The organism is Mesorhizobium sp. M1182 (assembly GCF_040318335.1).
In the GTDB taxonomy this organism is placed as follows: Bacteria; Pseudomonadota; Alphaproteobacteria; order Rhizobiales; family Rhizobiaceae; genus Mesorhizobium.
Genome location: NZ_JAMYMD010000009.1, coordinates 56,102 through 111,698 on the forward strand (window position 1 = coordinate 56,102; position 55,597 = coordinate 111,698).

A 55,597-nucleotide genomic window follows, 5' to 3' on the forward strand; every position below is an offset into this window, starting at 1 on the left:
GCGTGCAAAGCCCGTCGGTGGCGAAATACCCGTCGTCGGGGCTGCGATAGATGGCAAAGGTGCGGCCGCCATGGTCGAAGCGCATCACGTCTTCTTCGTCGATGTCCTCGGCGTCACAGGCCTCGACCCAGTCGCTCATTTACGGGTCCCTCGATGTTTGGTGCATTGGCATGGGCTTGTCATTCAGCAGCCACCGCAACAGCAGCGTTATCGCTGTGGAAATCCTCCCGATAGGGCCGCGCCGTCGGCGGCAGTTCGCGCTTGATGAAATAATCCTCATTGCGCAGCTGGCGCAGGAAAGCCGGTATCATCTCGCGGTAGCCGGCCAGGATGGATGGTGTCGGCGCCGGCAGATCGTGCTTGATCAGTTCGTGCAGCCTGGGCAGCGCGTGATAGGGCACCATGGGAAACATGTGATGCTCGACGTGGTAGTTCATGTTCCAGTAGATGAAGCGGCTTATCGGGTTCATGTAGACGGTGCGGCTGTTGAGCCGGTGATCGGTGACGTTTTCAGCCAGGCCGCCATGCTGCAGCAGGCCGACCATGACATGGTGCCAGGCACCGTAAAGCCTGGGCAGACCGACCAGCATCAGCGGCAGGAACGAGCCGGTATAGAGCGCCAGCGCAATGGTAGCGGCATAGATTGTCGTCCAGATGCGGGCAATGCGAATTGCCTTCGGCTGCTCCTGGTCGGGAATGAAGGTTCTTTCGGCCGGACTGACGATACCGGCTGCATTGCGCAGCATGTCGCTCATCGCATGCCAGGCGTCGAGAATGCCGACGAAGTTGAGCACCACGCGCAGCAGATCGGGCGGACGCATCACCGAGATCTCCGGATCGCGGCCGACTATGATGGTATCGGTATGATGTTGCGTGTGGCTCCAGCGCCAGGTCACCGGGTTGCGCATGATCATGAAGCAGGCGACCTGATAGACCACGTCGTTCATCCACTGCGTCCTGAAAGCGGTCCCGTGGCCGCATTCGTGCCAGCGTGAATCGGTGGAGGAACCGTAGAGGACGCCGTAGACGAAGAAGAACGGCACGCACCACCAGCTGCCCCAGAACCAGGCGGCGCCGGCGCCGCTGAGGATCATGGCGCCGAGCCAGACGATGGTATCGCGGATCGCCGGGCCGTCGGAGCGCTGCATCAGCTCCTTCATCTGCTTGCGCGGCACGTCGGTGTGATACCACTCGGCCGCCGCCAGCCCGCTCTCGACGGCAAGCTTCGCGTCGCGGCCGATCAGGCTATAGTCGCGTCGGGACGCCGCTGCGGAGCTCGTATTCCCGGTTCGGAGTCCAATATCCACCATAGCGGAGGCCTCGATCATATTCGGTCAGCGTTCAAAATAACGCCGAGCCCTGATAGGCTCAATATCACAAAGATAGTTTCTATCATTTTCCATCAGAATGGTGTAAAAGGGCCAAACAGTGGAATGAGGCAGCGATGGCGAAACGGCCGACGATCACCGACCTGGCGCGCATTTCGGGGGTCAGCGTTGCCACCGTCGACCGGGTGCTGAACAACCGCTTGCCGGTGCGCGAGGAAACCGCGCGCCGCGTCTATGAGGCCGCGACCAGCATCGGCTATCACGCAGCCGGATTGATCAAGCAGCGGATGCGCCATGAATTGCCCGAATACCGGCTCGGGTTCCTGCTGTTGAGGCGGGAGGACGTCTTCTACAGCGAATTTGCCCGCGAGCTTGAACTGGCGGTATCGCAGTCGCCGCGCTTTCGCGGCGTGGCCACCATCGACTTCGCCGCTTCGCTGGCGCCGGACGAGATCGTCGAGCGGATGCGCAAGCTGGCCGCCAAATCCAGGGCCGTCGCCCTGGTCGGGCCTGATCACCCGACGCTGACGGTCGCCGTCGAGGCTCTGAAAGCCAATGGCGTACCGGTGTTCTCCCTGCTTTCCGACTTTGCATCCGGTATTCGCGAGGGCTATGTTGGCCTGGACAATCGCAAGGTCGGCCGCACCGCTGCCTGGATGATCTCGAAGGCCGCGAAGAGACCTGGCAAGGTTGCCCTCTTCGTCGGCAGCCATCGCTTCCATGGCCATGAGCTTCGCGAGATCGGTTTTCGCTCCTTCTTTCGCGAGCAGGCGCCGGAATTCACTCTCCTCGAGACGTTGGTCAATCTGGAAGCGAACCAGATCACGCATGATGCAATGATCGAGCTTCTGGCCCGCCACCCTGATCTCGCCGGTTGCTATGTCGCCGGTGGCGGCATGGAAGGCGCGATCTCGGCGCTGAGGGAGGCAAAGCCGGCTGAGATGCCGGCGGTCGTCTGCAACGAGATCACGCCCGACTCCCGCGCGGCGCTGGCAGATAATTTCCTGACCATGGTGATCTCGACGCCACTGGCGGCGCTTTGCCGCGAGCTTGTCGGGCTGATGGCGCATGCCATCGAGACCGGCGCTGCGAATGCGCCGGGCCAGACCTTTCTGCCCTTCGACATTTATCTGCCGGAAAACATCTGACGTCGCGGTCATCGGCGGCAGACATGATGTAATCTATCAGAATGCTTTCAGGCCTCGCTTGCCTGAGCGTCCGTCCAAAAGCGCTCGAAATGCCGAAAATCCATTCCTCATGGCGAAATCTCGCTTGACGCCCACGCGAAATGGAATAAATATTTCACCATCTGAGCATTTTGGTTCTTTCGTTCCGGAAGATCTGTTTCAGGCAAATGCCTCCGGAACCAAAAATGGCAATCGGGAGAGAATTCCCTGCGAGATCGGGGATTCCGGGTAGATCGGTGCAGCCGGACACCAATGTGGAGGAGAAATAAAATGAAAAAACTGCTTTTGGGCGTCGCGTTCGCGGCGCTGATGAGTTCGTCCGCCTTTGCCGCCAAGATCGGCGTGTCGATGGCGTTGTTCGACGACAATTTTCTCACCGTGCTGCGCAACGGCATGATTGAACAGGCCAAGGGCATGGACGGCGTCGAGCTGCAGGTGGAGGATGCGCAGAACGACGTCGCCAAGCAACTCGACCAGATCAAGAACTTCGCCGCCTCAGGCGTCGACGCCATCATCGTCAACCCGGTCGACACCTCGGCGACCCAGGCGATGTCGGACGCAGCCGCCGCTGCCAAGATTCCACTGGTCTATGTCAATCGCGAGCCGGTCAACGTCGACAAGCTGCCCGAAAACCAGGCCTTCGTCGCCTCGAACGAAGCCGATTCCGGCACGCTCGAGACCAAGGAGGTCTGCCGCCTGTTCAAGGAGGCCGGCAAGACTGAAGCCAATGTCTATGTGATCATGGGCGAGCTGTCGAACCAGGCAGCGGTGCAGCGCACCAAGGACATTGATGACGTGATCGCCACACCGGAGTGCAGCTTCATCAAGATCATCGACAAGCAGACGTCGAACTGGAAGCGCGAAGAAGCGCAGAACCTGATGACCAACTGGCTGTCGACCGGCAAGCCGTTCGACGGCGTCATCGCCAATAATGACGAAAGCGCCATCGGCGCCATCCAGGCGATGAAGGCCGCCAACATCGACATGAAGTCGGTTGTCGTCGGCGGGGTCGACGCTACCCAGGATGCGCTTGCCGCGATGCAGGCGGGCGACCTCGATGCGACGGTGTTCCAGGACGCGGCCGGCCAGGGTGCCGGCGCGCTTGACGCGGCGCTCAAGCTGGCGAAGGGCGAGAAGGTCGAGCACAAGGTCTACATCCCGTTCCAGCTGGTCACGCCGGCAAATATCGACAAGTTCCTGAAGAAGAACTGAGGCGGACCTGTCCGATACGGAGCGGCGCGCCAAAGTAAGACAGCGCCGCTCCGCTTTTTCCCTCTCGGCCTGAACAGCGCCGAGTGGAGACCGTGGCTGACGGAGGAAGCACGATTGGCACAGACATCTCACGGCGTCGGCGGGCTCAGCTATGATGCGAAACGGCGCGCATGGCCGGCCGAATTCAACGTCTTCCTGGCGCTCGTCATCCTGGTCGGCGCTTTCGAGCTGATCGGCCGGGTTTTCCTGGGCGACAGCTTCCTGTTCAATACCCGCGACAATATCGATGCGATCTTCAACGAAGCGCGCCTGCAGATCATCATCCTGCAGGTGTCGATCGTCGGCATTATTGCCATCGGCGTGACGCAGGTGATCATTACCGGCGGCATCGACCTGTCCTCAGGTTCGATCGTCGGCGCCACGGCGATGATAGCCATGAGCTTCGCCCAGGTGGCGACGGTCAACGGCAACCCGAACCCCAAGGCGATGTTCATCGCCCAGGGCTGGACCGACCTGCCGGTGATCGTGCCCGTGCTGGTCGCGATCGGCTGCGGCCTGCTGGCCGGCCTGGTCAACGGCGCTTTGATCGCCTACACGCGCATCCCGCCGTTCATCGCCACGCTCGGCATGATGGTCACCGCGCGCGGCATCGCCAAATGGTGGTCAAAGGGGCAGCCGATCTCGTTTCCGACCGAGAGTTTCGCCGCCATCGGCAAGGGGCTGATGCCGGTCATCATTTTCATATCGCTCGCAGTGCTGTTCCAGCTGATCCTGAGTTACACCAAATATGGCAAGCACTGCTATGCGATCGGCTCCAATGAGGACGCCGCGCGCATGTCCGGCATCAACATCGCCAACCACAAGATCCTCGTCTACGTCATTGCCGGCGTCCTCGCCGCGCTCGCCGCCGTGGTGCTGAGCTCCAAGAATCTCACCGCCCAGGCCGGCATGGGTGTAATGTACGAGCTCGATGCGATCGCCATGGCGGTTATCGGCGGTGTCTCGCTGTCGGGCGGCCGCGGCTCGATCATCGGAACGGTGATCGGCTCGCTGATCTTCGGCGTGATCATCTCCGGCTTCACCTTTCTGCGCCTCGACGCCTATTATCAGGAGATGGTCAAAGGCGTGATCATCGTCGGCGCAGTCGTTCTCGACCAGTGGCGCCAACGCCTGCGGGCAATGAGGGCTTGATCATGTCGGACATCGTCCTGAAGACCGAAAACCTGACCAAGTATTATGGCGGCGTCCATGCGCTGGAGGGTGCCGACTTCGAGCTGCGCAAGGGCGAGCATGTCGCTATCATGGGCGACAACGGCGCGGGGAAATCGACCTTCGTACGCCAGATCACCGGCGTCGAGCAGCGCACCAGTGGCAGGATGTGGTTCGACGGCAAGGAAGTGAATTTTGCCGGCCCCATCGAAGCCCGCGAGGCAGGCATCGAGACGGTGTTCCAGAACCTGGCGCTCGCCGACGACCTCGACGTGCCGTCGAACCTGTTCCTCGGCCGCGAGCGGGTGCTGTTCAATCTCGGGCCCTTCTCGATCCTCGATCGCAAGTTCATGCGCAAGGCGACCGAGGCAGCCTTGGTCCGGACAGCGGTCAAGATCCCCAATCTTTCCAATACTATCCGCCACATGTCGGGCGGCCAGCGCCAGTGCGTAGCAATTGCCAGAACCGCGACCTTTGCTTCCAAGCTCATCATCATGGATGAGCCGACGGCGGCACTCGGCGTGCAGGAGACGATGCAGGTCGAAAACATCATCCGCACGCTGAAGGAGAATGGCGAACCGCTGATCCTGATCTCTCACAACATGCGCCAGGTGTTCGACCTGGTCGACCGCATCGTCGTTTTCCGGCGCGGCCGCATCGTCGCCAATTTGCGCAAGCAGGACACCGACGGCAACGATATCGTCTCCTACATCACCGGCGCCAAGACCGGGCAGGCGGAACTTGCGGCGTAACGGCCAACGCCGAGCCACAGGCGCTGACACGCCCTCCCTTCCGAACCATCCTCAAAGGAAAACTCTTCATGCCTCTTCGCTTTGCTCTTCTCGGTGCCGGCCGTATCGGCAAGGTCCATGCTCGCGCCGTCGGTTCCAATCCTGAGGCCAGGCTGGTCGCAGTTGCCGACGCCTTCGAGAAGGCGGCGACCGATCTGGCCTCTGCCTACGGCGCCGAAGTGCGCAGCATCGATGCCATCGAGAAGGCCGGCGATATCGATGCGGTCGTCATCTGCACGCCGACCGATACCCATGCCGATCTGATCGAACGCTTCGCCAAAGCGGGCAAGGCGATTTTCTGCGAAAAGCCGATCGATCTCGACGCCGGCAGAGTGGAAGAATGCCTGGCCGTCGTCGACAAGGCCGGCGCCACCCTGATGGTCGGCTTCAACCGCCGCTTCGATCCGCATTTTGCCGCCGTGCGCAAGGCGATCGACGACGGCGCCATCGGCACTGTCGAAATGGTGACAATCACCTCGCGCGATCCCGGCCCGCCGCCGCTCGACTATATCGGCCGCTCGGGCGGCATCTTCCGCGACATGACCATTCATGATTTCGACATGGCGCGCTTCCTGCTCGGCGAGGAGCCGGTGGCGGTCAGCGCGCATGCTTCGGTGCTGGTCGACAAGAAGATCGGCGAGGCCGGCGACTTCGACAGCGTCAGCGTCATCCTCGAAACTGCCTCCGGCAAGCAATGCGTTATCTCCAACTCGCGCCGCGCCACCTACGGCTACGACCAGCGCATCGAGGTGCATGGCTCGAAAGGCATGATTGCGGCCGAGAACCAGCGGCCGGTGTCGATCGAACTGGCCAATGAGAAAGGCTATACGCGGCCGCCGCTGCACGATTTCTTCATGACCCGTTATCTCGACGCTTATGCCAACGAGATCGCTGCCTTCATCGCGGCAGCGACGTCAGGCAAGAAGGCGGCGCCGAGCGGCAAGGACGGGCTGGTGGCGCTCAGGCTGGCGGATGCGGCGCTGAAATCGGCCAAGGAAGGCAAGACCGTCCGCCTCGACAAAACAATCTGACTATCAAGCACAGGAGCAAGGCGATGAACGGTTCAGCCGGTCGCAATTCCGAAACACGCGCCATCGTCACCGGCGGCGCACAAGGCATCGGCTTTGCCGTCGCCGAAGCGCTGGCCGATGAGGGTTGCCGGGCGCTGGCGCTGATCGGCCGCTCGCAGGAGAAGGGCGACAAGGCTGTCGCCATCCTCAAGGGGGCAGGCGTCGATGCCATCTTCATCAGCGCCGACGTCTCAAAAGTGGCCGACTGCAAGCGTGCGGTCGAAACGGCGATTGGCCATTTTGGTTCCGTCAACGCGCTGGTCAACGCCGCTGCCACCTCGGCTCGCGGCTCGCTGGTCGAGACCTCCGAGGATCTGTTCGACCAGATATTCCAGACCAATGTGCGCGGCCCGTTTTTCCTGATGCAGGGCGTGGTAGCGCATTTGCTGGCGCGCCAGGTACCGGGCTCGATCGTCAATGTGCTGTCGATGTCGGCGCATTGCGGCCAGTCGTTCCTGGCGCCTTATTCGTCAAGCAAGGGAGCGCTGGCGACACTCACCAAGAATGTCGCCAATGCCTATCGCGGCAATCGCATCCGCTGCAATGCGGTGCTGCCCGGCTGGATGGACACCGAAGGCGAGGCGATCGTGCAGAAGAAATGGCACGACGCCCCGGACGACTGGCTGGAAAGGGCCGAGGCCGCGCAGCCGATGGGTCAATTGGTGAAGCCGGCACAGCTTGCCCGGTTGATCAGCTATATGATCAGCCCGCAGTCCGGCGTCATGACCGGGTCGCTGGTCGATTACGACCAGAGCGTCGCCGGGTCGTCGCCGGAATAACGCCGGCAAGTCTAGCGGAACGCTTCGTCATCCACGGGCGGAGCAAGGAGCGCAGCGACGCGGCGCAGACCCGAGGATGACGAAGTTCGGGGGGCTTCAGCCAATCGCGAATGGGCTGGAGTAAACCTCCTCCTCACCAGGCACGTGACAAGCGCATCCGCATCGACTATATCAGCCCTCATGATCAACCTGACCGCCACATATTGGTACTTTATGAGCTCGCTGGCGGCGGGAGGATTGCGCTCGATCTGAAGATTGCAGCAACAATATCCGAACAGCCGCCAGACCTGGCGGCTTTTTTGTTTCAGCCGGCAGGTCTCCCAATCAGGAGCATAAGCCGTGTTGACGACCACAGACGATCTTCGGGTCAAAGAAATAAGGGAATTGAGCACGCCGGACGAGGTGATGCGGGAGATACCGCGCACGCTGACGGCGACGCGCACCGTTGCCGCGTCACGCAATGCGATCCACGCGGTGCTGACCGGCACCGACGATCGGCTGGTGGTCGTCGTCGGCCCCTGTTCAATCCACGACCCGGCCGCCGCCGTAGACTATGCCAGCCGTTTGGCATCGCTGCGTGAAAACCTGTCGGACCGGCTGGAGATCGTGATGCGGGTTTATTTCGAGAAGCCGCGCACGACGATCGGCTGGAAGGGCCTGATCAACGATCCCGACCTCGACGGCAGCTTCAACATCGACAAGGGTCTGCGGATGGCCCGCAACGTGCTCTCGGCGGTCAACAATCTCGGCCTTCCCTCAGCGACCGAGTTCCTCGACATGACAACTCCGCAATACATTGCCGACCTCGTCGCCTGGGGCGCGATCGGCGCGCGCACGACCGAGAGCCAGATCCACCGCGAACTCGCATCAGGCCTGTCCTGCCCGGTCGGCTTCAAGAACGGCACCGACGGCAATTTGCGGATCGCGGCCGAGGCGGTGAAATCCGCCGCCCAGCCGCACCATTTCATGGCGGTGACGAAAGGTGGGCGCAGCGCCATCGCGACGACCACCGGCAACGAGGACTGCCACGTCATCCTGCGCGGCGGCATTGTGCCCAACTACGACGCGGCAAGCATAGCTGCTGCCTCCGCTGAGCTCGGCCGGATCGGCGTGGCACCTCGGCTGATGATCGATGTCAGTCATGCCAACAGCAACAAGAAGCCGGAAAACCAGCCGCTGGTGGCGGCTGACGTGGCGGGCCAGATCGCGGCAGGCGACGAGCGCATCATCGGCGTCATGATCGAGAGCAACCTTGTCGCCGGCCGGCAGGATGTCGTGCCCGGCAAGCCGCTCCTCTATGGCCAGAGCATCACCGATGGCTGCATCGACTGGGCGACCACCGAGACCGTGCTGCACGGCCTTGCCGACGCCGTCGAGCAGCGCCGGTCGGTGCGCCGCGCCATGATCGCCGGCCGGCCAGGAGCCGCCTGAGCACTTCACCTTCTCCCCTTGTGGGAGAATGTGGATCGGCGCGCAGCGCCGAGCCGGATGAGGGGTGCTGGAAGAAACTCGGCGCAAAAATATTGAGGGATTTTAAGCGGTTATTTCTTCGCTGTAGCGATCCGTCCAACACCCCTCATCCGACCGAGCTTCGCTCGGTCTCCCCTTCTCCCACAAGGGGGGAAGGGGAGACCAGCGCGGGCTTACTACCGCACCTCCATCCAGCGCTGTTCCGCGAACGAGCGCGCCATCGCGTGCACCGTGCGCTCGATCTCCAGGCCTTCGTCGAAATCGATGATCCGCGCCGGCTTGCCGGCAAGTCGCGTCAACAGTTCCCGGCATTCGATAATCTTGAGGTCATTAAAGCCAAGGCCGTGGCCGGGCGCCGGCAGGAAGGCGTCATAAGGCTTATGATGCGGCGCCACCAGGATGGTGCGATAGCCTTGCTCGGTCGGCCGGTCGGCCGTCAGATAGAGTTGGAACTCATTCATCCGCTCCTGGTCGTACAGGATCGAGCCCTTCGAGCCAAAAATCTGGATGGCGATCCGGCCTTTGCGGCCCCAGGCCGAACGGTTGACCAGCAGCGTGCCGGCGATGCCGTTTTCGAGATGCATCAGGATGCTCGCGATGTCGTAGGTCTCGACCGCGCGGCGCCCGCCCGAGGCGACGCGGCGGTCGGCATAGGGTCTGGCCATGTCGCACATGACGCGGGCAACGCGGCCGAACAGTACGGCGATGAGCGACAGCGGATGCACGGCGAAATCGTCGAGCGCGCCGTAACCGGACGCCGCCTCGTGCTTCCAGAAGAACAGCGCCTCCGGATCGGCCATGAAGTCCTCGTCCATCTCGATACGCAGATGGTTGACCTCGCCGATGATCTTCTCGTCGAGCAGCGCGCCGATATGGCGGATCGCTGGATTCTGAATATAGTTATAGCCGAGCGCGGCCACCTTGCCGGACTTTTGGGCCGCCGCAGCCATTGCTTGCGCCTCCGCAAAACTTGGCGCCATCGGTTTTTCACACCACAGATGCTTGCCGGCTTCGAGGATGGCGATGGCCATTTCCGGGTGGAACTGGTTCGGCGTGGTCAGCGAGATGACATCGACATCCGGGTCGTCGACGACGGCGCGCCAGTCACCGGACGCCTTGGCGAAGCCGAATTCGCTGGCACGGCGTTTGGCAAGATCCTCGTTGACCTCGCCCAGATGGACCAGCCTTGGCTTGGCCACATCGGGAAAGACGGTGCCGACCGCGTTCCAGGCAATGGCGTGGCACTTGCCCATGAAACCCGTGCCGATAAGACCTACCCCGACCATCCGCTTGCCTCCCTGTGCGCAAAATTTGTGTGGATGAATTAGTCCATTTTGTCTGCAGATGGAACGCTTGTCTCATTTTTTATGGTGTTCTTGCACGGGCCCGCTATGATGGGCCACAGAGGGAACCAGACGATGAGCCTGGGCGGAGCGACGATGGACGAACGGGTGCCGCGCGATTTCGAGACGCTGCGGGCGACGATACTGGAGCGGCGTCAGAGCCTGCCGAAACGTATCGCCCAAATCGCCGCCTATGCGCTCGACAACCCAGACGATATCGCCTTCGGCACCGCTGCCAGCATCGCCGCTTCCGCCGGTGTCCAGCCTTCGACCCTGATCCGCTTTGCCCAGCAGCTTGGTTTTGATGGTTTCACCAGCCTGCAGTTGGTGTTTCGCGAGCGCCTGCGCGAGCGCAACTCATCCTATGATGAAAGGCTGGCGGCATTGCGCGCCAAGGCCGAGGAAGGCGCCGGCCACCGCGCGATTTTCGACGGTTTTGTTGCCGCAGCCAGTACCTCGCTCAACGACATTTCGCGCACGCTGAATGAAGACCATTTCGAAGATGCGATCACCGTGCTGGCCAAGGCCGAAACCATTTACGTGCTGGCCAAGCGGCGCTCCTACCCGGTCGCCTCCTATATCGCCTATGCATTGGGCAAGCTCAAGATCCGCAACCAGCTGATCGAATCGGCCGCCGGCCTCAATGCAGAGATGATCGGCTTTGCCTCTCCAAGGGACGCCGTGATCGCCATCAGCTTTTCGCCCTATGCCCCGGCCACCATCGAGGAGGCGCGCGTCATTTCGGAGCAAGGCGTGCCGATCGTGGCGATTACCGACAGCTCCTTTTCGCCACTCGCCCAATTCGCCAGGGTCTGGTTCGAGGTCGCCGAGGCCGATTTCGCCGGCTTCCGCTCGCTGTCGGCGACGATGGCTTTGGCTATGGCGCTGACCGTCGCGGTCGGCGAGAAGCGGCGCGACAGCGGCCGCAAGCGCAAGCCTTAGATCACCTCTATTGCCGTTTCGCCTTCTGCCGAAAGCCGCGCTGCGTCGCGTGCAGGCGGCGACCCGAACTGGCGGGCATACTCCCGGCTGAACTGGGAAGCACTCTCATAGCCGACGGCGAAGGCGACACGTGCGACGTTGCCCGGCTGGGCAATCAGCAGATGGCGGGCTTCCAGCAAGCGGATTTGCTTTTGATACTGGATTGGGCTCATGGCCGTCGCCGCCTTGAAGTGACGATAAAACGCAGCACTGCTCATACGGGCAATCTCGGCCAGGTCGCCGACCCGGACCGGCTGATGGGGATGCGAACGGATCCAGGCGATCGCCCGGCCAATCCGGGACAGATGGCCATCGGCGCGCGCAAGTTCACGAAGCTTTCCGCCTTGCGGGCCTTGCAGGAGCCGAAACAGCATCTCTCGCTCGATCATGGTCGCGAGCACGGGAATCTCCGCTGGCCGGTCAAGCAGCCGCAGCATTCGACGCAACGCGTCGAGCAGGTCGTCATCAGCGGGAGAGGTGGAGAAACTATCGCCCCTGAGGGCCGGCGCGTGCTCGACGAGGAGCGCGGCGACGGCCTGCAGGTCAAGGGTCAAGCCAATGGCCAGGTAAGGACGCGCCGCGCTCGCTTCGATTATCTGGCTGATGGTGGGCGTCTCGACAGTATAGATGAAATAGCTGGCCGGATTGTAACGAAGAGCCCGGTCGCCGATCAGAACCGTCTTCGCGCCCTGCAGTACGAATAAGATCCCCGACCCCCACACCCCTGGTATTGGCGCCGTGGCGACTTCGCTGCGGCCGATCGAAACGCGGGGAATCGCCGTTCTTGTTCGTCGCCCGCGCGCATGACGGCTGGCGATCTCGATCAACTCCTGCAGCGCTTCGCTCATTGCGCCAGCATCGCGCATTCGCACCGGCTGCGCAACAGCGTGAGAGGATTAGGCAAGAACCGGAGAATTTCCGGCGCGCGGCGCCCGCTGTCTCGCGCCATTTGTGGGTCTTCCACAGCAAACATGGAGACACCGATATGACGACATCGAAAAGCGCGCTGGTGACCGGCGCCAACAAGGGTATAGGCCGTGAAATCGCCCGGCAACTGGCGACCAAGGGCTTCAAGGTCTGGCTCGGCGCCAGGAGCGCCGAACGCGGCATGGCGGCGGCGCAGGCATTGCGCGCCGAAGGCCTCGACGTGGAGTGGCTTGAGCTGGACGTCACGCGGGATGACAGTGTGAAGGCGGCAGCCGAGGCATTCAGGCAGGCCAGCCCCTGCCTCGACGTGCTGGTGAACAACGCCGGCGTCGCCATCAATTACGACCTGCCGCCGAGCCAGCAGCGGATCGCCGACATCCAGGCCACCTACGACGTCAATGTCTTCGGCCCGATCCGCGTGACCCAGGCATTCCTGTCGCTGCTGCTAGCAGCACCTGCTGCCCGGATCGTGATGGTGAGCAGCTCCACCGGGTCCATCGGCCGGGCGCTCGATCCCGCCACTGCGAACCACGCCGTTAACATGATGGGCTACGGCAGCTCCAAGACAGCCTTGAACGCCATCACGGTGGCATTCGCCAGGGAGCTCGCGCCGCAAGGCATCAAGGTCAACGCCGCGGCGCCCGGCTACACTGCCACCGATCTCAACGGGTATAAAGGTCACCGCACGGTGCAGCAGGCGGCCGAGATCGTCATTCACCTGGCGACCTTGGACGCCGATGGCCCGACCGCCGGGTACTTCAACGATGATGGCCCGCTTCCTTGGTAAATCAGCTGGTTTCAGTGGTAGACACTTGACGTTCGTCTGACTTCAAAGTTTCTGAACGCGCGAGCCTTGCACAGCACTTTTCAGCCTTGGGAATGCTCGTTCCATATTGACTATGGATTGGAATTATTATTTCATATTGCCGGCGCCACGCTGCCGCTCGCGCGTGTTACCCAAAACAACAAAGCCGATGGGAGGTTCGAATGGGCGAAGCCGTGGAAGCGAGACATGCGCCGCTCGACATTATCACCATCGGCCGCGCTTCCGTCGATCTCTATGGTCAGCAGATCGGCTCGCGCCTCGAGGACATTACTTCCTTTGCCAAGTCGGTCGGCGGCTGTCCGGCCAATATCGCGGTCGGTACTGCCAGGCTCGGCCTGCGCTCGGCGCTGCTCACCCGCGTCGGCAATGAGCAGATGGGCCGCTTCATCCGCGAGCAGCTGACCCGCGAGGGCGTTTCGGTCCAAGGCCTCAAGACCGATCCGGAGCGGCTGACCGCCCTGGTGCTGCTGTCGGTCGAGGATGAAGGCGTCTCGCCGATGATCTTCTATCGCAGCGATTGCGCCGACATGGCGCTTTCGAAAGACGATATCGATGAGGCGTTTATCGCTTCGGCACGCGCGGTCGTCGTCACCGGCACGCATTTTTCACGGCCCAACAGCGACGCCGCCCAGCGCAAGGCGATCCGTGTCATGAAAGCCAAGGGCGGCAAGGTGGTGTTCGACATCGACTACCGCCCCAACCTCTGGGGTCTCGCCGGCCACGCCGAAGGCTTCGAGCGCTATGTGAAATCCGACCGCGTCTCGGCGCAGTTGAAGACGGTGCTGCCCGATTGCGATCTCATCGTCGGCACCGAAGAGGAAATCATGATCGCCTCGGGCGCAGACGATTGCCTGAGCGCGCTGAAAACCATCCGCTCGCTGTCGGCGGCAACCATCGTGCTGAAACGCGGCGCCATGGGCTGCATCGTCTATGACGGGCCGATCAGCGACGACCTCGAGGACGGTATCGTCGGCAAGGGATTTCCAATCGAGGTCTACAATGTGCTCGGCGCCGGCGACGCCTTCATGTCGGGCTTCCTGCGCGGCTGGCTCGGCGAGGAAGGCCTGGCGACGGCGGCGACCTGGGCCAATGCCTGCGGCGCCTTTGCCGTGTCGCGGCTCCTCTGCGCACCGGAATACCCGACTTTCGAGGAATTGCAGTTCTTCCTGAAAAACGGCAGCAAGCATCTGGCGCTGCGCAAGGACGAGGCGATCAATCACATCCATTGGGCGACCACGCGCCGGCGCGACATCCCCTCGCTGATGGCGTTCGCCTGCGACCACCGCGTCCAGCTGGAGGATGTCGCGGCAAAAGCCGGCGCCGATCCGTCGCGAATCCCGGCTTTCAAGGTGCTGACGGTCAAGGCTGCGGCCAAGGTTGCGGCTGGCCGCGCCGGCTACGGCATGCTGCTCGACGAAAAATACGGACGCGAGGCGATGTTCGAATTCGCCCACCATTCCTTCGCCTGGCTCGGCCGGCCGGTCGAGTTGCCGGGTTCGCGGCCGCTTCGCTTCGAGTTCTCGCACGACATAGGTTCGCAACTGACCGAATGGCCGGTCGACCACTGCATCAAGTGCCTGTGCTTCTATCATCCCGACGATCCCGCGGCGCTGAAGAGCGAACAGCAGCAGAAACTGCGCGCTTTGTTCGAGGCCGCGCGGAAAATGGGCAGAGAACTTCTGGTCGAGATCATTGCCGGCAAGCACGGCAGGCTCGACGACATGACCATCCCGCGCGCGCTCGAGGAACTCTACGCACTCGGCATCAAGCCCGATTGGTGGAAGCTCGAACCGCAGGCATCGGCCGGCGCATGGGCAAAGATCGAAGCGGTGATCCTGAAGCACGATCCGTGGTGCCGTGGAATTGTGCTGCTTGGCCTGGAAGCGCCGCAGGACGAGCTGGAAGCGGCCTTCGCCGCCACCGCCAAGGCGCCTATCGTCAAAGGCTTCGCTGTCGGCCGCACCATCTTCATTAACGCGGCCGAACAATGGCTTGCCGGCAAGATGTCGGACGAGGAGGCGGTGGCCGACATGGCATCGCGTTTCGAAAAACTGACCGAGGCATGGCTTGCCGCGCGCGGTCGCAAAGCAGCATAAGAAGGCGCGACATAAGCACTGCGGAGGAACCGACATGACCAAGACAATCCGCCTGACGATGGCGCAGGCGCTGACCCGCTTTCTTGCCCGACAGATGACCGAGATGCACGGCAAGAAAGTGCCGATCTTCGGCGGAGTCTGGGCGATCTTCGGCCACGGCAATGTCGCCGGCGTCGGCGAGGCGCTCTACCAGGTTCGCGACGAACTGCCGACCTTCCGTGCCCATAACGAGCAGGCAATGGCGCATGCGGCGATCGCCTACGCCAAGGCCAATTTCCGCCGCCGCTTCATGGCCGCGACCAGTTCGATCGGCCCCGGCGCGCTCAACATGGTGACCGCTGCGGCACTTGCGCATGTAAACAGGTTGCCTGTCCTGTTTCTGCCTGGCGACGTCTTCGCCAATCGCATTCCCGATCCCGTCCTGCAGCAGGCCGAGGATTTTTCCGATGGCACGGCGACGGTCAATGACTGCCTCCGCCCGGTGTCGCGCTATTTCGACCGCATCACGCGGCCGGAGCAGATCATGCCGGCGCTCAACCGCGCCATGCAGGTGCTGACCGATCCCGCCGAATGCGGCCCGGTGACGCTGGCGCTGTGCCAGGACGTGCAGGCCGAGGCCTATGACTACCCCGAGAGTTTCTTTGCCGAGCGACTCTGGACGCCGCGACGGCAGCGCCCGGACCGCAACGAACTGGCGGCCGCAGTCGCGGTACTCAAAGCAGCGAAAAAGCCGCTGGTGATCGCGGGCGGCGGCGCACTCTATTCGCAGGCGTCCGAGGAGCTGGCAAAACTGGTGCAAGGCGCCGGCATTCCAGTTTGTGAGACGCAAGGCGGCAAATCCTCGCTCCCGGACGATCATCCGTTGAACATGGGCGCGGTCGGCGTTACCGGCACTTCGGCGGCCAACAGGCTGGCCGAAGAGGCCGACGTCGTGCTTGCCGTCGGCACCAGACTGCAGGATTTCACCACCGGCTCCTGGGCATTGTTCAAGCATGCCGGCAGGACCATCATCGGGCTCAACGTGCAGCCTTTTGACGCCGGAAAGCACCAGGCGCTGCCGCTGGTCGCCGATGCGGCGGAAGGGCTCGCCGAACTCGATGCGGCGCTGAAAGGCTGGAAAGCCCCTTCAGGCTGGACCGACAATGCGATCGCGGGCAAGAAGGACTGGCAAGCGGATGCCGACAAGGTGACGGCGTCGACCAATGCCGCCTATCCGTCCGACGCGCAAGTGATCGGCGCAGTACAGCGCGCCATGGGCTCCGGCGTGGTACTGCTTCATGCCGCCGGCGGCTTGCCCGGCGAATTGCACAAGCTATGGCAGGCGGGTGCCCCCGGCTCCTACCACGCAGAATACGGCTTCTCGACAATGGGCTATGAAATCGCCGGCGGGCTTGGCGTCAAGATGGCCAAGCCGGACGAAGAGGTCGTGGTGATGATCGGCGACGGCTCTTACCTGATGCTCAATTCCGAGATCGCGACCTCGGTGATGCTCGGCCTCAAGCTGACCATCGTGCTGCTCGACAACCGCGGCTATGGCTGCATCAACCGGTTGCAGATGGCGACCGGCGGCGCCAACTTCAACAATCTGCTGAAGGACGCCCGTCACGAAACCTTGCCCGAGATCGACTTCGCCGCGCACGCTGCGAGCATGGGTGCGATTGCCGAAAAAGTGCCGTCGGTCGCCGGGCTGGAAACAGCGCTGGCGCAAGCGAAGAAGAACACGCGAACGACGGTGCTGGTCATCGACACCGACCCGCTGGTTTCGACCGAGGCCGGTGGAAGCTGGTGGGATGTCGCAGTGCCGGAAGTCTCGGCACGGCCGCAAGTGAATGCCGCGCGCAAGAAATACGAGGAAGCGCTGGGCGGGCGGGTTCTTTAGCCATCCGCGAACGCGCCTCGAATGTCTGAAACTGGAGTGACGACTTGAAAGCCAAACTGGGCATGTCCCCCATTGCATGGTGGAACGACGATCTTGCCGAACTCAGCGATGATGTGTCGCTGGAGGAGTGCCTGCGCCAGTCGCGCTCGGCTGGCTTTACCGGAATGGAAATGGGCCGCCGCTTTCCCAACGATCCGCAAATCATGCTGCCGATCCTGAAAGAGGCCGACGTGACGCTTTGCGGCGGCTGGTTCTCGGGGACGCTGGTCGACGAAGACATGGCGAAGAACAAGGATCGTATCCAGCCGATGATCGACCTGTTCAAGGCGGTGAACGCGCCATGCATCGTCTATGGTGAAGTCGGCCGCTCCATCCAGGGCGACCGCTCGAAGCCGCTCGCCAGCAAGCCCAGGCTTTCGGACGAGGAAATGAAAGCCTACGCCCGGCGGCTCACGCAGTTCGGCGAATGGTGTGCAGAGCAAGGCATGCCGCTCTCCTACCATCATCATATGGCGGCAGTAGTTGAGACCGAGCCAGAGCTAGATGCCTTCATGCGCTATTCGGGAGAAGGCATTCCATTGCTGCTCGACGCGGGTCACCTGGCCTTTGCCGGCGGCGATGTGCTGCGCGCTATTGATAACCACCACCCGCGCATCAACCATGTGCATGTGAAAGATGTGCGCATCGAGGTGATCGCGGGACTGGATCGCGAGAAGCAATCGTTCCTCGACGCGGTGGCACTTGGCGCCTTCACCGTGCCGGGAGATGGCTCGCTGGATTTTGGCGCCATCGTCCAGAGGCTCGCCGACCATGGCTATGAAGGCTGGTTCGTGGTCGAGGCCGAGCAGGATCCGAAGAAGAACCCGCCGCTCAAGATGGCGCAGGTCGGCTACAAGGAATTGATGCGGGTGATGACAGCGGCCGGCTATACGGTGGAGACACAAGGCTTTCCCAATGCTTGAGGCTCGCGAGGAAGGGCTGATCCGATGCCGGGGGTGATCCGATGAAAGACTCCGAGCACCCGTTTTTCCGGCCGCTGTGGCGGCGCGTTGCCGTTGTCGCGGTCTGCCTGGTCTGGTCGGTGATCGAATTCGCCACCGGCACGCCGTTCTGGGGCGTGATCGCGCTCGGCTTCGCCGGCTATGCCGTCTGGCAATTCTTCTATCTCTACAAGCCGGCTGACGAGGACAAGTCATCGGCGGACGCCGAACCGAAGGAATGACCATGTCGAAGCTGCTCGTCAAAGCCAATAAGGGCCACGGCCGCGTCGCTCATGTGACGCCGCAAAACGCCGGCTGGACCTATGTCGGCTTCGATGTGCATCGGCTCAGGCCCGGCGAGAGCGCTTCCGGGCAAACCGCGGATCGTGAGGTCTGCCTGGTGTTCGTCACCGGCAAGGGCAAGGCCAAGGCCGGCGGCAAGGATCTCGGCTTGCTGGGCGAACGCATGTCGCCGTTCGAAGGCAAGCCTTGGTCGGTCTATGTGCCGCAGGGGTCGGAGTGGTCGGTGAGCGCCGATACCGATCTCGAACTTGCCGTCTGTTCGGCGCCAGGACTGGGCGGCGGTCTGCCGGTCCGTGTCATCGCGCCCGACGATCTCGGCCAGGAGGTTCGCGGCAAAGGCACCAACACGCGCTACGTCACCAACATCCTGCCGGAAGGCAAGCCGGCCGATTCCTTGCTGGTGGTCGAGGTCATCACACCCGGCGGCCACACATCGAGCTATCCGCCGCACAAGCACGACCAGGACAATCTGCCGGCTGAATCCTATCTCGAGGAGACCTATTACCACCGTCTCAACCCGCCACAGGGCTTTGCTTTCCAGCGCGTCTACACCGATGCCGACGAGAACGGTGCTCGTTCGCTCGACGAGGCGATGGCGATCGAGGACGGCGACGTCGTGCTGGTTCCCAAGGGTTATCACCCCTGCGCAGCCTGCCACGGCTATGATCTCTATTATCTCAACGTCATGGCCGGACCGAAGCGGACGTGGAAATTCCACAACGCGCCCGAGCACGAATGGCTGATGAAGGCCTAACCACTTCCCCTTCGCCCCAACCGCTGGCCAAGCGAAAAATCGTCGGCTAACGACCCGGCTGTGTGGTTTTGTTACCGAAAACGCCGCAAAGCTTCGTCAATTCGTCATGGAAATCACCTATGGCAGCGGGGCTGACGAGGACTTTCGATGCGCTACGCGATCTATTTCACCCCCCGACAGGACGAACCGCTGGCACGGATCGCCGCCGACTGGCTCGGCCGCGACCCATTCGGTGCCGCCACAAAGCCGGTCGAGGCTGCGGGCGAGTTGTCGGCGGCAGAAGTTGCCTTCCATACCGCCTCGGCGCGCCGCTATGGCTTTCATGCGACACTGAAGGCGCCCTTAAGACTGGCCTCCAACGAGACGGAAACGTCGCTTCGTGCAGCACTCGACGATTTTGCCGAGGCGACGCCGGTGGTTACGATCCCGCGCCTCGTCGTCAGCCAAATCGACGGCTTCTTCGCGCTGTTGCCGGAAGCACCGCTGCCGGCGCTCAACCGCTTCGCCGACGACGTGGTGCGCGACTTCGACCGCTTTCGCGCGCCGTTGACGGAAGCCGAGATCGAACGGCGCAGCCCCGATTCGCTGAAGCCCGACGAGTTCCGCAATCTCTGCCAGTGGGGCTATCCCTATGTCTTCGAGACGTTTCGCTTCCATATGACGCTGTCCGGCCGGGTGTCGTCACAGGAAAGCCCTCGTCTTCGCCTAGCAATCGACAGCCTGTTTGCGGACGTGCTGCAACGGCCGGTGGCGGTGGACGCGCTGACGCTGTTTGTGGAAACTGAACCGGGCGCACCGTTCATGGTGCTGTCCCATCACGCGCTCGGGCGCCGCCCGGCCAGAAGAACTGCCTAAATGACTATTTGCTTTAACCGCATGGTGCGAAGCCAATTCATTTTCAATTGGCTGCAAAATGCTGCAAGGACTGCCTGAAATGACTGCCGAGACCGTTCTTGACAATGCCCGTATCGTGCTGGCCGACCAGATCGTCGAAGGGTCGATCGTGCTGCGCGACGGGGTGATCGCCGCCATCGATCCCGGCGCTGGCCGCAGCGGCGAGGACATGGGCGGCGACTTCATCATCCCTGGCCTGGTCGAGCTCCATACCGACCATCTCGAAGGCCATTACGCGCCGCGGCCGAAAGTGCGCTGGAACCCGATCGCAGCCGTGCTCGCGCATGACGCCCAGGTGGCGACCGCCGGCATTACCACCGTGCTCGACGCCTTGCGTGTCGGCATGGACGAGGATGCCGACCTGACGGCCGCCGACATACGCAAGCTGGCCGACGCGATCGAGGACAGCGTACAGCAGGACCGGCTCAGGGCCGACCATTTCCTCCATCTGCGTTGCGAGGTTTCGGCGCCGGACTGCCTCACGGCCTTCGCCAATTTCGACGGTGACGAGCGGGTAAGGCTGGCGTCGCTGATGGACCATGCGCCCGGACAGCGCCAGTTCGTCAATTTGGAAACCTACGCATATTACTACCAGCGCAAGCTGAAGCTGACCGATCGCGATTTCCAGAAATTCTGCGAAAAGCGGATGGCGGAATCGGCGAGGAATTCGAGCCCGAACCGCAGCTTCATCGCCGCTGCCTGCCAAGAGCGCGGCATCGTGCTCGCCAGCCATGACGACGCAACCGTCGGCCATGTCGACGAAGCGATCGAGCAAGGTGTGCGCGTCGCCGAGTTCCCGACCACCGAGGAGGCGGCGCGGGCTTCAAAAGAGGCAGGGCTCGGCGTATTGATGGGCGCGCCGAACGTCATGCGCGGCGCGTCGCATTCGGGCAATGTCTCGGCCCGCACGCTGGCCGGCGATGGCCTGCTCGATATCCTGTCGTCGGACTACATTCCCTTCAGTCTGATCCAGTCAGCCTTCTTCCTCGGCGACGTGGTCGAGGGCATTTCCTTGCCACAGGCGGTGGCGATGGTCTCGAAGAACCCGGCCGAGGCGGTCGGCCTCACCGATCGCGGTGTCATCGAGCCCGGCCGGCGCGCCGATCTGGTTCGCGTGCGCGTCGACGACCATGTCCCGGTCGTCCGCACGGTCTGGCGGCAGGGACGCCGGGTCGCATGATGGTGTCGGCATCGGTCGAGCGTGAATTGTCCGCTATCGGATTTCCGATCCGCGACGGTGTCTTCGTCGCCGTCGTCGGGCCGAGCGGTGCCGGCAAGGACACGGTGATCGGCTATGCGCGCGCCGTGTTTGCCGACGAGAGCCGGCTGGAGTTCGTGCGCCGGGTGATCACCCGGCCGAGCGATGCGGCCACCGAGGATCACGATACGCTCGCCGATGCTGCCTTCGTCGAGGCCGAAGCGGATGGTGCCTTCGCCATTTCCTGGGAGGCGCATGGCCTGCGCTACGGCATCCCGGCCGAAGTCGACTGGTCAGTCTCCAACGGCCGTGTCGCGATCGCCAACGTCTCGCGCGCGATCATCCCGGCGCTGCGGGAGCGCTACGCCAATCTGGCTGTCGTCGAGATCACGGCTACACCGGAGATCCTGGCCGAGCGGCTGGCATTGCGCGGTCGCGAGTCGCGCGGCGAAGTGCTGGCACGGCTGGCGCGCAGTGCCAATGTGGCGCTGTCCGGACCGGGTGTCACCTCGATCGACAATAGCGGTCTTCGTGAAGCCGCCGGCGAGCGCTTCGCCGAAGTGCTGCGCAAGGCCATGGCCTTCTCCGACATGTCGGGCCTTATCTAAGGCGCGTCCATCCCGATGCATTCGGCATGCGCGCTACTTGTCTAACCGATATCTTTTTTAGAAACCGGTATCCACTTCTCGGGATTATGGCCTCATGCGGCGTGCCGGTCCCGACCAGCGTGACGAGTATCCGTGGCAGTGGTTGTCGACGGCTTCGCTGGCGCATCCGCTGGTGTATCCAGAACTGCAACGTGGTGCCGATACACCATCTCCCAGCCCTTCCAGCCGGTGAACAGCAGTATGCAGACCACTATGAACGACAAGAGCGCACCCCATGGGCGGACCGCGGCTTCGGCGCCTTGCGCATAGCGCAGGTAGAAATTGATCAGTGCCACAACGACCGCGGTCAAGTTGCCCAGCATGTGGTACCAGGCGTCGGACAAGGCGCGAATGCGCGGCTCGTTGAGGAAGTCGATAAAACCGGCTGTCGCAGCGAGAAGGGCCATTACGATGGCTGCCCCGATCAGCCACATCGATGCCCGTGCCCAGAAGGCATCGGCAGTCCCCCAGAAAACCAGGTCGGTGACAAACGCACCGACAAGAAACGCGACAGGAAAAGGTATCAGCATCGGGTGGAGGGGGTGAGTTCCTACTTTGGCGGTACTAACTGGATTCGTGGGCATGGAACGCCTCCGCGTAGCAAAGCTTAAATAAACGCTCAGATACGGGTTTCGTTCCAAATAGAGACCGACCTGAACTGCTGTCGCGAAGCTCCGGCTGACTCTTTCACGCCACCTGCCATGGCCGTCGGCGTATTTCATCCAGCTATTTTTGCGTCACTCAGCGGCAGCACCCGCCACGCCCTTGCGTGTGGCTTCCAGCATCCGCCGCCGCGCCCTGAACACGCCCCATTGCTGGTCGACCAGCACGCCGATGAGGATCACCCCGCCCATGACGGCGAAGTTGAGCGAGGACGGGATGCCGAGCAGGTTGACGAGGTTCTGCAGCTCCTGCAGCAGCACGGTGCCGAGCAGGACGCCGATCAGCGAGCCTTCGCCGCCACGCAGCGAGAAGCCGCCGAGCACCGCGGCCGCGATGGCATAGAGCTCGTAGAACTGGCCGTGGCTCGCCGGCGAGATCGAGCGTGTGTACATGGCGAAATAGATGGCTGACAGCGCCGTCAGCACACCGCAGATGACATAGGCGGCCATGACGATGCGGCCGGTGCGGATGCCGGAATATTTTGCCGCTTCCTCGTTCTTGCCGATGGCATAGAGATAGCGCCCGAACACCGACCGGTGCAGCACCACCCACATGACGACGGCGATGACGATCAGCGCGATGAAGCTGTTCGGCACGCCCCAGGACCGCCCCGCCGTCAGGAACTCGAGTTCCGGGAAATTCTGTCCGAAGGCAAAGCCGGCGGTGCCGTCGGCGGTGTAGAAGCGCGCCACGCCGCGATAGATCAACAGGCCGCACAAAGTCACCACGAAAGGCTGCAGTTTGAGCCGGGTGATCAGCCAGCCATGCGCCAGCCCGATGATGCCGCCGAGCACCAGGATCAGCGGCAGGGCGACCGGCCAGGCCATGCCGCGCGTGGCGATGAAGTCGATGAACAGCACGCCGAGCAGCGCAACCACCGAGCCGACCGACAATTCGATGCCACCGGTGATGATGACGAAGGCTTGGCCAATCGACAGGATGCCGAACAACCCGATCAGGTTCGAGGTGTTGGCGAGATTGATCGGCAGCAGGAAGCGCGGGTTGATGATCGCCACCACCGCGCCGACCACCAGGATCAGGATCAGCAGGCCGAGATCTTTCTTGCTCATCGTCTTCTCCCAGCGCCTGCGAACTACTTCGGCTGCTTGCCGACCGCCAGCAGCAGCACGTTTTCCTGGCTGAACCGGTCCTTGTCGAGAATGCCCGAGATCTGGCCTTCATGCATGACGGCAATGCGGTCGGAAACGCCGATCACCTCCTCCATGTCGCTGGAGATCATCAGCACGGCGACGCCGGCATCGGCCAGCGCGCGCATCAGCCCGTAGATCTCGGCCTTGGCGCCGATGTCGATACCGCGGGTCGGTTCGTCGAGAATCATCACCTGCGGCTTCATCGCCAGCCATTTGGCAAGCACGACCTTTTGCTGGTTGCCGCCCGACAGCGTACCGGTACGCGTCTGCACGGAGGGCGCCCTGATGCCGAGATCGGTCTTCTGCTTCTCGGCGGTGGCGGCCTCGGCGCTGGCCGAGACCAGCGAGCGCCGCGAATGCGCCGGCAGATTGGGCAGCGAGATGTTTTGGGCGATCGAAAGGTCGAGCAGGATGCCGGTCAGCTTGCGATCCTCGGGGACGAGGAAAATACCGTTGGCCACTGCGTCGGCTGCCGAACCTAGAACCAGATCTTTCCCGTCAAGCTGGAACGAGCCGCCAAAGCTTCTGTCGATGCCGAACAGGACGCGTGCCATCTCCGTCCGGCCCGAGCCGACGAGGCCGGCGAGGCCGAGGATCTCGCCATGCCTGACGTCGAGGTCGACGGGCCGGTCGGGATAGGCGGCGGTGCGAATTGCCTTGACCGACAGCGCGACAGAGCCCGGCGGGCGCGCCGATTCCGCGGCCTTCTCGCGCTCCTTCAGCATGCGGCCGATCATCAGCTTGACCATCTGGTCGTGATTGATCGCGCTCTTCGGCAAGGTTCCGGCGAGCATTCCGTCCCTGAGCACGACGACGCGGTCGGCGACGCGCTCGACCTCGTGAAGGCGGTGCGAGATGAAAATGACACTGATGCCGTCTGCCTTCAGCGCCTTGATGACGCCGAGCAGCTTGTCGGTTTCGGCGATCGGCAGGCTCGAGGTTGGTTCGTCAAGGATAACCAGCCTTGCCTCGATCGACAGCGCCTTGGCGATCTCGACCATTTGCTGCTGCGCCAGCGACAGCGCCGACACTGGCGTATCGGCCGAGAAATTGGCGCCCACGCGTTTGAGCAGCGGCGCCGCCTGCGCTCGCAGCCTGGCGCGGTCGACGAGCTTGAGCGGCCCGGCGCGCAGCGGTTCGCGGCCAAAGAAGATATTGGCGGCCACGTCGAGGTTTTCGAACACGTTGAGTTCCTGGTGGACGAAAGCGATGCCCGAGCCGATGCTTGCCTCGACAGTCAGCCCGTCATGGGCGACGCCATCGACGGTGATGGTGCCGGTGTCCGGCCTGGTCACGCCCCCGAGGATCTTCATCAGCGTCGATTTGCCGGCGCCGTTTTCGCCGACCAGGCCGATGACCTCGCCGGGCCTTACGTCCATCGAGAATCCGTCCAGCGCGACGACACCGGGATAGGTCTTGCGCACACCGTCGAGGCTCAGGAACGGAGCGTCCGTGGATGCAACGATGGATGGGTCGGAATAATTCATCACGCCTGACAGCAGCCGGTGAGCCGTTTGGTCTCAGACTGACGGGCCTCGCGAGGCCCGTCAATAGAACGCCGGCTCAAGGCGAACCTTGAGCCGGCGCAACCTAATTTGCTCAGTTTCCAGACATCGCCTTGAGGCTGGCGGCGTAGGCGTCGACATCGTCCTTGCCGATGATCTTGGTCGGGATGATGATCAGGCCATCGGCGGGAATGCCCGACTTATCGCCCTCGAGATAGGCAGCCATCAGCTTCATGCCCTGATATGCCCATTCGAAGGGCTGCTGCACGACGGTGGCGGCGACGGTGCCTTCCTTGACGCCGCCCAGCGTGATCGGATCGTCGTCGAAGCCGACGACGGTGATCTGGCCGAGCTTGCCGGCATCGCGCAGCGCTTCATAGATGCGCGGCGTGTTGTAGGAATAGAAGCCGACCATGCAGGTGACGTCAGGGCTGGCGACCAGCGCGTCCTCGACGTTCTTCTTGGCGCGAGCCTGATCGATGTCGTCGCCACGCACGTCGACCAATTCGATCTTGGTGCCCGCGAGACCTTCCTTCATGCCCTGGATACGTTCCTTGGCATTGTCGGCGCCGAGCAGGCCGACGAAGCCGAGGCACTTGCCGCCGTCAGGCATTGCCTTCTTGGCGATCTCTGCCGCCTGCTTGCCGGCATCGACATTGGAAGAGCCGATATAGGCGACACGCTTGGTCTGCGGTGCGTCGCTGTCGGTGGTGAACAACGCCGTTTCCGAGGCGATCTTGTTCAGCCCGTCGGTCGACGTCTTGGGATCGACGGCCGAGACCATGATCGCCTTAACACCGGCCGTCACCAGGTCGTCCATCAGGCGCTGCTGGATGGCGACCGAGGACTGCTCCGGATATTTGAGCTCCAGATTGTAATTGGGCAGTTCGCCTTGAGCCTTCTTGACGCCGGCTTCGGCCGCCTTCCAGAAATCGGAAGCGCCGTTGACGACGAAGGCCAGAGTCGGCTTGTCGTCGGCCCGCGCAATTGCGCTGGCGGAAAGGCCGAGCAGCAGGGCCGCAGCGGCGACGGACGCATTTCGTATCACAGATTTCATATTCAACCTCCCATTTTGACTCAGTAATTTTCGCTGATGATGAACGTGCCGGCGCGGCTTGGACGCCCTCCTCCTCAAGGGTTTCCGGCAGCGAAGAACGACGCCATTCCAGCCGCTATCGTCGACTTTAGAGACTCATTCGCCGTTCGTAAATAGTCCGATTTGTCTGACATTTCCGGGAGCGGCAGGCAAGCTTCGACTGACGGGAACCGTCCGATACCAGGCTGACTTGCGTTCCGAACATGCGCGGTCCGACGTCGTCCGGGCATGATGGATTGACGTTATAGGGATGCCAGATATTAGTAAAGAGTATTAGTTTGGTCGGATTCTCGCCACAAACGAGAGAGGCCTCCCCAGTCGCAACCGTTTTGGATCGGGGACTAAATCGCCTAAGAGGGTCGATTATATCTATTAGTATCGCTTCGCCCTATAAATGCGAGATTCGCGGGACCAATGACATGAACGAATCACTGCGTGATCCCGTCCTTGAGGGTACCAGGCGGCGCAAGCTGTCCGGGAAAAACTCCAAGGGCCGCGTTACCATGACCGACATCGCCAGGGCGGCAGGCTGTTCGCAGGCGACGGTTTCGTTCGTGCTCAACAACACGCCGGGCATCAGGCTGTCGCAGCAAACCCGCGAGCGGGTGATCGAGACGGCGCGAACGCTGGGCTATTCGCCGCCCGTGTTTTCTGCCTTGCGAGCCCCGGTTGCCGCATTCGACGGGCTGGATGGCGTGATCGGCTTCGCCGTCGACCAGTTGGCGACCAGCCCGGAGGCGGTCGTCGCCATTGAAGGGGCGCGGCAAGCCTCGTGGAACGCCGGCAATGTGCTTTTGGTGGCGCAGACCATGGGCGACGAGGTGATGGAGCCCCGTGCCATCGCGGCTCTGACCAAGCGGGGCATTTCGGCGCTGATCTACATGACCATTTTCACCCGCGAGATCGTCGCGCCGGACTATCTCTACGGCCTCGACATTCCGGTCATCCTGCTCAACTGCTACACCGCCGACTATGCCTTCCCCGCCGTGGTGCCGAGCGAGATCGCCGGCGGCCAGAGCTCCACCCGCCACTTGATCGGCCATGGCCACCGGCGTATCGCCACCATTACCGGCGAGCCCTGGATGCAGGCGGCGCAGGACAGGCTGAAGGGCTACCGCCGGGCGCTGGCGACGGCCGACATTCCGTTCGACCCGGCGCTGGTCGTCGAAGGCGACTGGTCGGCGAGCGCCGGCTATGCCGCGACCGTCGAGCTCTTGGCGCTGAAGGACCGGCCGACCGCCATCTTCTGCCAGAACGACCGCACCGCGATCGGCTGCTACGAGGCGCTGAAGGAGGCCGGCCTGCACATCCCCCGGGATATTTCGGTGATCGGTTATGACGACGAGGAGATCGCGCGGCATCTGTTCCCGCCGCTGACGACGTCGATCCTGCCGCATATGGCGATGGGACAATGGGCGATCGAGCAGCTCGAAGTCCCCGCTGCTCCCGGTCGTGGCCGCTATCCCATCACCAAGCTCGAATGCCCGCTGGTGGAGCGGGAGTCGGTTGGCGCTCTGGCGGGCTGAGGCGAGAGCGCCGGCGATCGACAATGGCACAGGCTTGACATCGGGCCCGGCATATACCCGATTGATTTCATGAGATTGCAAAGCTGCTACAATTTTCAGGACTTCCGCCGGCTGGCAAAACAGCGCCTGCCAGGTCCGATCTTCAATTATATCGATGGCGGCGCGGACGACGAGACGACGCTGCGGCGCAACACGGCGGCGTTCGAGGACTGCGATCTCGTCCCCAACGTCCTTGCCGGCGTTGGACAGATCGACATGTCGGTCACCGTCATGGGCCAGAAGCTGGCGATGCCGGTCTATTGTTCGCCGACGGCTCTCCAGCGGCTGTTTCACCATAGCGGCGAGCGCGCCGTCGCCGCGGCGGCGGAGAAGTTCGGCACGATGTTCGGCGTCTCGTCGCTCGGCACGATCAGCCTGGAGGAAGTCCGCAAGCACAGGACGCCGCAGGTCTATCAGTTCTATTTTCACAGGGATCGCGGCCTGAACCGCGCCATGATGGAGCGCGCCAAGACGTCCGGCGTCGAGGTGATGATGCTGACGGTCGACAGCGTCACCGGCGGAAACCGCGAGCGTGACCTGCGGACCGGCTTTTCCATCCCCTTTCGGCTTACGCTCGGCGGCATGATGCAGTTCGCGATCAAGCCGAGATGGGCTATCGACTATTTGACGCACGAAAAATTCAGCCTGCCGCAGTTGGACGGCCATATCGATCTCGGTGGCGGAGCGCTTTCCATCAGCCGCTATTTCACCGAGATCCTCGATCCATCGCTGGATTGGAAGGACGTCGAAGACATGGTCCGCTTCTGGAACGGCCAGTTTTGCCTGAAGGGGATCATGAGCGTCGCCGATGCCAGAAAGGCGGTAGACATCGGCTGCACCGGCATCGTTCTGTCAAATCATGGCGGCAGACAGCTGGACGGCTCGCGCAGCCCCTTCGACCAACTGGCGGAGATTGTCGACGCGGTGGGCGACAAGATCGACGTGATCATCGACAGCGGCGTCCAGCGCGGCACGCATGTGCTGAAGGCCCTGTCGTTGGGCGCCAAGGCCGTCGGCGTCGGGCGCTACTATCTCTTCCCGCTGGCAGCCGCCGGGCAGGCCGGCGTCGAACGGGCGCTCGGCCTGATGCGAACCGAGATCGAACGCGACATGCGGCTGATGGGATGCAGGTCAGTGGCAGAGCTTTCCAGGGGGAATGTGCGGTTTAGGTAATAGAGCCGGGAAGTGGCGCACGGCATAAGCTTTTCGAAGTGCGAAACTATACCGACCTGCCGCTGCTCCTGCCGTCCGTTTCGAAGACAGCCTCGCCGGAAACAGCATCCGTATATCCGCCCTCAAGCTGCTGCAGCGTATGCCGGAACCGATCAAGATTGCCCAGCATTTTGGGCCTGGCATCGACCATATGCTGAAACGTGTCCCACTCTCCAATCGAGAAGAAGGCGCCATCTCCCGATTTGATGAGAGCCATTTTTCGCAATCCCTCGAAATTGCGCGGAGCGCTGCTGAACAGTTCGACGAATTCGTCTTCACTACCCGGCTTGACCCGGAAACGGACGCTGTTGAATGCCGTCATCTACGTTCCCCCGTGAAAGAACTGAAAACCTCGAATATGCGAGGCCCTAACGCACCTCGAACCCTTCGAACAGGTGTACAGAAAAATCGGAAGGTTGGCTTCAGTCACCTCTGGCCGAAAGCTCCGTTTCTGGCGCTATTTCGCCAGGAAGAGGATGACGCTCGATCTCAATCGGTACACCCTTCCGACCGGCAATGAAACGCACTGTTAACGCCGTTCGCGGGTGACAGGATGTTGGCCGCAGTTCGAAGATATAATCTGCGTCTCGCTGTCAGTTGCGGAGGCGAAAATGAACTTGCTTCGGATTGCGCTCTTGTGCACGGCCGTGATCGACCTTGGAATACCGGCCGTTCGCGCTGAGGATCGGCCTGTGCCGCAGAACAATAAAGCCGCAACAGCGCAGCCGCCCGTTCATTGTGAAGGCCAAAATTGTCTGCCGCCGGCGAAGGATCCGGTGCAGGAATGCACCGGCCAGGATTGCACGCTAGGCCCGCCGACTGAACCGGGCCCGGAGATTAAGCAGGCCGACTGAGTAGCATCAGCGGACCATCCGCTCTTTGCAAGGACGGCGCTCACTCAAGGCAACCTTCCGGCCAGTGGCGGCAGATTCTGTTACCTATGTCCCCGGGCCGTACATTGAGTTTAATGGCGCGCCCGAAGAGATTCGAACTCCTGACCCCCAGATTCGTAGTCTGGTGCTCTATCCAGCTGAGCTACGGGCGCGCAACAGGCCATGCTTTGCATAGCCCCGCGATCCGATCCTGGCGACCGGCCGCGATGTGACGTGTTCCCTAGCGACTGAATTTACGAAAAGCAAGCCGATCCTGGCCAAAAGTTTTGCCGTCATGTTTTGCCGTCATGCGCCGGCCGGCGAACGCAAGATCGCGTCACGCGGCGGCCGAGCCAATAGGTCATCGTCTTGGATCAGTCATTTGCCAATCGGAACGGCCCGTAACGGAACACGCCGTTGCACGGCGGCCGAGCCGATGGCTCGTAGTCTCGGACCAACCATTTGCGAATTGAAACGGTCCGTAACGAAACGGTTCGTTACGCCGGGCGGCGCAGACCGTTGCGGGCCTGGTCGAGCCGGACCGGCTGGTCGGGAATGGTGACGGCGAATGTGGTGCGGCCGCCGATCGATTCGACCAGCTCCACCGTGCCGCCATGGGCGCGGATCAATTCATGGGCGATCGCCAGGCCAAGGCCGGTGCCGCCGCTGCGGGCCGAGCCGCGAAATGCCGCGAACAGGTTTTCTCGCGCCTTTGGCGGCAGGCCGGGGCCGGTGTCGGTGACGACGATGCGGCTGACGCTGCCGATGCGCTCGGCCGATATGGTCAAGCGGCGCACCACGGCGCTCTCCGTGTCGGCCGCCATCGCCTGCACGGCGTTGCGGCTAAGATTGGTGAGCACGCGGAACAGCTGGTCGGAATCGGCGTCGACCTCAAGCACCGGATCGACGGCGTTGACGAATTCGATGCCGCATTCGATGTCGAGCAGGCCCTGGACGTCCTCGACCAGCTGGCGCAGCCGCAGCCTGCGGCGCGACGGCGGCGGCTCCTGGGTGCGGCCATAGGCCAGCACGCCCTCCGAGTAGGACACCGCACGGTCGAGCGCGCGCAGCAGTTTTGGTGCGAAGGCCTGCACGGTCGGGTCCTTGACCTGGCGCAGGCGGTCCGACATCAGTTGCGCCGAGGCGAGGATGTTGCGCATGTCGTGGTTGATCTTCGACACGGCCAGGCCGAGATCGGCCAGATGCTTCTGCTCGGTCAGCATCTTCTGCAGCCGCTCCTGCATCTGCGACAGCTCGCGTTCGGCGACGCCGATCTCGTCGGCCCGGGCGGCGGGGTGAATGATCCGACCGGGATCGTCGGGCGCCTCGGAAAAGGACAGCATCGAGCGTGTCATCGTCCTGATCGGGCCGATCATGATCAGGTCTATCGCGGCGTAGACCAGCATGGCGGTGAACAGCGAGATCAGCAGCGAGACGAAGGCGACGTTGCGCGAATAGATCAGCATGGCATTGCGCAGGCGGTGGTCGGGCATGATCAGCTCGAATTCCTTGTCGCTGTCGCCGACCGGCCCGAAAACGCGCAGCATCCGCTTGCCGCCGAAAAACAGCGTGTCCAGCGCGCCGGTCATACCCTTGATCATGCCGACATTGGCGATATCGATATGCTCGTCGACCTGCGGCGGCATTTCGGCCACGACCAGAAGCCGCGAGACGCCGCCGTCGCGCACGGCGATCGCCTTGGCGCCGATCGCCATCAGTACGTCGTTCTGGGCGGCACGCGACAGCGAGGCAGGTTCGCCCTGCACCAGGACGATGGAAACCGCGGCGGCGGTGCTCAGCCTCTCCTTCAGCCAACTCAGCCTGTAGCTGGCGATCCAGGGCACGAAGATGAGGATTTCGGCCAAGAGCACGAAGACGATGGTGAGCAGCAGCAACTTGGTCGACAGGCCGCGCGCCAGCGGCACCCTGCGGGTGGCGGCCTTCGCCTGGGCGATGCTTTCGTCGGTTGCTGGGACTTCACTCATGCTCGTCGTCACGGCTGCCTGTCATCACGGCTGCTTGTCTTAGGGACTGCTCGTCTTCACGATCGCTTGATCGGGTGAGATTAGGCGATTGCGGCTTTTTTGCCAAATTCATCCTTGGTCGAAGCCGGACAAAGGGCCGCAAGACTTCGATGCCGGTCCGACAATGCCGGCCCGACACGCTGGATTGACTTCCAAAACCCTTCTTTCTATAAGCCCGCTCACGCTCGGGCCATTCGTCCCGGCGCGGTTTCGATCGCGCCAAAACCGGCCCGGCAAAGCTCCTGTTACAAAGTGACAGAATCAAGAAGGGCCGCACCCCGCGGTATTTAAACAAATGAAGCGTACTTACCAGCCGTCCAAACTCGTCCGCAAACGCAGGCACGGTTTCCGCGCCCGCATGGCCACCAAAGGTGGCCGCGGCGTCGTCGCAGCCCGCCGCAACCGCGGCCGCAAGCGTCTCAGCGCCTGAGCACCAAGCGAGAGACAAGATCGTTGCCCGCAACCGGCAAGCCAACGGGTGCCCATCCCAAGCGGCTTCTGAAGCGCGCGGAATTCCTGGCTGTCCGCCGCGGCGAAAAGCGCCGCGGGCGGCTTTTCCTCGTCGAGGTCCTGGGCCGCGGCGACAGCGAGGCGCCGCGCGTCGGCTACACCGTCACCAGGAAGGTCGGCAACGCCGTCGTTCGCAACCGCGTCCGGCGGCGGCTGAGAGAAGCCGTGCGCACGCATGCCGCGGATGACATGGCGCCGGGCAATGATTATGTCATCGTCGGGCGCGAAGACGTGCTTACCACTCCGTTCGGCCAGTTGAAGGCCGAACTCTCCCGCAGATTGCGTGGAACACGATAGGCCAAGGGCTTCGATGGAAAACAACCGCAACTTCTTCATCACCATCGCACTGTCGGTGCTGATCCTGGCGCTTTGGCAATATTTCTATGTGATGCCGCGCAGCGAGATGCAGCGCGAAGCCGCCCGCATCGAAGAGCAGCGCGTGGCGGAGCAGAAGAAGGCCGCCCAAGGCACCAGCCCGGGCGCCAGCGAAACACCGGTGCAGCCGGGCGCCATTCCGAACGCGCCTGGCGGCGAAGCCGTCACCGCGGCCGGCCGCGACCAGGCGATTGCCTCGACCAGCCGCGTCAAGATCGACACGCCGAGCCTCGAAGGCTCGATCAACCTCACCGGTGCGCGCCTCGACGACCTCCGGCTCAAGCACTACACGGAGACGGTCGACAAGACTTCGCCCGAGATCGCGTTGCTCAACCCGGCGTCCCTGCCGAACGGCTATTTCGCCGAGATCGGCTTTTCCGGCACGCCGGATGTGGGCAGGCTGCCCGGCCCTGACACGGTCTGGCAGACCGACGGCAATGCGACTCTGACGCCAGCGACGCCGGTCACGCTGACCTTCACCAATGACAAGGGCCTGACCTTCAAGCGCACCTTCTCTGTCGACAGCCAATATATGTTCACCGTGTCCGACACGGTCCAGAATGGGGGCTCGGCACCCGCGACGTTGTCGAACTATGGCCGCGTCACCCGTTTCGACAAGCCGGCTATCGCCAGCACTTATGTGCTGCACGAGGGCCTGATCGGTGTTACCGGCAGCGAAGGCCTACAAGAATACAAATACTCCAAGGTCGAATCGGAGAGAGAATTCAAGCCAGGCAAGTCGACCGACGGCTGGCTCGGCATCACCGATAAATACTGGGCGGTGACCCTGGTGCCGCCGAGCGGCCGCGAATTTCAGCCCAAATTCTCTTATTTCGAGTTCAAGAGCGGGCCCCATCCGCACAGCTACCAGTCCGATTTCCTGTCCGATCCGGTCACGATCGCTCCCGGGCAATCGACGACCGTGGAATCGGAGATATTCGCCGGCGCCAAGGAAGTTTCGACGATCAACGCCTATGAAAAGGACCGTCATATCCGCCAGTTCGACCTGCTGATCGACTGGGGCTGGTTCTATTTCATCACCAAGCCGATGTTCTGGCTGATCGACACGCTCTACAAATTCTTCGGCAATTTCGGCCTGGCGATCCTTGCCACCACCGTCATCGTCAAGGCGCTGTTCTTCCCGCTCGCCAACAAGTCCTATGCGTCGATGGCGAACATGAAGAAGGTGCAGCCCAAGATGCTCGAGATCCGCGAGAAATACGCGGACGACAAGATGAAGCAGCAGCAGGCGATGATGGAGCTCTACAAGACCGAGAAGATCAATCCGCTCGCCGGCTGCTGGCCGGTGGCATTGCAGATCCCGGTGTTCTTCTCGCTCTACAAGGTGCTCTACATCACCATCGAGATGCGGCACGCGCCGTTCTTCGGCTGGATCCAGGATCTGGCGGCGCCGGACCCGACATCGATTTTCAACCTGTTCGGGCTGATCCCCGTTACCTTGCCGCACATGCTGATGATCGGCGTCTGGCCGCTGATCATGGGCGTGACGATGTTCCTGCAGATGCGCATGAACCCGACGCCGCCGGACCCGACGCAGGCGGCGATCTTCACGTGGATGCCCGTGATCTTCACCTTCATGATGGCGGGTTTTCCGGCCGGCCTCGTCATCTACTGGGCCTGGAACAACACGCTGTCGATCCTGCAGCAGGGCGTGATCATGAAGCGGCAAGGCGCCAAGATCGAATTGTGGGACAATCTGGTCGCGCTGTTCCGTAAGAAACCGTCGCCGGCGGAATAGCCGGCACTCCGACGATGCGAGACCAAAAAGCCCCGGTTCGTCCGGGGCTTTTTGCACAAGCTGCCCGCCTGGATTAAGCGATTGGTACTGCCGGACGGATCGCGCTATTTTGACCTGCCTGGCAGTTGCTCGACGGAGCTCGATATGACCGGACCCAATCCATCGATCAAGCATCCGATCCCGTTGCACACGCGCGTCGGCTTTCTGAAGCCGCTGGTGACGGCGCCGAATATCGAGATCGGCGACTTCACCTATTATGACGACCCTGACGGACCCGACAAATTCGCCGAAAAATGCGTGCTGCATCATTATCCGTTCATCGGCGACAGGCTGATCATCGGCAAGTTCTGCGCCATTGCCGAAGGCGCGCGCTTCATCATGAACGGCGCCAATCACGCCATGTCCGGCTTTTCGACCTATCCGTTCAACATCTTTGGTCACGGCTGGGAGGAAGGTTTCGACCCGGCGACATGGTCGAAGGAGGTGCGTGGCGACACAATCGTCGGCAACGACGTCTGGATCGGCATGGAAGCGGTTATGCTGCCCGGCGTGAAGATCGGCGACGGTGCCATCGTCGCGGCAAAGTCGGTGGTGACGCACGATGTGCCGGCCTATGCGATCGTCGCCGGCAATCCGTCGAAGGTGGTGAAGATGCGCTTCGATGACAGGACCATCCGGCGGCTGCTGGCGCTGGCGTGGTGGCACTGGCCGGTAGAAAAGATCAGCCGCAATCTCAATGCCATTCGTGGCAGCAACATTTTTCTTCTGGAGGCAGCGGTTTGAACGCGTTGAACAAGACCACGATCGGCATCGAATTGTTCACGCGAGCCTGGATATTCATCCGCGGCGTGCCGGCAATGAAATTCCTGCCGCCGGAGGGTCCGCCCGAGATCGCCTTTGCGGGCCGCTCCAATGTCGGCAAATCGTCGCTGATCAACGCGCTGGTCAACCAGAAGGGGCTGGCGCGCACCTCCAACACGCCGGGCAGGACGCAAGAGCTCAACTATTTCGTGCCTGGCGGATTTTCGGGAGAAGGCGCCGATCTGCCGCCGATGGCGCTGGTCGACATGCCAGGCTATGGCTACGCCACGGCACCGAAGGAAAAGGTCGACGAGTGGACGAAGCTCGTGTTCGACTATCTGAAGGGCCGGGTGACGCTGAAGCGCGTCTACGTGCTGATCGATGCCCGCCATGGCATCAAGGCCAAGGACGACGAGGTGCTGTCGCTGCTCGACAAGGCGGCGGTGTCGTATCAGATCGTGCTGACCAAGACCGACAAGATCAAGGCGGCGGGGGTACCGCGACTGGTCGAGGAAACGCTCCAGAAGATCAAGAAACGCCCGGCGGCCTTCCCCTTCGTGCTCGCCACGTCGTCGGAAAAGAGCGAGGGCCTCGAGGAATTGCGTGCGGCCATCGTGCTCGCCGCCAATGGCGGATAGGCCACCGACCCTGGCAGCCTGTCAGGCGGGGCTGGAGGCCCGTTCCTGCTCTGCAAGCTGTTCGGTGCCGTAGGCCTTCAGGAACACATCGACGCCCGACCTGACGATGTGTTCGATCTCGGCCACACTTGGCGCCTTGGTGCGATAGGCGAAAATGCACTGGCGGAAAAGACCGGCCAGACACAGCTCGGTGAACTGATAGGCGGCAAGCTCGACGTCGTCGATCTTCAGCAGGCCGCGTTCGATAGCCATGTTGAGGAAAACGACGACCCTGTCATGGCCACGCTTCGGGCCGCGTTCGTAGAACCGGGCACCAAGCTCCGGGATGCGTTCCGAGGCGCCGATCACCGTCCGCTGCGCCAGGATGACCCTCGCCGAAGTGATCTTCATGGACAGCACGATGCCGAACTTCACCAACGTCTGGCGAAGGTCGCCGATCTGATCGAGCACCTCGTACATGTTCTTGAAAATCGTGCCGCGCTCTTCCTCGATCAGCGCTTCGAAGAGCTCTTCCTTGTTGGCGAAGTAGACATAGATGGTGCCCTTGGACACGCCGGCCTCGCGCGTAATGTCGTTCATCGACGCGGCTTCGAAGCCCTTTTCGATGAAGACACGGCGCGCACCGTCGATGATCTGGCTGCGCTTGACCGGGTCTTGACCCGCGGCCGGGCGGCCGCGCGGCAGGCTGTCCAGCAGATCGCACTGGTCCTTGCCAGCGCCGGGCAATGGGCCTGAATCAGGCAAAGGAGCGGCCTTGGGGGCTTCGGCCATAATGTCACACCTCGTAAAATAATTCGAACCATCCGGTTCGATTGCTCTTGATATGGTCCTCTTTAAGCGCTAAGTCAACGTCGAGATCGAACCGAACGGTTCAGTCTGACAAAATTCAGCGCCAGTTAATTTAGAGAGATATCATGTCCTCGAACGCGCCCACCAGTGCCGAAGTCCGCCCCTTCCCCAATGCCAAGGTCCAGCCTGCGATCGAAGCGCCGGAAACCCCTCTCAAGCCCGCCGACGTCACCCCGCTGGCTCCCGCCAAGAAGAAGCGGTCGATGCGCTCGATGTTGTTGCCCATCATCGGCCTGGCCCTGCTAGGCGCCGGCGCCTGGTATGGCTATGATTACTGGACTGACGGGCGCTTCATGATCACGACTGACGACGCCTATGTCCAGGCCGACACGGCGTTCATCTCGCCAAAAATCTCGGGTTATGTCGATCAGGTCAAAGTGACCGAGAACCAGCAGGTGAAGGCCGGCGACCCGCTGCTGATCGTCGATGACGGTGACTACAAGATAGCCGTTGCTCAGGCGGAGGCGCAGATCGCCACGTTGAGCAAGACGCTCGACCGCATCGATGCCCAGACCGAGGCGGCGCGCGCCTCGCTCAAGCAGGCGCAGGCGCAGAAGACGGCCGACCAGGCCGCGGCCGATAATGCGAAGCGAGCTCAGGTTCGTGCCGCCCAGTTGCTCAAGACCCGCGTCGGTACCCAGGCCCAGTTGGACGATGCCCAGACGGCGGTCGAGCAAGCCAATGCCGCACTAGCCGGCGCCGACGCGCAGATCGCGGCGGCTCAGGCGAATATCGGCGTGCTCCAGGCGCAGCGGGCGGAATCGGCAAGCACGCTGGGCTCGCTGCAGCTTGCCCACGACAAGGCGGTGCGGGATCTGTCCTTCACCGTGCTGCGCGCACCCTATGACGGCGTGGTCGGCAACCGCTCGGTCGAGCAGGGCGACCTGATCAGCCCCGGACAGAAGCTCGCCGTCGTCGTGCCAATGGACAAGCTCTACATCGTTGCCAACTTCAAGGAGACCCAGCTTGCCCGGCTGGTGCCTGGTGAAAAGGTCAGAGTGTCGGTCGACGCGATCGACGGTCAGGACATCGAGGGTACCGTGTCGTCGCTGGCCCCGGCTTCGGGAGCAGTGTTCTCGCTGCTGCCGCCGGAAAACGCCACCGGCAATTTCACCAAGGTGGTGCAACGCGTTCCAGTTCGCATAGACGTGCCCGCGGATGTGCTGAAGACGGGCAAGCTGCGCGCCGGCCTGAGCGTCGTCGTCGCCGTCGACAGCCGCACCGCGCCTTCCGCATCGAAGTAAAGCGGAACCGGGAGCAAGGGTCATGGCGACCCCAACCCTAACTGCAGGATCGGCGCCGGCGCCAGCCATACCGGTGCCGGTCGACCACATCTCGACGCGCCGCGTCATCGCCTTCCTGGCAATGGTGTTCGGCATGTTCATGGCCATCCTGGACATCCAGATCGTCTCGGCCTCGCTGGCCGAGATCCAGGCGGGCCTCAGCGCCAGTTCGGACGAGATTCCGTGGGTGCAGACGGCGTATCTGATTGCCGAGGTGGTGATGATCCCGCTGTCGGGCTTCCTCAGCCGGATGCTGTCGACGCGGGTGCTGTTCACAATCTCGGCGGCAGGTTTCACCGCGGCCAGCGCGCTGGCGGCGACCGCAACCAATATCGACCAGATGATCGTCTACCGCGCCGTGCAGGGCTTCATCGGCGGCGGCATGATCCCGAGCGTCTTTGCAGCCGCCTTCACCATCTTCCCGCCGTCGCGTCGCGCCATCGTCTCGCCGATGATCGGCCTGGTGGCGACGCTGGCGCCAACCATCGGCCCGACCGTCGGCGGCTATATCAGCCATGCCATGTCCTGGCACTGGCTGTTCCTGGTCAACGTCGTGCCCGGCATTCTGGTGACGACGGCCGCCTGGTCGCTGATCGACTTCGACAAACCCAATCTCAAGCTGTTCAGCAAGTTCGACTGGTGGGGGCTCGCCGGCATGGCCGCCTTCCTGGGCTGCATGGAATATGTGCTGGAGGAAGGTCCCAATAACGACTGGCTGCAGGATCAGGCGGTGTTCATCTGCGCCGTCATCATGACCTTCGGCGCGGTGCTGTTCTTCTGGCGCGTGTTCACTGCCGAGGAGCCGATTGTCGACCTGAGGGCTTTCAGCAATATCAATTTTGCCTTCGGCTCGCTGTTCTCCTTCGTCGTCGGCATCGGCCTCTACGGTCTGACCTATCTTTATCCAGTGTTCCTGGGGCGGATCCGCGGCTACGATTCGATGATGATCGGCGAGGCGCTGTTCGTCAGCGGCCTGGCCATGTTCTTCACTGCGCCGATCTCCGGCATCCTGTCGAACAAGATGGACCCGCGCATCATGATGATGATCGGCTTCTTCGGCTTCGCCACGGGGACCTGGTGGATGACGCATCTCACCGCCGACTGGGATTTCTATGAACTGCTGATCCCGCAGATCCTGCGCGGCTGCTCGATGATGCTTTGCATGGTGCCAATCAACAACATTGCGCTCGGAACCTTGCCGCCGGAGCGGCTGAAGAATGCGTCTGGCCTGTTCAACCTGACCCGCAATCTCGGCGGCGCCGTCGGCCTGGCAGTCATCAACACCGTGCTGATCGACCGCAATGCCTTCCACTACGCCAGGCTCTCCGAGCACGTGCAATGGGGAAGTGCCGCTGCGCAGCAGAAGCTGCAGAACATGACGCTCAACTTCGAGCAGACCGCCGGGCTCGACGCCTCCAAGGCGGCCATCTCCAAACTGTCAGGCATGGTCCAGCAGCAGGCGTCGCTGCTGTCGTTCATGGACGTATTCTTCATGCTGACGGTTTTGTTCGCGACGCTTGGGCTCTTCACCCTGGTGATCCGCAAGCCAGCCGCTCAGGGCGGCGGTGGCGGAGGCCATTGAGGCGCGCTGGATCCCCCGCCTGGCGCCCTCGCGCATGACCCCGAAAAGCGATTTTCGGGGTCATGCGCAAAATCAACCATTACGAAGTCCTCTCGCGCTCCGACAAAGTCAGGGTCGCAGCCGTCCTCACGCCGTCGCCGGCTTGAAGGTCAAGGCAACGCCATTGATGCAGTGTCGCAACCCGGTCGGCGGCGGACCGTCGTCGAATACGTGGCCGAGATGGCCGCCGCAGCGGCGACAATGGACCTCCGTGCGGGTCATGCCCAAAGACCTGTCCACGGTCTTGCCGACGGAATTCGGGATTTCCTGCCAGAAGCTCGGCCAACCTGTACCGGAATCGAACTTGGTCTCTGACGAATAGACCGGCAGGCCGCAGCCGGCGCAAGCGAAGATGCCTTTGCGGTGCTCGTTGAGCAGCGGACTGGTGCCCGGGTATTCCGTGCCCTCCTTGCGCAGCACATTGAAGGCCGCGTCGGACAGGATGGCGCGCCACTCGGCTTCGGTCTTGGTAACCTCGAAAGTCTCAGCCGCGCGTGCATCCTGGGCTCCGCCCATGCGCAGCGCGGTGGCGCCTGCGACAACGCCAATGGCTGCCGCACCACTCAAAAGAAGCTCGCGACGGTTCATGGCCATTCCTCCTGTCATTGCTTGTGCCAAATTCGACCGCCACACGGAAATCAAAAGCCGGTGACGATCGCTGTCCTCAAAGCGGGACTCCGCGCCTATCCACATCTTGCGTGAACGGCGCGGAGCGTGCGCAGGGAGGCCCTTAGCGATATCTTCGCCGGCAGCGTGCGTTTGTTACATCTTCGGCAGGAGAACCTTGTCGACGACGTGGATGACGCCGTTGGACTGCTCGACATCGGCGATCGTCACATTGGCGACGTTGCCGTTCTCGTCGGTCACGGTGACCTTGCCGCCGTCGGCCTTGAGCGACAGTTCGCAACCACCGACCGTCTTGACCTTGTGGGTGCCGCCGTCGTTCTTGACCATCTTGGCGACGTCGGCGGCCATCGCTTTGGCGCCGATGACATGGCAAGTCAGGATCTTGACGAGCTTGTCCTTGTTTTCAGGCCTGAGCAGCGTCTCCACCGTGCCGGCTGGAAGTGCCGCAAAGGCCTCGTTGGTCGGCGCGAACACAGTGAAGGGGCCAGCGCTTTGCAGCGTATCGACCAGGCCGCCTGCCTTGACGGCAGCGACCAGCGTCGTGTGGTCCTTCGAGTTGACAGCATTTTCGACGATGTTTTTCTGGGCATACATAGCGGCGCCGCCGACCATCGGATTTTGAGCATAGGCAATGGTGGCGAGCGCGGAAATGGCGACCGTGCCGGCAAGCAAAAGAGTGGCGAATTTACGCATGATTTCAATCTCCTCGGGTTATCGTTCCCCTCATTTGGGAACGCAAGGAGATACGCGATAGAAATGCTGGAGTTTCGCCCTCTCCGCAAAAAAATATTTTGTCGCTGCAATTTGCCTAGCGCGGATCGACAGCCGCCAACAAGCTTTGCAGGCGTCTAAATCACGGGAGATAGATTTCAGGTCTGCTTCCCGCGATGAGAAGCGGTCAGATGCTCTTCAGATCGCCCGCTGCGACCACCGGTCCAGTCGGCTGGCCGGTCGGTGAACCGCCGGCCGGCTCAACGCTGACCGCAAGCACGGCGCCTTGCGCCAATTTCTCCTGGACGGCGGGCGGGATGGCCAAATGCGCGGTCGCACCGGCCGGGATGACGCCCATCGACACCGGCGCCTTCTTGCCTTCGATCATCCACAGTTCGAAGTCCTTGCCGGCGGCCCGCTCACCGGAAACGTGAGAAAGACCGACCTCGTGACGGGCGGCATCGTAGACGACGAGATATTTGACGTCGCTGCCTTCGGCCGCCAGCGAGGCGACAAGCCGCGCCTGCGGCGGTTCGGTGGACGGGCGGAAGTAAGGCACGGCGATGTAGATCGCCAGCGCCGCAATGGCGGCGGCGGCAAGACCGCGCCAGAAGCCAAGGCTCGACCACAGGCCGGCGCGCGGCTCTGCAGCGAAAAGCCGGCGGTCCAATGCTTCCTTGACCCTGATCGGAGGCTCTGTCTCCGGATAGGCGGCGGCCATCGGCGAAAGATGCGCCTCCCAGGCATCGACAAGGCGCGCGAAGGCGGCGTCCGCATCGATGCGGCGCGACGCGATCTCGCGTTCATCGGCGGCCAGAACGCCAAGAACGTATTCGGCGGCGAACAGGTCGTCGCCCCCACGTTCCGGTCCATTGTCGTCAGCCAGCGTCATCTTTCCAGGCATTCTCTCAGTTTCAACAGACTGCGCCGCAGCCAGGTCCGCATCGTGTTCAGCGGTACGCCATAGCGCTCCGCCAGTTCGGCATAGCTTTTGCCATCCAGATAGGCGCCCCGAACGGCCGCCGCCCGATCCTTCTCCAATTCCTCGAGACAATGGTAGATGCGTTCGGACTCACCGCCCGCCACGGCCATGGCCTCCGGCCCCGGCGCCGGATCGGCCACGTCGAGCGCGGCATCGATATAGGCGGCAGGCTCTCGCCGCGCCCTGATCCGATCGATCGCATGATTGCGCGCAATGGCCACCAGCCAGGAGATCGGGCTCAGATCCGAAACGGCGAAACGGTCCGCCTTCGTCCATATCTTGACGAAGACCTCTTGAAGCGCTTCTTCAGCATCTCCCCGATCCTTCAATACACGAAGGCAGACGCCGAAAAGTTTCGCGCTGGTCTGCCGGTAGAGCAGATCGAACGCAGCCCGGTCCTTCATCGAAGTCCGGACAATCAGGTTGCTGATGTCCTGCGGCGTCATCCGCCGCCAAATTAGGCGATTGCAATGCATTTGCAACGACTGAAATGGTCTTGCGCACCGGCAGCGCCAGCCTCGATTGCCAATGAAATCGCCGCCCGCTAGCTTGCAATGAGCGGGAGGGCGACCATGTCGATCGAGCGGGTTCTGTGGGAGCATGACGCAACCGGCCAGGCCGCACTCGTGCACAAGGGAGAGATCACACCGCAAGATCTCGTCGATGCGGCGATCGCCCGGGCCGAGGCCACCCTGCCGGAGATCAACGCCATCGCCGAACCGCTTTTTGAGGCGGCGCGGGCGCGAGCGAAAACCGTCGACCACAAGCTGCCGCTTGCCGGAGTGCCCTTTGCGCTGAAGGACCTCGGCATCGCCATGAAAGGCGTGCCGACGCATGGCGGCAGCCGCATCCCGGCCTTCACCCCCGATTTCAGCTCGGTGATGACGGAACGCTATCTGGCCGCCGGCCTGATTCCGATCGCCACCAGCACCGCACCCGAACACGGGCTGAGGCTGGTGACCGAATCGGCGGCTTTCGGCATCACCCGCAACCCATGGGACACCGCGCATACGACCGGCGGTTCCTCAGGCGGTGCGGCTGCGCTGGTCGCGGCCGGCGTCGTGCCGGTGGCGCATGCCTCGGATGGCGGCGGCTCAATCAGGGTGCCTGCGGCCTGTACCGGGCTGGTCGGGCTGAAGACGTCGCGCGGCCGGGTGCCCTTGACGCCACTCGTCACCGAAAGCTGGTACGGCTTCGTCGTCGACCATGCGCTGGCTCGCTCGGTGCGCGACACGGCCCTGCTGCTCGACCTGACCCACGGGCCCGACCCGCTGTCGCCCTACGCGGCACCCTCGCCGAACGGCAGTTTCACTGCGGCCGCCGGGCGCGATCCGGGCAAGCTCAAGCTCGCCTTCTATCGAAAATCGCCGCTCGGCCTGCCGATATCGGAAGAGACGTTGAAAGCTCTGGATGCGGCGATCGGGCTGGGGCGCGAAGGCGGACACAGCGTCGAGGAGATCGACCTGCCCTATATCGATCGCGATTTCATCGCCGATTTCGCCAGAACCGTCGCTGCGGCGGTGGCCGGCACGATGCGTGGCGAGGCCTTGCGCGTCGGCCGCTCCATCTCAGGCGACATCGAACGCGCCACGCGCGTGATGAGCCGGTTCGGTGAAATTCTCTCGGCCGGCGAAATCTATGCCGGCCTGCAGCGGCTGCACGCAACCTCGCGCCGGCTTATCACCGAAACCGCGCATTATGATGCAGTGCTGATGCCTGTCATCGCGCACCCGCCGCTCGCCTGCGGCACCATGGACCCGAAAGGCGCCGACGAATTCATCGAGAATGTCCTGGACAGACTGCGCCTCGCCGGCCTGCTGAAGTTCAAGCCGCTATTCGGCCAGCTGATGGACAAGAGCCTGTGGTTCACGCACTGGCCGGCGATCCAGAACGTCAGCGGGCAACCGTCGATCACGCTTCCGGTTTACATCACCGATGCCGGCCTGCCGCTCGGCGTCCAGGCCGCCGGCCGCCCCGGCGACGAGGAAACGCTTTTGTCGTTCGCCGCGCAGATGGAAAGGATCTCGGGCTGGCTGGGCCGACGGGCGCCGCTGCAGCGGCCGGCATAGGCGGTGATTTGATCGATCGTGACAGCAAAGCCGTTTGCCCCCTCGTCCAATTCCCGCTAAGACGCCGCCGTTCATGCCAAGCTGGGAACCACGCCGATGACGGATGTCGCCGCCACCGCCGAAATGCAGGCCGCGCTGCTTTCAAGGGCGCTGCCCTATATGCAGCGCTACGAGAACAAGACGGTCGTGGTGAAATATGGCGGCCACGCGATGGGCGACATCGCGCTCGGCAAGGCTTTCGCCCGCGACATCGCACTTTTGAAACAATCCGGCGTCAACCCGATCGTCGTGCATGGCGGCGGGCCGCAGATCGGCGCCATGCTCAGCAAGATGGGCATCGAATCCAAATTCGAGGGCGGCTTGCGCGTCACCGACCAGAAGACCGTCGAGATTGTCGAGATGGTGCTGGCCGGGTCGATCAACAAGGAGATCGTCGCGCTGATCAATGCCGAGGGCGAGTGGGCGATCGGCCTGTGCGGCAAGGACGGCAACATGGTGTTTGCCGAAAAGGCGCGCAAGACCATGATCGATCCGGATTCCAACATCGAACGGGTGCTCGACCTGGGCTTCGTTGGTGAGCCTGTCGAGGTCGACCGCACATTGCTCGACCTCCTGGCGCGGTCCGAAATGATCCCGGTGCTGGCGCCGGTGGCGCCCGGCCGCGACGGCCATACCTACAACATCAATGCCGACACTTTTGCCGGCGCCATCGCCGGCGCCTGCCAGGCGACGCGCCTGCTGTTCCTTACCGACGTGCCCGGCGTGCTCGACAAGGACAAGAAGCTGATCGACGAGCTGACCGTGGCCGAGGCCAAGGCCCTGATCAAGGACGGCACGGTCTCGGGCGGCATGATCCCCAAAGTCGAGACCTGCATCGAGGCAATCGAGCGCGGCGTCGCAGGCGTCGTCATCCTCAACGGCAAGACGCCGCATGCGGTGCTGCTCGAGCTGTTCACCGAACACGGCGCCGGCACGCTGATCGTGCCGTGAGGCCGGGTGTCTCAGGGGCTCAAGCGTTTGGCGAAATAGCGGTCACGGACTGACGCGGCAGGCGTTCGACAACCATCGATTCCTCGTCCTCGTCTTGCGGCGCGCCCCAGAATTCGGCGAGCGTCGGGCCATTTTTGAGGCGGCGGTCGCGGACCAGAAAGCCCCAGACTTCGCGAAACCAGACGCGGCGGCCCATTCTGGTGTACCAGCGCATCGAATGTCGTTGCTCCGGATCCTTGTGGAACAGGATGCGCGCCAAGGCCTTGGGCCGCGACTGCACCGCCAGTTCGATCAGCTTGACGGCGAAGAACAGCATCCACGGCTTGAGGCGGGTCATCCGCAGGACCTGGTGCTTGTAGTCCCACAGGCGGGCGTCCAGCTGGATCACCTTGCGGTCCCTGGCAATCCTGAAGAACGGCGTCCAGCGATGCGGCGTCACATAGAGCGCCTGGATCTGATCGGGGTCATAAGCGATCAGCTGGCGGAAGCCGCGCCAGAGGTCGCGCAAACTTTCGTCCTCGAAACCGGCCACCCAGGTCGCCATCGACAAGATGCCGTTGAGGCGCAGCAGCCGTATCGCCTGGCGGTCGGATGAGGTGCTGCCGCCCTTGCGGATCAACTGGAGCGTCTGCTCGTCGGTGTTTTCCATGCCAAGCAGCCAGCGGATGACGCCGGCCTGGCGATAAAGATGCAGGCTGTCGGCGTCGCGGACGATGTCGTCGGCGCGGGTGGAGCCGACGATCAGCACCGGCACATTCTCGGCGATCATCGCATCGAGAAAGGCGCGCCAGGCTTTTTTGGACGACGTCGGGTTCTCGTCGGCAAGGTTGATCAGCTCGACGCCATGCTCGCGGTATAGCCAGGCAATCTCCCGCGCGAACTTCACGGGGTCGCGGTGCCGCCAGCGCGTCCAGAAGCCGCGCTGGCCGCAATAGTTGCACAGATGCGGACAGCCTCGCGAGAACTGCATGACCACCGCACGCTTGCCTCCCCAATAGCTGTAGCGGCTGACATCGATCAGTTCCCAGCCGACGCGGTAGTCGTCGAGGTTGGCGATCGTCCTTGCCGGCTTGGTGGCGAAGGGCCGCCGCAAATCGTCAGGAAAGGCGATGCCCGCCACGTCCGAGAGCGGCTTGCGTTTCTCCAGCGCTTCGATCAGCGCGACGATGGTCGCCTCGCCCTCGCCGCGCACGATGAAGTCGAAGGCATGCGTTTCAGCCAGTATGTCGCGCCAATGGTAGGTCGGAAAGACGCCGCCATAAATCAGGATTGTCGCTGGCTCGATGTCCTTGACCATGTCGGCGATCAGCAGGGCTGTCGGATGTGCAGAGGTCGAGCCGGAATGGCCGATCAGAATGCAGTCGGGATGGTCGCTCAACGCGTCCCCGACCAGCGTGGCAAGCGCCATCGGCCCGAATTCGGCATCCACAAGCCGCACTTGATGTCCCGCGTCGATCAGCGGACCGCCCAGTGCCAGCAAACCGAGCGGCGGCAGATGGTCGTCCGGCACACGGCTGCCGATGGCGGTATGCGGCGGGTTGATCAAGACGATTTTCATGGCGGGCCTTATGCAATGGCGGTCCGCATGTCGTAGTCGGCGATCTAGTTCCGGAGATTGGCTTGCTTCAGCAGTTTGTGTGCAGCTTTTCCGCAGAAATGCCTATCGTCTGAGATGTGCAAGCGGCACATGGCCAGGCCCCTTGATGTTCTGCAGCACAAGCTGCGTGTGTACGTCGCGCACGCCTTCGAGCCGCATCAGCCGGTGCATGACGAAGGCATTGAGCTCGTCGACCGACGGCACCATGACATGCAGCAGGAAATCGTAGTCTCCAGTCATCGTCCAGCACGACGACACCTCGTCCATGCGCTGCACGGCGGCGATAAAGGTTTCGGGCGAGCCGTCGCTGTGGGTTACGAGGCGCACCTGGATGAACACTTCGACCATCAGCCCGACGGCGCGGCGGCTGAGCACCGCAGCAAAGCCCTTTATGATGCCCGCCTGCTGAAGGGCCTCGAAGCGCCGCGCGCAAGGTGTCGTCGACAGCCCAATCTCCTGCGCCAATTCGGAGACCGGCTTGCGCCCGTCGCGCTGCAGGATGTCGAGCATCTTGATCTCGAATTCATCAAACTGAGGCATTTTCACTCTCCCAAAGCTCGATCGTGGAGTCTTTTACCTCCAACCCCGCATTTGAGCCACCATCAAAGCTGATTTGCCTCGCGCCATCCCGCTAGAATTTCCGGCAATCCGCTGATCATGATTTCCAGGGAGAGCAAGCCATGACAATGAACGTTGCCGACTATGCCCGCGAATGCGCTGCGCGAGGCCTTCGCGGCGATTATTCGGTCTGCCGTACCGATTTCACCGTGGCGCAGGGCTACAATTATAGCGACGAAGAACAGGCGGTGTGGCGCACGCTGTGCGACCGCCAGACGAAGCTGACCAGGAAGCTCGCCCACCATTCCTACCTCGACGGCGTCGCGGCACTCGGTCTTCTCGATAAGATCCCGGATTTCGGTGCGGTCAGCGAGAAGCTGCGCAAGTTCACCGGCTGGGAGATCGTCGCCGTGCCGGGGCTCATTCCCGCCCAACCGTTCTTCGACCACCTCGCCAACCGCCGGTTCCCGGTCACCAACTGGCTGCGAACCCAAAAGGAGCTCGACTACATCGTCGAGCCCGACATGTTCCACGATTTCTTCGGTCACGTGCCGATCCTGACGCAGCCGGTCTTTGCCGACTTCATGCAGATGTATGGCAAAAGGGCCGACAGCGTGATTGCGCTCGGCGGCGACGAGATGATCACCAGGCTTTACTGGTACACCGTCGAATACGGGCTGATACGCGAGCCGGGCCAGCCGCTGAAGGCTTTCGGCGCCGGGCTTATGTCATCCTTCACGGAGCTTCAGTTCGCGGTCGAAGGCGGTGAGGCGCACCATGTCCCCTTCGACCTGGAAACCGTGATGCGCACCGGCTACGAGATCGACAAGTTCCAGCGTGCCTATTTCGTGCTGCCGTCGTTCGCCGCCCTGCGTGATGCTTTCGAGACCGCCGATCTTGCGGCGATCGTGGCGCGCCGCAAAGGCGAGCCAGCGCTCGACCCGGCGAGCCTATAGGCTGTCGGCTGTTTCCAAAGCCTCGGCCTTCAGCCGGGCCAGCTGGTCGCGCTGAAGGTCGAGCGACGCCGTAACGAAGCGCAGGATCGTGGCGAGCTCAGTGTCGCTAAATGTGGCGATCACCTTTTCCCCCTCCTGCGCGATCGCGCCATAATAGCGCGTCGATAGTTCTCGCGTGAGTTCCGTCGCCTCTATGACCACCTTGCGCCTGTCCTCAAGGCTGCGCGTTCGTGTCAGCAGGCCGCGCGCCTCCAGCCGGTCGATCAGCGCGGTGACCGCGGCCGGCGTCAACCCTGTTGCGGCCGCGACCTCGCCAGCCGATCGCGGGCCGCCATAGAGCAGCGCCAGGCAATGGCGTTCCGCCATACTCAGCCCAAGCCTATCGCCCACTGCCTCGTCATAAGTCTGCGTCGCGTCCTGCCAGCCCATAATGGCAAGGCTGATGGCGGTCTTCATGTCGGCCCGATTCATGCTTGACGAATTTATTTCGATCATCTAACTATCAAACTGCCTAACATTATGGCTATTATAGTAATATGCTGCATCAGGCGCAAGGCAAGGCCTGTCGCAGCCTGCAAGGAGTGAAACATGAATCAGACCCCGACGCGCGGCCCACTCACACCGGCCGAGGAGTTCAAATATGCCAAGCTGGCGATGGACTGGTATGGCTGGGGCTCTCCCATCGGCCTTGGCATCGCTCTGGTGGCGCTGGCGGCGGCCGCCCTGCTGTTCCGCATCGCCATCTTCGGATTTTGACAGTCTGGCAGCGGCGCGGTTGAATGCAGCAGAAGGCTTAGGGCCGAGCTCAGGCGGCTTCGGAAATATCGCGGTCGATGATCGACAGATTGCGGCCGCGATGCTTGGCCTCGTAGAGCCGCTGGTCGGCAGCGCGCATTAGCTCCGACACTGCAGCGTCTCTGCCGCAGGTGATGCCGCCAATACTGACTGTAAGCGGAACCGTTCGTTCGTCGACGGGCCGGAAACGGATACGCTCGACTTCACGCCGGATGCGCTCGGCGACGCGCCTGGCCTCGTGTTCGGTGGCACCAATCAGAAGGGCGCAGAATTCCTCGCCGCCGATGCGGCCAAGCACGTCGCCGCTGCGCACGCCACGCTCTATCGCGTTTGCGATCAGGAGCAGCGCATCGTCGCCGATCAGATGGCCGTAGCTGTCGTTGATGGTCTTGAAATGGTCGGCATCGACGATCAGCAATGCCCCGCGATCGGATTTGCGCCGGGAGCCGTCGAGAGCGGCAAAAAAACTTTCGCGGTTGAGCATGCCGGTCATGTCGTCGCGGCTCGCCTTTTCCGCCAAGCGCCTGTGCGCGGCGGCGAGTTGGGCATGGGCGCGGGCGAGCTCGCGATGCGCGGTCTGCAACCTTTCGCCCTGCCAGAACGTATAGGCGCCGACGCTCCAGGCCAGCGCGAGCGGGCACACGGTGGATGTCAGCCAGATGGTGCGATTGATCGGAAACCCCATTGCCGGCACGACGATCAGCGTCAGCAAAAGCGAGACCGCGACGGAGGCGAAAGCGATGGCGGCAGACTTTAGAAATATGCGATTCATCGCTTGCTCCCACTGGTCCGTCTTGGTTCCAGCAAAGCGCTGAATGTCACCTTTCGGCGATGCTTAAGATTTTAATCATGGCGCCATTTTTACCACCCAGGGCGCGCATAGGTTGTGGATAAACCTCCTGTTAGAAAGATCGTTTCGTGCCATAAGGACGTATGACGACACTTCCCGACCCCGCCCGCTTTGCCCATGTCACCGACTGGGTGTTCGATCTCGACAACACGCTTTATCCGCATCATTCGAATCTGTTCTCGCAGATCGATGTGAAGATGACCGCCTACGTCGGAGAATTGCTGACGCTGCCGCGCGAGGAAGCACGCAAGCTGCAAAAGGAGCTCTACCGCGAATATGGCACGACGCTGAACGGATTGATGACGCGCCACGGCATCGACCCCGACGATTTTCTCGAGAAAGTGCACGACATCGATTATTCCTGGCTGGTTCCAGATCCCGTCCTAGGCACCGCCATTCGCCAGCTTCCCGGCCGTAAATTCATCTTCACCAACGGGGATCGCCGGCATGCCGAACGCACCGCGCGGCAGTTGGGCATTCTCGAGCATTTCGATGATATTTTCGATATCGTCGCAGCCGGACTGAACCCGAAGCCGGCGCGGCAATCCTATGAGAAATTTGCCGAACTCCACGCCGTTACCGGACAAAATGCGGTGATGTTCGAAGATCTTGCCCGCAACCTGTCGGTGCCGAAATCGCTGGGCATGACTACGGTGCTGGTGGTGCCGCGCAATTTCGAGCCGACCTTCTCGGAAATCTGGGAACGCGACCCGGCCAACGAGGACGATGTGGACTTCGTCACCGACGACCTCGCCAGCTTTCTCACGGCGATCGTGGAAGTCCCTGCTTGAGGCAGCCGGCGCGCTTCAAGTCCTTGCTTGCATGTCAAAGTTTATAGAAGCGGCTGACGATCCCCCAGGCCTCGTCAGCGGTGTCGACGAAATCGATGATATCCTGATCGCCGGGTGTGATCGTGCCTTGCTCGGCGAGGAAATCGAGGTCGATCGCCTTTGCCCAGAAAGCCTTGCCGAACAGAATGACCGGCACGCGTTCCATGCGGCCGGTCTGGATCAGGGTCAGCGTCTCGAAGAACTCGTCCATCGTGCCGAAGCCGCCTGGAAACACCGCAACGGCCTTGGCACGCATGACGAAATGCATCTTGCGGACCGCGAAATAGTGGAAGTTGAAGCAGAGTTCCGGCGTCACGTAGGCGTTTGGCGCCTGCTCGTGTGGCAGCACGATATTGAGACCGATCGACGGCGCGCCAACATCGTCGGCGCCACGATTGCCGGCCTCCATGACACCCGGCCCGCCGCCGGTCACCACGACGAATTCGCGATAGTACGAGGTGGCCGACTGCTGTGAGCAGAGGCGGGCGAATTTGCGCGCCTCCTCGTAATATTTGCTGTTTTGCTCGAGGTTCTTCTTCTGCGTCTCGTTCTTGGCCGCCCAGGCTTCGCCGCCGGGCTCGGGAATGCGGGCGCCGCCGAACAGGATGACGGTCGATTGGATGCCGCGCTCGGCCAGGATCATCTCCGGTTTAAGCAGTTCGAGCTGCAGTCTGACCGCACGCAACTCGCGCCGCGTCATGAAATCGGGATCGTTCCAGGCCAGCCGATATGTCTCCGCGCGCGTTTGCGGCGTGTCCGGCACGCTTCTCGACCGCTCCAGATCCTCGTCCGAATGCGGCAGCGGCGTCCATCCCGCCTTTTCCATGGGAGTCATACTTGCTTTACCCGTCCAATCATTCACCTGCGCCGTCCCGTGACGCTGCCGCGATTGACCCTCCCCAAGCCTTCACATAGGGTCCGCGCGACTTTCAAACAGGTTAAGGCGCCGGCCCTTAACAGCTTGGTAATGGAGCGAATTCATGTCGAAGCCCGATCTCGCGAGCCTCGAGGAGATTATCGAGAACGCCTTCGAGGAACGCGACACGATTTCGACCGCAACCCGCGGCGAGACGCGCGAGGCCATCCAATCGGCGCTCGACCTGCTCGACCGGGGCGTCGCACGCGTCGCCGAGCGGCAGGCCGACGGCAAATGGCACGTCAACCAGTGGCTGAAAAAAGCGGTGCTGCTGTCGTTCCGGCTCACCCCGATGGAGATCATAGAGGGCGGTCCCGGTCAGGCGGTATGGTGGGACAAGGTGCCCTCAAAATTCGACGGCTGGAGCGCCGTCGATTTCGAGAAGGCGGGCTTCCGCGCCGTGCCGTCGTCGATCGTGCGCCGCTCCGCCTACGTCGCGCCCGGCGCCGTGCTGATGCCGTCCTTCGTCAATGTCGGCGCCTATGTCGACAGCGGCACCATGGTCGACACCTGGGCTTCGGTCGGCTCCTGTGCCCAGATCGGCAAGAATGTGCATCTGTCAGGCGGCGTCGGCATCGGCGGTGTGCTGGAGCCGATGCAGGCCGGCCCAACCATCATCGAGGACAATTGCTTCATCGGCGCCCGTTCCGAAGTGGTCGAAGGCTGCATCGTTCGCGAAGGCTCGGTGCTCGGCATGGGCGTCTTCATCGGCCAGTCGACCAAGATCGTCGACCGGGCCACCGGCGAGATCTTCTACGGCGAGGTGCCGCCTAATTCCGTCGTCGTCGCCGGCTCGCTGCCGGGCAAGCCTTTTCCAAACAACGAGCCCGGCCCCAGCCTCTACTGCGCCGTCATCGTCAAGCGGGTCGATGCCAGAACCCGGTCCAAGACATCGATCAACGAATTGCTGCGCGATTGATCTTTCTCAACGAATACGGACGGAATTCGCTTGCCTGAAAGATCCGACCTCATCTGGCTTTTCTTCAAAGCTTCGGGCCGCGTCAGCCGCGCGGCCTATTTTCTTGGAGGACTGCTGGTGGCCATCATACAGGCCTTCCCGCTCTACCGTTTCACGCTGGTGCCGGAGGGCACCACCGAGAGCAACATGTGGTCGTTCATTTTCTTCATCGCCTTCATTGCCTCGCTTTGGTCGAACGTGGTGCTGGCGGTCAAGCGGTTGCACGACCTCGACAAGCCGGGCGTTGCGGCGCTGGTGCTGTTCGTGCCGGTTGTCTCGATCATCGCTTTCCTCGTGCTTTGCCTGTTTCCAGGGCAACCCGGCCCCAACCGCTACGGCAAGCGCACCAACGCCCCGGCCGAACCCTGAGCACCGATCGGACATTTCGTCATGCGCTACCGCTCGCTTGATCCGAAACTGATCCTCGAAACCGCCGAACGGCTGGAAGGGCGCGTCGCCGAGCGCTTTCCCGATGCAGGCTTGCGCGGCGTCGCCGCCGAGCTCGTGTCGCTGTCGCGCGATCTGGCAAAGGCAGCCAAGGCGCTGGAGGCGCCGATCTGGTGGCTGCGCGGCCTCATCATCGCCGCCTTCGTCGTCGGAGCGCTGATGTTCCTGTTCGTCGGCACAATCCTGCCGCTCGGCCGCATCTCGGGAAACCACGATGCCTTCCAGTCGGTGCAAGGCATCGAAGCCTCCCTCAACATGATCATCCTCGCGGTGCTGGGCTTCCTGGCCCTGATTCGCTCCGAGGAGCGGATCAAGCGCAAGCGGGTGTTTCGCCAGCTCCACGGGCTGCGGTCGCTGATCCACGTCATCGACATGCACCAGCTGACCAAGGATCCGGCAACGCTTTCAGCCAGTTTCAAGCCGACTGCGCATTCGCCAGCCCGCATCACCAACGCCGCCGACCTTGCCCGCTATCTCGACTACTGCTCCGAAATGCTGTCGATCACCGGCAAGATCGCCGCGCTGTTCGCGCAATCGGTGAATGACGCCGTGGTCATCGACGGCGTCAATGACATCGAGAACCTGGCTTCGAACCTCTCGCGAAAGATCTGGCAGAAGATCACGCTGATCGAAACCCCTCATGGGCAGCCGGCACGTGCGGCGAAGACCGATCCCGAGCCGGGCCCGCCGCGCCGGCCTGCAGTCCGCAGACGACCGGGGCCGGCAAGCTAAAACCGGCAACCCGGCGGCAGATCCGCTAGAGCGGTTCATCGTTTCGCAGAAACGCCGAACCGCTCTATCTTTTTTGTTTTGACGCAATTCCGGACGAAAAACCGCTTCACACTTTTCCTGGAATTGCTCCAGAGCGGCGGAGCGGGGAGTTCCGAAAGCCCGGTTTGCGCCGGATGCTCTAAGCGAATGTTAATCACCCTGGCCCAGCATGCCGGCGAAGACTGTGTCGACCGGCACGGAGCGCTCGACTGGCAAGCGACCTATCCCTGATCACCAAGGAGCCGCGCAAAACGTGGAGCGCCGCCGCTCGCCTCTTTGCCTGGTTCTCTTCGCCGATGAAATTGGAACCGGAAGCTGTCCGCGCCCGGCTTCTCGACACCACCTTCGACCGCAAATTCGCAGTCCTGTTCGGCACCATCAGCGTTCTGTTGGTTGCAGTCAGCGCCGCTCTTGCCACCGGGGATTGGTGGCCCTACGCCTGGATTGCCGCCGACCTGATGCTTTTCACCGTCCGCGTTCTGCTGATGCGGGAATGCGAGCAGGCCCGCAGGCGCGGCTCGAAAGGGCCGCTGGCGGGCCTGATGGCAGCCAGCGGCGTCTGGTCGGTCGTTTTCGGCCTCGGCTGCTATGGCTGTGTTGCCAGCGGGAATATGGCGCTTTCCGTACTTGCCGCCTTGAATGTCGCAGGCGTCGTCGGCGTGGTGTCGTCACGCAATGCGGCGACCCCGCGCTTCGCCATATTCGTCATGTTGGCCGTAAGCCTGCCTTACGTGGTCGGCGCATTGTTTTCTGCGGCGCCCGGAATGCCGATCGTCGGAATTCAAACGCCGTTCTATGTGGCCGGCGTCATCATCGTGCTGCTTCAGAACCACGCAATCAATGCCCGCATGATCCGCGCCGAACTGGACAATCGCGACCTGGCCATCAAGGACGCGCTGACCGGCCTGCCAAACCGCATCTTCCTGCAGGAGATATTGCGCGACATGTGCCGCGACCTTGCGGCGCCGGCCGCTAATGGCGGCAAGCCGTTTGCAGTGCTCAGTATGGATCTCGACGGTTTCAAACAGGTCAATGACCGTTTTGGCCACGCTGTCGGCGACGTGCTGCTGCGCAAGGTGGCCGAACGATTGAAGCGCGGCTTCCGTCCGGGGGACGTGGTCTTCCGTATTGGCGGCGATGAATTTGTCATCCTTTTGCCCGCAACCTCGGAGATCGAGGCCACCTACCTGGCAAAGCGGGCCATCGAAAAGGTCTCGGTGCCTTTCGACCTCGGGGTCGGTTCCGCCATCCATGTCGGCTTGAGCGTCGGCAGCGCCTTCGCACCTGCCGACGGCGGCGATCCGGAAATCCTGCTCACCTGTTCCGACCATGCGCTGTACGAAGCCAAGCGCACCGGCAAGGGCCGTTACTGGGCGCCTGTGCGGGCTACGATCTGACGGTCGCGACAACGGCTTCCGGCGACAGGCAGGGCGATCCGCTTCTCTCCTGCTCGGCCGCGCGCACCAGTGCCGTCACGCGCTTCAGCAAAGGTGCCGGCGTGCCGGCCTTTTCGGCCAAACGCAGGACCGCGCCTTGCAGTTCGCCGATCTCCGTCGGCCGGCGGCGCTGAAGGTCATCCCACATCGACGAACGCGCGGCCGGATCGATGGCAAGCATCCGCCGCGCCAAGAACTTGAACAGCCAGTCGGGCAGGCGAAGCACTTTCGGCAGCAGCGCGGGACGCAGGCCGGCGATGCGAGCGGGTTCGATGCCTGTCGCCGTCATTGCCGCCAATGCTTCGT

56 protein-coding genes and 1 tRNA gene (2 of these 57 cut by a window edge) are annotated in these 55,597 nt (G+C 62.5%); 35 read left to right on the plus strand and 22 right to left on the minus strand.

Features of this window, described 5'->3' with window-relative positions:
- Together NKH33_RS13390 and NKH33_RS13395 are read right to left on the minus strand one after the other, a co-directional pair.
- On the minus strand, positions 1-139 hold the beginning of the coding sequence (locus NKH33_RS13390) for a MocE family 2Fe-2S type ferredoxin (protein WP_352769569.1). 176 nt of this gene lie to the left of the window's left edge; the window shows 139 of its 315 coding nt (coding positions 1-139); its start codon is at positions 137-139; its stop codon lies beyond the left edge, outside the window.
- 40 nt (positions 140-179) lie between these two features.
- A complete protein-coding gene (locus NKH33_RS13395; RefSeq protein ID WP_352919904.1) occupies positions 180-1,310 on the minus strand; it encodes a fatty acid desaturase family protein in 1,131 nt (376 codons plus the stop codon).
- Between the two features lie 134 nt (positions 1,311-1,444).
- Here NKH33_RS13395 and NKH33_RS13400 point away from each other — a divergent pair, with 134 nt between their 5' ends.
- The 7 genes from NKH33_RS13400 (at position 1,445) to NKH33_RS13430 (ending at position 9,007) form a co-directional block, all read left to right on the plus strand.
- Positions 1,445-2,476 (plus strand): LacI family DNA-binding transcriptional regulator, encoded by a 1,032-nt coding sequence (locus NKH33_RS13400; protein ID WP_023677522.1) that lies wholly within the window; start codon positions 1,445-1,447, stop codon positions 2,474-2,476.
- A 309-nt stretch (positions 2,477-2,785) separates the two neighbouring features.
- A complete protein-coding gene (locus tag NKH33_RS13405; protein WP_352614967.1) occupies positions 2,786-3,727 on the plus strand; it encodes a sugar ABC transporter substrate-binding protein in 942 nt (313 codons plus the stop codon).
- A 114-nt stretch (positions 3,728-3,841) separates the two neighbouring features.
- Positions 3,842-4,918, plus strand: coding sequence for an ABC transporter permease (locus tag NKH33_RS13410; RefSeq protein WP_292655972.1), 1,077 nt, complete (start codon positions 3,842-3,844; stop codon positions 4,916-4,918).
- 2 nt (positions 4,919-4,920) lie between these two features.
- Positions 4,921-5,688, plus strand: coding sequence for an ATP-binding cassette domain-containing protein (locus NKH33_RS13415; protein ID WP_023677519.1), 768 nt, complete (start codon positions 4,921-4,923; stop codon positions 5,686-5,688).
- A gap of 68 nt (positions 5,689-5,756) precedes the next feature.
- On the plus strand, positions 5,757-6,758 hold the full coding sequence (iolG, locus tag NKH33_RS13420; RefSeq protein WP_352919907.1) for an inositol 2-dehydrogenase: 1,002 nt from the start codon (positions 5,757-5,759) through the stop codon (positions 6,756-6,758).
- Positions 6,759-6,781: 23 nt separating this feature from the next.
- The gene (locus NKH33_RS13425) at positions 6,782-7,576 is read left to right on the plus strand and encodes an SDR family oxidoreductase (protein ID WP_352682250.1); all 795 of its coding nucleotides are present in this window, start codon (positions 6,782-6,784) and stop codon (positions 7,574-7,576) included.
- A gap of 339 nt (positions 7,577-7,915) precedes the next feature.
- Positions 7,916-9,007: a 3-deoxy-7-phosphoheptulonate synthase gene (locus tag NKH33_RS13430; RefSeq protein ID WP_352682253.1), complete on the plus strand. Its 1,092-nt coding sequence runs from the start codon at positions 7,916-7,918 to the stop codon at positions 9,005-9,007.
- A gap of 215 nt (positions 9,008-9,222) precedes the next feature.
- On the opposite strand, the gene NKH33_RS13435 is transcribed toward NKH33_RS13430, so the two are convergent.
- Positions 9,223-10,332, minus strand: coding sequence for a Gfo/Idh/MocA family protein (locus NKH33_RS13435; protein WP_352682256.1), 1,110 nt, complete (start codon positions 10,330-10,332; stop codon positions 9,223-9,225).
- A 153-nt stretch (positions 10,333-10,485) separates the two neighbouring features.
- Here NKH33_RS13435 and NKH33_RS13440 point away from each other — a divergent pair, with 153 nt between their 5' ends.
- Positions 10,486-11,331 (plus strand): MurR/RpiR family transcriptional regulator, encoded by an 846-nt coding sequence (locus NKH33_RS13440; protein ID WP_352540037.1) that lies wholly within the window; start codon positions 10,486-10,488, stop codon positions 11,329-11,331.
- Here the strand turns inward: NKH33_RS13440 and NKH33_RS13445 are convergent.
- Positions 11,328-12,218, minus strand: coding sequence for an AraC family transcriptional regulator (locus NKH33_RS13445; RefSeq protein ID WP_352919915.1), 891 nt, complete (start codon positions 12,216-12,218; stop codon positions 11,328-11,330). The two genes, NKH33_RS13440 and NKH33_RS13445, sit on opposite strands and share 4 nt — an antisense overlap.
- A gap of 137 nt (positions 12,219-12,355) precedes the next feature.
- Here NKH33_RS13445 and NKH33_RS13450 point away from each other — a divergent pair, with 137 nt between their 5' ends.
- The 9 genes from NKH33_RS13450 to phnN all read left to right on the plus strand — a co-directional run bounded on the left by NKH33_RS13450 (position 12,356) and on the right by phnN (position 21,835).
- The gene (locus NKH33_RS13450; RefSeq protein WP_352472328.1) at positions 12,356-13,084 is read left to right on the plus strand and encodes an SDR family oxidoreductase; all 729 of its coding nucleotides are present in this window, start codon (positions 12,356-12,358) and stop codon (positions 13,082-13,084) included.
- 200 nt (positions 13,085-13,284) lie between these two features.
- Complete coding sequence (locus NKH33_RS13455) at positions 13,285-15,219, plus strand: bifunctional 5-dehydro-2-deoxygluconokinase/5-dehydro-2-deoxyphosphogluconate aldolase (RefSeq protein WP_352919918.1); 1,935 nt, start codon at positions 13,285-13,287, stop codon at positions 15,217-15,219.
- A gap of 34 nt (positions 15,220-15,253) precedes the next feature.
- On the plus strand, positions 15,254-17,098 hold the full coding sequence (gene iolD, locus NKH33_RS13460; RefSeq protein WP_352919919.1) for a 3D-(3,5/4)-trihydroxycyclohexane-1,2-dione acylhydrolase (decyclizing): 1,845 nt from the start codon (positions 15,254-15,256) through the stop codon (positions 17,096-17,098).
- Between the two features lie 44 nt (positions 17,099-17,142).
- Positions 17,143-18,060 (plus strand): myo-inosose-2 dehydratase, encoded by a 918-nt coding sequence (gene iolE / locus NKH33_RS13465; protein WP_352919921.1) that lies wholly within the window; start codon positions 17,143-17,145, stop codon positions 18,058-18,060.
- Positions 18,061-18,101: 41 nt separating this feature from the next.
- Complete coding sequence (locus NKH33_RS13470) at positions 18,102-18,320, plus strand: DUF3329 domain-containing protein (protein ID WP_352453009.1); 219 nt, start codon at positions 18,102-18,104, stop codon at positions 18,318-18,320.
- Between the two features lie 2 nt (positions 18,321-18,322).
- A complete protein-coding gene (gene iolB / locus NKH33_RS13475) occupies positions 18,323-19,135 on the plus strand; it encodes a 5-deoxy-glucuronate isomerase (protein ID WP_352919923.1) in 813 nt (270 codons plus the stop codon).
- A 147-nt stretch (positions 19,136-19,282) separates the two neighbouring features.
- A complete protein-coding gene (locus NKH33_RS13480) occupies positions 19,283-19,990 on the plus strand; it encodes a DUF1045 domain-containing protein (protein WP_352919925.1) in 708 nt (235 codons plus the stop codon).
- Between the two features lie 79 nt (positions 19,991-20,069).
- A complete protein-coding gene (locus NKH33_RS13485) occupies positions 20,070-21,209 on the plus strand; it encodes an alpha-D-ribose 1-methylphosphonate 5-triphosphate diphosphatase (RefSeq protein WP_352576376.1) in 1,140 nt (379 codons plus the stop codon).
- The gene (gene phnN / locus NKH33_RS13490; protein ID WP_352919928.1) at positions 21,206-21,835 is read left to right on the plus strand and encodes a phosphonate metabolism protein/1,5-bisphosphokinase (PRPP-forming) PhnN; all 630 of its coding nucleotides are present in this window, start codon (positions 21,206-21,208) and stop codon (positions 21,833-21,835) included. The genes NKH33_RS13485 and phnN overlap by 4 nt, the downstream gene beginning before the upstream one ends.
- Positions 21,836-21,927: 92 nt before the next feature.
- On the opposite strand, the gene NKH33_RS13495 is transcribed toward phnN, so the two are convergent.
- From NKH33_RS13495 to NKH33_RS13510, 4 genes are all read right to left on the minus strand, one after another.
- The gene (locus NKH33_RS13495; RefSeq protein ID WP_352472336.1) at positions 21,928-22,458 is read right to left on the minus strand and encodes a DUF2231 domain-containing protein; all 531 of its coding nucleotides are present in this window, start codon (positions 22,456-22,458) and stop codon (positions 21,928-21,930) included.
- 153 nt (positions 22,459-22,611) lie between these two features.
- Positions 22,612-23,607 (minus strand): ABC transporter permease, encoded by a 996-nt coding sequence (locus NKH33_RS13500; protein ID WP_023677502.1) that lies wholly within the window; start codon positions 23,605-23,607, stop codon positions 22,612-22,614.
- Between the two features lie 23 nt (positions 23,608-23,630).
- The gene (locus NKH33_RS13505; RefSeq protein ID WP_352920115.1) at positions 23,631-25,175 is read right to left on the minus strand and encodes a sugar ABC transporter ATP-binding protein; all 1,545 of its coding nucleotides are present in this window, start codon (positions 25,173-25,175) and stop codon (positions 23,631-23,633) included.
- A 112-nt stretch (positions 25,176-25,287) separates the two neighbouring features.
- Positions 25,288-26,250, minus strand: a complete 963-nt coding sequence (locus tag NKH33_RS13510) for a sugar-binding protein (protein WP_352539964.1) — start codon at positions 26,248-26,250, stop codon at positions 25,288-25,290.
- 542 nt (positions 26,251-26,792) lie between these two features.
- Here NKH33_RS13510 and NKH33_RS13515 point away from each other — a divergent pair.
- Together NKH33_RS13515 and NKH33_RS13520 are read left to right on the plus strand one after the other, a co-directional pair.
- Complete coding sequence (locus NKH33_RS13515) at positions 26,793-27,815, plus strand: LacI family DNA-binding transcriptional regulator (RefSeq protein ID WP_352899538.1); 1,023 nt, start codon at positions 26,793-26,795, stop codon at positions 27,813-27,815.
- A gap of 69 nt (positions 27,816-27,884) precedes the next feature.
- Complete coding sequence (locus NKH33_RS13520; protein WP_352919930.1) at positions 27,885-29,027, plus strand: alpha-hydroxy acid oxidase; 1,143 nt, start codon at positions 27,885-27,887, stop codon at positions 29,025-29,027.
- Between the two features lie 46 nt (positions 29,028-29,073).
- On the opposite strand, the gene NKH33_RS13525 is transcribed toward NKH33_RS13520, so the two are convergent.
- The 3 genes from NKH33_RS13525 to NKH33_RS13535 form a co-directional block, all read right to left on the minus strand.
- Entirely contained in the window at positions 29,074-29,388 is a 315-nt protein-coding gene (locus tag NKH33_RS13525) for an antibiotic biosynthesis monooxygenase family protein (RefSeq protein ID WP_352619465.1), read from the minus strand.
- 646 nt (positions 29,389-30,034) lie between these two features.
- A tRNA-Arg gene (locus tag NKH33_RS13530) sits at positions 30,035-30,111 on the minus strand.
- Between the two features lie 324 nt (positions 30,112-30,435).
- Positions 30,436-31,923 carry an ATP-binding protein gene (locus NKH33_RS13535; RefSeq protein ID WP_023677495.1) on the minus strand — a complete coding sequence of 496 codons (1,488 nt, stop codon included), beginning with the start codon at positions 31,921-31,923 and terminating at the stop codon, positions 30,436-30,438.
- A 334-nt stretch (positions 31,924-32,257) separates the two neighbouring features.
- On the opposite strand from NKH33_RS13535, the gene rpmH reads away from it, so the two are divergent.
- From rpmH to yihA, 5 genes are all read left to right on the plus strand, one after another.
- A complete protein-coding gene (gene rpmH / locus NKH33_RS13540; RefSeq protein WP_008833937.1) occupies positions 32,258-32,392 on the plus strand; it encodes a 50S ribosomal protein L34 in 135 nt (44 codons plus the stop codon).
- A gap of 23 nt (positions 32,393-32,415) precedes the next feature.
- Complete coding sequence (gene rnpA, locus NKH33_RS13545; protein WP_352769640.1) at positions 32,416-32,769, plus strand: ribonuclease P protein component; 354 nt, start codon at positions 32,416-32,418, stop codon at positions 32,767-32,769.
- Between the two features lie 13 nt (positions 32,770-32,782).
- The gene (gene yidC / locus NKH33_RS13550) at positions 32,783-34,606 is read left to right on the plus strand and encodes a membrane protein insertase YidC (RefSeq protein ID WP_352539959.1); all 1,824 of its coding nucleotides are present in this window, start codon (positions 32,783-32,785) and stop codon (positions 34,604-34,606) included.
- A 144-nt stretch (positions 34,607-34,750) separates the two neighbouring features.
- Entirely contained in the window at positions 34,751-35,389 is a 639-nt protein-coding gene (locus NKH33_RS13555; protein ID WP_352682273.1) for a CatB-related O-acetyltransferase, read from the plus strand.
- Positions 35,386-36,045 carry a ribosome biogenesis GTP-binding protein YihA/YsxC gene (yihA, locus tag NKH33_RS13560; RefSeq protein ID WP_352472343.1) on the plus strand — a complete coding sequence of 220 codons (660 nt, stop codon included), beginning with the start codon at positions 35,386-35,388 and terminating at the stop codon, positions 36,043-36,045. The genes NKH33_RS13555 and yihA overlap by 4 nt, the downstream gene beginning before the upstream one ends.
- Positions 36,046-36,066: 21 nt before the next feature.
- Here yihA and NKH33_RS13565 read toward each other — a convergent pair whose 3' ends face one another.
- A complete protein-coding gene (locus NKH33_RS13565) occupies positions 36,067-36,816 on the minus strand; it encodes a TetR/AcrR family transcriptional regulator (RefSeq protein WP_352472344.1) in 750 nt (249 codons plus the stop codon).
- 143 nt (positions 36,817-36,959) lie between these two features.
- On the opposite strand from NKH33_RS13565, the gene NKH33_RS13570 reads away from it, so the two are divergent.
- Both NKH33_RS13570 and NKH33_RS13575 read left to right on the plus strand, forming a co-directional pair.
- Positions 36,960-38,138: an HlyD family secretion protein gene (locus tag NKH33_RS13570; RefSeq protein ID WP_352682277.1), complete on the plus strand. Its 1,179-nt coding sequence runs from the start codon at positions 36,960-36,962 to the stop codon at positions 38,136-38,138.
- A 22-nt stretch (positions 38,139-38,160) separates the two neighbouring features.
- Positions 38,161-39,759, plus strand: a complete 1,599-nt coding sequence (locus NKH33_RS13575) for a DHA2 family efflux MFS transporter permease subunit (RefSeq protein WP_352919934.1) — start codon at positions 38,161-38,163, stop codon at positions 39,757-39,759.
- A gap of 126 nt (positions 39,760-39,885) precedes the next feature.
- Here NKH33_RS13575 and msrB read toward each other — a convergent pair whose 3' ends face one another.
- The 4 genes from msrB to NKH33_RS13595 form a co-directional block, all read right to left on the minus strand.
- Complete coding sequence (gene msrB / locus NKH33_RS13580) at positions 39,886-40,386, minus strand: peptide-methionine (R)-S-oxide reductase MsrB (RefSeq protein WP_023677487.1); 501 nt, start codon at positions 40,384-40,386, stop codon at positions 39,886-39,888.
- 174 nt (positions 40,387-40,560) lie between these two features.
- Positions 40,561-41,118, minus strand: coding sequence for a fasciclin domain-containing protein (locus NKH33_RS13585; RefSeq protein WP_023677486.1), 558 nt, complete (start codon positions 41,116-41,118; stop codon positions 40,561-40,563).
- A 205-nt stretch (positions 41,119-41,323) separates the two neighbouring features.
- Positions 41,324-42,028, minus strand: a complete 705-nt coding sequence (locus NKH33_RS13590; RefSeq protein WP_352472348.1) for an anti-sigma factor — start codon at positions 42,026-42,028, stop codon at positions 41,324-41,326.
- Positions 42,025-42,564, minus strand: a complete 540-nt coding sequence (locus NKH33_RS13595) for a sigma-70 family RNA polymerase sigma factor (protein ID WP_352501141.1) — start codon at positions 42,562-42,564, stop codon at positions 42,025-42,027. Before NKH33_RS13595 ends, NKH33_RS13590 begins: the two co-directional genes overlap by 4 nt.
- Before the next feature lie 126 nt (positions 42,565-42,690).
- Here NKH33_RS13595 and NKH33_RS13600 point away from each other — a divergent pair, with 126 nt between their 5' ends.
- Complete coding sequence (locus NKH33_RS13600; protein ID WP_352919937.1) at positions 42,691-44,187, plus strand: amidase; 1,497 nt, start codon at positions 42,691-42,693, stop codon at positions 44,185-44,187.
- Positions 44,188-44,283: 96 nt separating this feature from the next.
- A complete protein-coding gene (gene argB, locus NKH33_RS13605; RefSeq protein WP_023677482.1) occupies positions 44,284-45,177 on the plus strand; it encodes an acetylglutamate kinase in 894 nt (297 codons plus the stop codon).
- A gap of 19 nt (positions 45,178-45,196) precedes the next feature.
- On the opposite strand, the gene bchE is transcribed toward argB, so the two are convergent.
- Positions 45,197-46,735: a magnesium-protoporphyrin IX monomethyl ester anaerobic oxidative cyclase gene (bchE, locus tag NKH33_RS13610; RefSeq protein WP_352919939.1), complete on the minus strand. Its 1,539-nt coding sequence runs from the start codon at positions 46,733-46,735 to the stop codon at positions 45,197-45,199.
- Between the two features lie 102 nt (positions 46,736-46,837).
- On the minus strand, positions 46,838-47,314 hold the full coding sequence (locus NKH33_RS13615) for an Lrp/AsnC family transcriptional regulator (RefSeq protein ID WP_023677481.1): 477 nt from the start codon (positions 47,312-47,314) through the stop codon (positions 46,838-46,840).
- A 140-nt stretch (positions 47,315-47,454) separates the two neighbouring features.
- Between NKH33_RS13615 and phhA the strand changes: the two genes are divergently transcribed.
- On the plus strand, positions 47,455-48,288 hold the full coding sequence (phhA, locus tag NKH33_RS13620; RefSeq protein WP_352919941.1) for a phenylalanine 4-monooxygenase: 834 nt from the start codon (positions 47,455-47,457) through the stop codon (positions 48,286-48,288).
- On the opposite strand, the gene NKH33_RS13625 is transcribed toward phhA, so the two are convergent.
- Complete coding sequence (locus NKH33_RS13625) at positions 48,283-48,783, minus strand: MarR family winged helix-turn-helix transcriptional regulator (RefSeq protein WP_352919943.1); 501 nt, start codon at positions 48,781-48,783, stop codon at positions 48,283-48,285. The two genes, phhA and NKH33_RS13625, sit on opposite strands and share 6 nt — an antisense overlap.
- A 93-nt stretch (positions 48,784-48,876) precedes the next feature.
- Here NKH33_RS13625 and NKH33_RS13630 point away from each other — a divergent pair, with 93 nt between their 5' ends.
- Positions 48,877-49,044 (plus strand): hypothetical protein, encoded by a 168-nt coding sequence (locus NKH33_RS13630; protein WP_352744285.1) that lies wholly within the window; start codon positions 48,877-48,879, stop codon positions 49,042-49,044.
- A gap of 49 nt (positions 49,045-49,093) precedes the next feature.
- Here the strand turns inward: NKH33_RS13630 and NKH33_RS13635 are convergent, their stop codons facing one another.
- A complete protein-coding gene (locus tag NKH33_RS13635; RefSeq protein ID WP_352568520.1) occupies positions 49,094-49,855 on the minus strand; it encodes a GGDEF domain-containing protein in 762 nt (253 codons plus the stop codon).
- A 161-nt stretch (positions 49,856-50,016) separates the two neighbouring features.
- Between NKH33_RS13635 and NKH33_RS13640 the strand changes: the two genes are divergently transcribed.
- Positions 50,017-50,724 (plus strand): pyrimidine 5'-nucleotidase, encoded by a 708-nt coding sequence (locus tag NKH33_RS13640; protein WP_352455977.1) that lies wholly within the window; start codon positions 50,017-50,019, stop codon positions 50,722-50,724.
- A 34-nt stretch (positions 50,725-50,758) separates the two neighbouring features.
- On the opposite strand, the gene NKH33_RS13645 is transcribed toward NKH33_RS13640, so the two are convergent.
- Positions 50,759-51,598: an LOG family protein gene (locus NKH33_RS13645; RefSeq protein ID WP_352455976.1), complete on the minus strand. Its 840-nt coding sequence runs from the start codon at positions 51,596-51,598 to the stop codon at positions 50,759-50,761.
- Between the two features lie 145 nt (positions 51,599-51,743).
- Between NKH33_RS13645 and dapD the strand changes: the two genes are divergently transcribed.
- The 4 genes from dapD (at position 51,744) to NKH33_RS13665 (ending at position 55,252) form a co-directional block, all read left to right on the plus strand.
- Positions 51,744-52,598 (plus strand): 2,3,4,5-tetrahydropyridine-2,6-dicarboxylate N-succinyltransferase, encoded by an 855-nt coding sequence (gene dapD, locus NKH33_RS13650; RefSeq protein ID WP_352455975.1) that lies wholly within the window; start codon positions 51,744-51,746, stop codon positions 52,596-52,598.
- Between the two features lie 30 nt (positions 52,599-52,628).
- A complete protein-coding gene (locus NKH33_RS13655) occupies positions 52,629-53,006 on the plus strand; it encodes a DUF805 domain-containing protein (protein ID WP_352539950.1) in 378 nt (125 codons plus the stop codon).
- A 21-nt stretch (positions 53,007-53,027) separates the two neighbouring features.
- Positions 53,028-53,816 carry a hypothetical protein gene (locus NKH33_RS13660; protein WP_352455973.1) on the plus strand — a complete coding sequence of 263 codons (789 nt, stop codon included), beginning with the start codon at positions 53,028-53,030 and terminating at the stop codon, positions 53,814-53,816.
- Positions 53,817-54,151: 335 nt separating this feature from the next.
- Positions 54,152-55,252 carry a GGDEF domain-containing protein gene (locus tag NKH33_RS13665; protein ID WP_352472353.1) on the plus strand — a complete coding sequence of 367 codons (1,101 nt, stop codon included), beginning with the start codon at positions 54,152-54,154 and terminating at the stop codon, positions 55,250-55,252.
- On the opposite strand, the gene NKH33_RS13670 is transcribed toward NKH33_RS13665, so the two are convergent.
- Positions 55,242-55,597 carry the end of a 2-dehydropantoate 2-reductase gene (locus NKH33_RS13670; RefSeq protein ID WP_352919945.1) on the minus strand. The gene runs 676 nt beyond the window's last position, so only the last 356 of its 1,032 coding nucleotides appear in the window; its start codon lies beyond the right edge, outside the window; its stop codon occupies positions 55,242-55,244. The two genes, NKH33_RS13665 and NKH33_RS13670, sit on opposite strands and share 11 nt — an antisense overlap.

Bases quoted from the DNA above. Each gene is read 5' to 3' on its own strand.
- NKH33_RS13660 (WP_352455973.1), top strand. From the start codon at position 53,028: ATGCGCTACCGCTCGCTTGATCCGAAACTGATCCTCGAAACCGCCGAA.
- NKH33_RS13395 (WP_352919904.1), bottom strand. From the start codon at position 1,310: ATGGTGGATATTGGACTCCGAACCGGGAATACGAGCTCCGCAGCGGCG.
- NKH33_RS13635 (WP_352568520.1), bottom strand. From the start codon at position 49,855: ATGAATCGCATATTTCTAAAGTCTGCCGCCATCGCTTTCGCCTCCGTC.
- NKH33_RS13495 (WP_352472336.1), bottom strand. From the start codon at position 22,458: ATGCCCACGAATCCAGTTAGTACCGCCAAAGTAGGAACTCACCCCCTC.
- NKH33_RS13435 (WP_352682256.1), bottom strand. From the start codon at position 10,332: ATGGTCGGGGTAGGTCTTATCGGCACGGGTTTCATGGGCAAGTGCCAC.
- NKH33_RS13640 (WP_352455977.1), top strand. From the start codon at position 50,017: ATGACGACACTTCCCGACCCCGCCCGCTTTGCCCATGTCACCGACTGG.
- NKH33_RS13535 (WP_023677495.1), bottom strand. From the start codon at position 31,923: ATGAGTGAAGTCCCAGCAACCGACGAAAGCATCGCCCAGGCGAAGGCC.
- NKH33_RS13480 (WP_352919925.1), top strand. From the start codon at position 19,283: ATGCGCTACGCGATCTATTTCACCCCCCGACAGGACGAACCGCTGGCA.
- NKH33_RS13500 (WP_023677502.1), bottom strand. From the start codon at position 23,607: ATGAGCAAGAAAGATCTCGGCCTGCTGATCCTGATCCTGGTGGTCGGC.
- NKH33_RS13425 (WP_352682250.1), top strand. From the start codon at position 6,782: ATGAACGGTTCAGCCGGTCGCAATTCCGAAACACGCGCCATCGTCACC.
- NKH33_RS13565 (WP_352472344.1), bottom strand. From the start codon at position 36,816: ATGGCCGAAGCCCCCAAGGCCGCTCCTTTGCCTGATTCAGGCCCATTG.
- NKH33_RS13595 (WP_352501141.1), bottom strand. From the start codon at position 42,564: ATGACGCCGCAGGACATCAGCAACCTGATTGTCCGGACTTCGATGAAG.
- NKH33_RS13400 (WP_023677522.1), top strand. From the start codon at position 1,445: ATGGCGAAACGGCCGACGATCACCGACCTGGCGCGCATTTCGGGGGTC.
- NKH33_RS13630 (WP_352744285.1), top strand. From the start codon at position 48,877: ATGAATCAGACCCCGACGCGCGGCCCACTCACACCGGCCGAGGAGTTC.
- NKH33_RS13575 (WP_352919934.1), top strand. From the start codon at position 38,161: ATGGCGACCCCAACCCTAACTGCAGGATCGGCGCCGGCGCCAGCCATA.
- NKH33_RS13645 (WP_352455976.1), bottom strand. From the start codon at position 51,598: ATGACTCCCATGGAAAAGGCGGGATGGACGCCGCTGCCGCATTCGGAC.
- NKH33_RS13665 (WP_352472353.1), top strand. From the start codon at position 54,152: ATGAAATTGGAACCGGAAGCTGTCCGCGCCCGGCTTCTCGACACCACC.
- NKH33_RS13570 (WP_352682277.1), top strand. From the start codon at position 36,960: ATGTCCTCGAACGCGCCCACCAGTGCCGAAGTCCGCCCCTTCCCCAAT.
- NKH33_RS13445 (WP_352919915.1), bottom strand. From the start codon at position 12,218: ATGAGCGAAGCGCTGCAGGAGTTGATCGAGATCGCCAGCCGTCATGCG.
- iolD (WP_352919919.1), top strand. From the start codon at position 15,254: ATGACCAAGACAATCCGCCTGACGATGGCGCAGGCGCTGACCCGCTTT.
- NKH33_RS13520 (WP_352919930.1), top strand. From the start codon at position 27,885: ATGAGATTGCAAAGCTGCTACAATTTTCAGGACTTCCGCCGGCTGGCA.
- NKH33_RS13615 (WP_023677481.1), bottom strand. From the start codon at position 47,314: ATGCCTCAGTTTGATGAATTCGAGATCAAGATGCTCGACATCCTGCAG.
- NKH33_RS13525 (WP_352619465.1), bottom strand. From the start codon at position 29,388: ATGACGGCATTCAACAGCGTCCGTTTCCGGGTCAAGCCGGGTAGTGAA.
- NKH33_RS13585 (WP_023677486.1), bottom strand. From the start codon at position 41,118: ATGCGTAAATTCGCCACTCTTTTGCTTGCCGGCACGGTCGCCATTTCC.
- NKH33_RS13555 (WP_352682273.1), top strand. From the start codon at position 34,751: ATGACCGGACCCAATCCATCGATCAAGCATCCGATCCCGTTGCACACG.
- NKH33_RS13625 (WP_352919943.1), bottom strand. From the start codon at position 48,783: ATGATCGAAATAAATTCGTCAAGCATGAATCGGGCCGACATGAAGACC.
- msrB (WP_023677487.1), bottom strand. From the start codon at position 40,386: ATGAACCGTCGCGAGCTTCTTTTGAGTGGTGCGGCAGCCATTGGCGTT.
- NKH33_RS13600 (WP_352919937.1), top strand. From the start codon at position 42,691: ATGTCGATCGAGCGGGTTCTGTGGGAGCATGACGCAACCGGCCAGGCC.
- bchE (WP_352919939.1), bottom strand. From the start codon at position 46,735: ATGAAAATCGTCTTGATCAACCCGCCGCATACCGCCATCGGCAGCCGT.
- NKH33_RS13485 (WP_352576376.1), top strand. From the start codon at position 20,070: ATGACTGCCGAGACCGTTCTTGACAATGCCCGTATCGTGCTGGCCGAC.
- NKH33_RS13415 (WP_023677519.1), top strand. From the start codon at position 4,921: ATGTCGGACATCGTCCTGAAGACCGAAAACCTGACCAAGTATTATGGC.
- phhA (WP_352919941.1), top strand. From the start codon at position 47,455: ATGACAATGAACGTTGCCGACTATGCCCGCGAATGCGCTGCGCGAGGC.
- iolB (WP_352919923.1), top strand. From the start codon at position 18,323: ATGTCGAAGCTGCTCGTCAAAGCCAATAAGGGCCACGGCCGCGTCGCT.
- NKH33_RS13505 (WP_352920115.1), bottom strand. From the start codon at position 25,175: ATGAATTATTCCGACCCATCCATCGTTGCATCCACGGACGCTCCGTTC.
- NKH33_RS13510 (WP_352539964.1), bottom strand. From the start codon at position 26,250: ATGAAATCTGTGATACGAAATGCGTCCGTCGCCGCTGCGGCCCTGCTG.
- NKH33_RS13440 (WP_352540037.1), top strand. From the start codon at position 10,486: ATGGACGAACGGGTGCCGCGCGATTTCGAGACGCTGCGGGCGACGATA.
- yidC (WP_352539959.1), top strand. From the start codon at position 32,783: ATGGAAAACAACCGCAACTTCTTCATCACCATCGCACTGTCGGTGCTG.
- NKH33_RS13450 (WP_352472328.1), top strand. From the start codon at position 12,356: ATGACGACATCGAAAAGCGCGCTGGTGACCGGCGCCAACAAGGGTATA.
- NKH33_RS13405 (WP_352614967.1), top strand. From the start codon at position 2,786: ATGAAAAAACTGCTTTTGGGCGTCGCGTTCGCGGCGCTGATGAGTTCG.
- NKH33_RS13470 (WP_352453009.1), top strand. From the start codon at position 18,102: ATGAAAGACTCCGAGCACCCGTTTTTCCGGCCGCTGTGGCGGCGCGTT.
- iolG (WP_352919907.1), top strand. From the start codon at position 5,757: ATGCCTCTTCGCTTTGCTCTTCTCGGTGCCGGCCGTATCGGCAAGGTC.
- argB (WP_023677482.1), top strand. From the start codon at position 44,284: ATGACGGATGTCGCCGCCACCGCCGAAATGCAGGCCGCGCTGCTTTCA.
- NKH33_RS13515 (WP_352899538.1), top strand. From the start codon at position 26,793: ATGACCGACATCGCCAGGGCGGCAGGCTGTTCGCAGGCGACGGTTTCG.
- NKH33_RS13590 (WP_352472348.1), bottom strand. From the start codon at position 42,028: ATGACGCTGGCTGACGACAATGGACCGGAACGTGGGGGCGACGACCTG.
- phnN (WP_352919928.1), top strand. From the start codon at position 21,206: ATGATGGTGTCGGCATCGGTCGAGCGTGAATTGTCCGCTATCGGATTT.
- dapD (WP_352455975.1), top strand. From the start codon at position 51,744: ATGTCGAAGCCCGATCTCGCGAGCCTCGAGGAGATTATCGAGAACGCC.
- rpmH (WP_008833937.1), top strand. From the start codon at position 32,258: ATGAAGCGTACTTACCAGCCGTCCAAACTCGTCCGCAAACGCAGGCAC.
- NKH33_RS13455 (WP_352919918.1), top strand. From the start codon at position 13,285: ATGGGCGAAGCCGTGGAAGCGAGACATGCGCCGCTCGACATTATCACC.